This window comes from Yoonia sp. KMU-150 (assembly GCF_056858355.1).
In genome coordinates this window covers 283102-337391 of sequence record NZ_JBXEQF010000001.1, presented here as the reverse complement: position 1 = coordinate 337391, position 54290 = coordinate 283102, and the positions used below count along the sequence as shown (strand labels likewise).

Annotated in this window: 63 protein-coding genes (2 of these 63 only partly in view); 21 read left to right on the top strand and 42 right to left on the bottom strand. The window is 61.6% G+C overall.

The annotated features are described in order from the left end of the window. The 5 genes from AC04PH_RS01675 to AC04PH_RS01655 all read left to right on the top strand — a co-directional run. A protein-coding gene (locus AC04PH_RS01675) for a hypothetical protein (protein ID WP_483064006.1) crosses the window boundary here: on the top strand, positions 1 to 288 show its 3' portion. The gene continues 54 nt to the left of window position 1, outside the view; only the last 288 of its 342 coding nucleotides appear in the window; its start codon lies beyond the left edge, outside the window; its stop codon occupies positions 286 to 288. 204 nt (positions 289 to 492) lie between these two features. Next, a complete protein-coding gene (locus AC04PH_RS01670) occupies positions 493 to 1758 on the top strand; it encodes a flagellin N-terminal helical domain-containing protein (protein ID WP_483064005.1) in 1266 nt (421 codons plus the stop codon). A gap of 92 nt (positions 1759 to 1850) precedes the next feature. Beyond that, complete coding sequence (flaF, locus tag AC04PH_RS01665) at positions 1851 to 2225, top strand: flagellar biosynthesis regulator FlaF (protein ID WP_483064004.1); 375 nt, start codon at positions 1851 to 1853, stop codon at positions 2223 to 2225. After that, positions 2225 to 2629: a flagellar biosynthesis repressor FlbT gene (gene flbT / locus AC04PH_RS01660; RefSeq protein WP_483064003.1), complete on the top strand. Its 405-nt coding sequence runs from the start codon at positions 2225 to 2227 to the stop codon at positions 2627 to 2629. The genes flaF and flbT overlap by 1 nt, the downstream gene beginning before the upstream one ends. After that, the gene (locus AC04PH_RS01655; RefSeq protein WP_483064002.1) at positions 2626 to 3429 is read left to right on the top strand and encodes a DUF1217 domain-containing protein; all 804 of its coding nucleotides are present in this window, start codon (positions 2626 to 2628) and stop codon (positions 3427 to 3429) included. Before flbT ends, AC04PH_RS01655 begins: the two co-directional genes overlap by 4 nt. On the opposite strand, the gene AC04PH_RS01650 is transcribed toward AC04PH_RS01655, so the two are convergent. Continuing rightward, positions 3419 to 4753, bottom strand: coding sequence for a FliI/YscN family ATPase (locus tag AC04PH_RS01650; RefSeq protein ID WP_483064001.1), 1335 nt, complete (start codon positions 4751 to 4753; stop codon positions 3419 to 3421). The genes AC04PH_RS01655 and AC04PH_RS01650 overlap by 11 nt on opposite strands. An 83-nt stretch (positions 4754 to 4836) precedes the next feature. On the opposite strand from AC04PH_RS01650, the gene AC04PH_RS01645 reads away from it, so the two are divergent. Genes AC04PH_RS01645 through AC04PH_RS01605 form a run of 9 tightly spaced genes read left to right on the top strand, consistent with a single transcriptional unit; the run spans position 4837 to position 9362 of the window. Then, complete coding sequence (locus AC04PH_RS01645; protein WP_483064000.1) at positions 4837 to 5217, top strand: FlgB family protein; 381 nt, start codon at positions 4837 to 4839, stop codon at positions 5215 to 5217. A gap of 8 nt (positions 5218 to 5225) precedes the next feature. Continuing rightward, positions 5226 to 5600, top strand: a complete 375-nt coding sequence (gene flgC / locus AC04PH_RS01640) for a flagellar basal body rod protein FlgC (protein ID WP_483063999.1) — start codon at positions 5226 to 5228, stop codon at positions 5598 to 5600. A gap of 12 nt (positions 5601 to 5612) precedes the next feature. Continuing rightward, on the top strand, positions 5613 to 5894 hold the full coding sequence (fliE, locus tag AC04PH_RS01635; protein ID WP_483063998.1) for a flagellar hook-basal body complex protein FliE: 282 nt from the start codon (positions 5613 to 5615) through the stop codon (positions 5892 to 5894). A gap of 1 nt (position 5895) precedes the next feature. Next, positions 5896 to 6162 carry a flagellar biosynthetic protein FliQ gene (locus AC04PH_RS01630; RefSeq protein WP_483063997.1) on the top strand — a complete coding sequence of 89 codons (267 nt, stop codon included), beginning with the start codon at positions 5896 to 5898 and terminating at the stop codon, positions 6160 to 6162. A 2-nt stretch (positions 6163 to 6164) separates the two neighbouring features. Next, the gene (locus tag AC04PH_RS01625) at positions 6165 to 6881 is read left to right on the top strand and encodes a flagellar hook-basal body complex protein (RefSeq protein ID WP_483063996.1); all 717 of its coding nucleotides are present in this window, start codon (positions 6165 to 6167) and stop codon (positions 6879 to 6881) included. Positions 6882 to 6890: 9 nt separating this feature from the next. Then, a complete protein-coding gene (flgG, locus tag AC04PH_RS01620) occupies positions 6891 to 7676 on the top strand; it encodes a flagellar basal-body rod protein FlgG (protein ID WP_483063995.1) in 786 nt (261 codons plus the stop codon). Further along, positions 7673 to 8089, top strand: coding sequence for a flagellar basal body P-ring formation chaperone FlgA (flgA, locus tag AC04PH_RS01615; protein ID WP_483063994.1), 417 nt, complete (start codon positions 7673 to 7675; stop codon positions 8087 to 8089). Before flgG ends, flgA begins: the two co-directional genes overlap by 4 nt. After that, positions 8076 to 8807: a flagellar basal body L-ring protein FlgH gene (gene flgH, locus AC04PH_RS01610; RefSeq protein WP_483063993.1), complete on the top strand. Its 732-nt coding sequence runs from the start codon at positions 8076 to 8078 to the stop codon at positions 8805 to 8807. The genes flgA and flgH overlap by 14 nt, the downstream gene beginning before the upstream one ends. Before the next feature lie 21 nt (positions 8808 to 8828). Next, positions 8829 to 9362: a flagellar basal body-associated FliL family protein gene (locus AC04PH_RS01605; RefSeq protein WP_483063992.1), complete on the top strand. Its 534-nt coding sequence runs from the start codon at positions 8829 to 8831 to the stop codon at positions 9360 to 9362. A 23-nt stretch (positions 9363 to 9385) separates the two neighbouring features. Here the strand turns inward: AC04PH_RS01605 and AC04PH_RS01600 are convergent, their stop codons facing one another. The 5 genes from AC04PH_RS01600 to AC04PH_RS01580 all read right to left on the bottom strand — a co-directional run bounded on the left by AC04PH_RS01600 (position 9386) and on the right by AC04PH_RS01580 (position 15516). Further along, positions 9386 to 9763, bottom strand: coding sequence for a hypothetical protein (locus AC04PH_RS01600; protein ID WP_483063991.1), 378 nt, complete (start codon positions 9761 to 9763; stop codon positions 9386 to 9388). Next, positions 9760 to 10839, bottom strand: coding sequence for an EscU/YscU/HrcU family type III secretion system export apparatus switch protein (locus AC04PH_RS01595; RefSeq protein WP_483063990.1), 1080 nt, complete (start codon positions 10837 to 10839; stop codon positions 9760 to 9762). The genes AC04PH_RS01600 and AC04PH_RS01595 overlap by 4 nt, the downstream gene beginning before the upstream one ends. Further along, positions 10836 to 11615, bottom strand: a complete 780-nt coding sequence (locus tag AC04PH_RS01590) for a flagellar biosynthetic protein FliR (protein WP_483063989.1) — start codon at positions 11613 to 11615, stop codon at positions 10836 to 10838. The genes AC04PH_RS01595 and AC04PH_RS01590 overlap by 4 nt, the downstream gene beginning before the upstream one ends. Beyond that, positions 11612 to 13642 (bottom strand): flagellar biosynthesis protein FlhA, encoded by a 2031-nt coding sequence (gene flhA, locus AC04PH_RS01585; protein ID WP_483066128.1) that lies wholly within the window; start codon positions 13640 to 13642, stop codon positions 11612 to 11614. Before flhA ends, AC04PH_RS01590 begins: the two co-directional genes overlap by 4 nt. A gap of 176 nt (positions 13643 to 13818) precedes the next feature. Continuing rightward, on the bottom strand, positions 13819 to 15516 hold the full coding sequence (locus AC04PH_RS01580) for a hypothetical protein (protein ID WP_483063988.1): 1698 nt from the start codon (positions 15514 to 15516) through the stop codon (positions 13819 to 13821). A gap of 123 nt (positions 15517 to 15639) precedes the next feature. On the opposite strand from AC04PH_RS01580, the gene AC04PH_RS01575 reads away from it, so the two are divergent. Then, a complete protein-coding gene (locus tag AC04PH_RS01575) occupies positions 15640 to 15960 on the top strand; it encodes a hypothetical protein (protein ID WP_483063987.1) in 321 nt (106 codons plus the stop codon). 8 nt (positions 15961 to 15968) lie between these two features. On the opposite strand, the gene motA is transcribed toward AC04PH_RS01575, so the two are convergent. From motA to AC04PH_RS01555, 4 genes are all read right to left on the bottom strand, one after another. Then, the gene (motA, locus tag AC04PH_RS01570; protein ID WP_483063986.1) at positions 15969 to 16838 is read right to left on the bottom strand and encodes a flagellar motor stator protein MotA; all 870 of its coding nucleotides are present in this window, start codon (positions 16836 to 16838) and stop codon (positions 15969 to 15971) included. 75 nt (positions 16839 to 16913) lie between these two features. Next, on the bottom strand, positions 16914 to 17471 hold the full coding sequence (locus AC04PH_RS01565; RefSeq protein ID WP_483063985.1) for a MotE family protein: 558 nt from the start codon (positions 17469 to 17471) through the stop codon (positions 16914 to 16916). Beyond that, positions 17471 to 17827, bottom strand: a complete 357-nt coding sequence (locus tag AC04PH_RS01560) for a hypothetical protein (RefSeq protein WP_483063984.1) — start codon at positions 17825 to 17827, stop codon at positions 17471 to 17473. The genes AC04PH_RS01565 and AC04PH_RS01560 overlap by 1 nt, the downstream gene beginning before the upstream one ends. Positions 17828 to 17836: 9 nt before the next feature. Beyond that, positions 17837 to 18328, bottom strand: coding sequence for a flagellar basal body-associated FliL family protein (locus AC04PH_RS01555; RefSeq protein ID WP_483063983.1), 492 nt, complete (start codon positions 18326 to 18328; stop codon positions 17837 to 17839). 127 nt (positions 18329 to 18455) lie between these two features. Here AC04PH_RS01555 and fliF point away from each other — a divergent pair, with 127 nt between their 5' ends. The 4 genes from fliF to fliP are packed head-to-tail and all read left to right on the top strand — an operon-like array spanning position 18456 to position 21593. Continuing rightward, positions 18456 to 20009 (top strand): flagellar basal-body MS-ring/collar protein FliF, encoded by a 1554-nt coding sequence (gene fliF, locus AC04PH_RS01550; protein WP_483063982.1) that lies wholly within the window; start codon positions 18456 to 18458, stop codon positions 20007 to 20009. Continuing rightward, positions 20010 to 20567 (top strand): FliH/SctL family protein, encoded by a 558-nt coding sequence (locus AC04PH_RS01545; protein ID WP_483063981.1) that lies wholly within the window; start codon positions 20010 to 20012, stop codon positions 20565 to 20567. Beyond that, positions 20564 to 20863, top strand: coding sequence for a FliM/FliN family flagellar motor switch protein (locus AC04PH_RS01540; protein ID WP_483063980.1), 300 nt, complete (start codon positions 20564 to 20566; stop codon positions 20861 to 20863). The genes AC04PH_RS01545 and AC04PH_RS01540 overlap by 4 nt, the downstream gene beginning before the upstream one ends. A 1-nt stretch (position 20864) precedes the next feature. After that, positions 20865 to 21593 carry a flagellar type III secretion system pore protein FliP gene (gene fliP, locus AC04PH_RS01535; RefSeq protein WP_483063979.1) on the top strand — a complete coding sequence of 243 codons (729 nt, stop codon included), beginning with the start codon at positions 20865 to 20867 and terminating at the stop codon, positions 21591 to 21593. 152 nt (positions 21594 to 21745) lie between these two features. On the opposite strand, the gene AC04PH_RS01530 is transcribed toward fliP, so the two are convergent. The 12 genes from AC04PH_RS01530 to AC04PH_RS01475 all read right to left on the bottom strand — a co-directional run bounded on the left by AC04PH_RS01530 (position 21746) and on the right by AC04PH_RS01475 (position 34607). Further along, on the bottom strand, positions 21746 to 22819 hold the full coding sequence (locus AC04PH_RS01530; protein WP_483063978.1) for a flagellar basal body P-ring protein FlgI: 1074 nt from the start codon (positions 22817 to 22819) through the stop codon (positions 21746 to 21748). 32 nt (positions 22820 to 22851) lie between these two features. Then, the gene (locus AC04PH_RS01525) at positions 22852 to 23853 is read right to left on the bottom strand and encodes a flagellin (protein ID WP_483063977.1); all 1002 of its coding nucleotides are present in this window, start codon (positions 23851 to 23853) and stop codon (positions 22852 to 22854) included. Positions 23854 to 23855: 2 nt separating this feature from the next. Beyond that, positions 23856 to 25292, bottom strand: a complete 1437-nt coding sequence (gene flgK, locus AC04PH_RS01520) for a flagellar hook-associated protein FlgK (protein WP_483063976.1) — start codon at positions 25290 to 25292, stop codon at positions 23856 to 23858. 24 nt (positions 25293 to 25316) lie between these two features. Then, positions 25317 to 26612, bottom strand: a complete 1296-nt coding sequence (locus AC04PH_RS01515) for a flagellar hook protein FlgE (protein ID WP_483063975.1) — start codon at positions 26610 to 26612, stop codon at positions 25317 to 25319. Positions 26613 to 26723: 111 nt separating this feature from the next. Next, a complete protein-coding gene (locus AC04PH_RS01510; RefSeq protein WP_483063974.1) occupies positions 26724 to 27563 on the bottom strand; it encodes a flagellar motor protein MotB in 840 nt (279 codons plus the stop codon). 86 nt (positions 27564 to 27649) lie between these two features. Next, complete coding sequence (locus AC04PH_RS01505) at positions 27650 to 28417, bottom strand: FkbM family methyltransferase (protein WP_483063973.1); 768 nt, start codon at positions 28415 to 28417, stop codon at positions 27650 to 27652. Then, positions 28417 to 28815: a DUF6165 family protein gene (locus AC04PH_RS01500; RefSeq protein WP_483063972.1), complete on the bottom strand. Its 399-nt coding sequence runs from the start codon at positions 28813 to 28815 to the stop codon at positions 28417 to 28419. The genes AC04PH_RS01505 and AC04PH_RS01500 overlap by 1 nt, the downstream gene beginning before the upstream one ends. Continuing rightward, positions 28812 to 30170 carry a tetratricopeptide repeat protein gene (locus AC04PH_RS01495; protein WP_483063971.1) on the bottom strand — a complete coding sequence of 453 codons (1359 nt, stop codon included), beginning with the start codon at positions 30168 to 30170 and terminating at the stop codon, positions 28812 to 28814. Before AC04PH_RS01495 ends, AC04PH_RS01500 begins: the two co-directional genes overlap by 4 nt. A 3-nt stretch (positions 30171 to 30173) precedes the next feature. Beyond that, entirely contained in the window at positions 30174 to 30962 is a 789-nt protein-coding gene (locus tag AC04PH_RS01490) for a hypothetical protein (RefSeq protein WP_483063970.1), read from the bottom strand. Positions 30963 to 31050: 88 nt separating this feature from the next. After that, a complete protein-coding gene (locus AC04PH_RS01485; protein WP_483063969.1) occupies positions 31051 to 32721 on the bottom strand; it encodes a glycosyltransferase family 4 protein in 1671 nt (556 codons plus the stop codon). 57 nt (positions 32722 to 32778) lie between these two features. Then, positions 32779 to 33828, bottom strand: coding sequence for a Gfo/Idh/MocA family protein (locus tag AC04PH_RS01480; protein ID WP_483063968.1), 1050 nt, complete (start codon positions 33826 to 33828; stop codon positions 32779 to 32781). After that, positions 33825 to 34607 (bottom strand): ThuA domain-containing protein, encoded by a 783-nt coding sequence (locus AC04PH_RS01475; RefSeq protein ID WP_483063967.1) that lies wholly within the window; start codon positions 34605 to 34607, stop codon positions 33825 to 33827. The genes AC04PH_RS01480 and AC04PH_RS01475 overlap by 4 nt, the downstream gene beginning before the upstream one ends. Positions 34608 to 34741: 134 nt before the next feature. Between AC04PH_RS01475 and idi the strand changes: the two genes are divergently transcribed. Further along, the gene (idi, locus tag AC04PH_RS01470; protein ID WP_483063966.1) at positions 34742 to 35278 is read left to right on the top strand and encodes an isopentenyl-diphosphate Delta-isomerase; all 537 of its coding nucleotides are present in this window, start codon (positions 34742 to 34744) and stop codon (positions 35276 to 35278) included. A gap of 3 nt (positions 35279 to 35281) precedes the next feature. On the opposite strand, the gene AC04PH_RS01465 is transcribed toward idi, so the two are convergent. The 17 genes from AC04PH_RS01465 to AC04PH_RS01385 all read right to left on the bottom strand — a co-directional run bounded on the left by AC04PH_RS01465 (position 35282) and on the right by AC04PH_RS01385 (position 51102). After that, positions 35282 to 36553 carry a DMP19 family protein gene (locus AC04PH_RS01465; protein WP_483063965.1) on the bottom strand — a complete coding sequence of 424 codons (1272 nt, stop codon included), beginning with the start codon at positions 36551 to 36553 and terminating at the stop codon, positions 35282 to 35284. Positions 36554 to 36644: 91 nt separating this feature from the next. Continuing rightward, positions 36645 to 37295, bottom strand: coding sequence for an ATP-binding cassette domain-containing protein (locus AC04PH_RS01460; protein WP_483063964.1), 651 nt, complete (start codon positions 37293 to 37295; stop codon positions 36645 to 36647). Further along, positions 37288 to 38931, bottom strand: a complete 1644-nt coding sequence (locus tag AC04PH_RS01455; RefSeq protein ID WP_483066127.1) for an ABC transporter permease — start codon at positions 38929 to 38931, stop codon at positions 37288 to 37290. The genes AC04PH_RS01460 and AC04PH_RS01455 overlap by 8 nt, the downstream gene beginning before the upstream one ends. A 58-nt stretch (positions 38932 to 38989) precedes the next feature. Next, the gene (locus AC04PH_RS01450; RefSeq protein WP_483063963.1) at positions 38990 to 40186 is read right to left on the bottom strand and encodes an ABC transporter substrate-binding protein; all 1197 of its coding nucleotides are present in this window, start codon (positions 40184 to 40186) and stop codon (positions 38990 to 38992) included. A gap of 10 nt (positions 40187 to 40196) precedes the next feature. Then, positions 40197 to 40805: a CDP-alcohol phosphatidyltransferase family protein gene (locus tag AC04PH_RS01445; protein WP_483063962.1), complete on the bottom strand. Its 609-nt coding sequence runs from the start codon at positions 40803 to 40805 to the stop codon at positions 40197 to 40199. Between the two features lie 77 nt (positions 40806 to 40882). Next, a complete protein-coding gene (locus tag AC04PH_RS01440) occupies positions 40883 to 42892 on the bottom strand; it encodes a hydantoinase/oxoprolinase N-terminal domain-containing protein (RefSeq protein ID WP_483063961.1) in 2010 nt (669 codons plus the stop codon). A 163-nt stretch (positions 42893 to 43055) separates the two neighbouring features. Continuing rightward, a complete protein-coding gene (locus AC04PH_RS01435) occupies positions 43056 to 44051 on the bottom strand; it encodes an ABC transporter substrate-binding protein (RefSeq protein WP_483066126.1) in 996 nt (331 codons plus the stop codon). A gap of 54 nt (positions 44052 to 44105) precedes the next feature. Continuing rightward, a complete protein-coding gene (locus tag AC04PH_RS01430; RefSeq protein ID WP_483063960.1) occupies positions 44106 to 44948 on the bottom strand; it encodes an ABC transporter permease in 843 nt (280 codons plus the stop codon). Then, complete coding sequence (locus AC04PH_RS01425; RefSeq protein ID WP_483063959.1) at positions 44945 to 45865, bottom strand: ABC transporter permease; 921 nt, start codon at positions 45863 to 45865, stop codon at positions 44945 to 44947. The genes AC04PH_RS01430 and AC04PH_RS01425 overlap by 4 nt, the downstream gene beginning before the upstream one ends. Continuing rightward, entirely contained in the window at positions 45862 to 46290 is a 429-nt protein-coding gene (locus tag AC04PH_RS01420; protein ID WP_483063958.1) for a GNAT family N-acetyltransferase, read from the bottom strand. The genes AC04PH_RS01425 and AC04PH_RS01420 overlap by 4 nt, the downstream gene beginning before the upstream one ends. Beyond that, positions 46283 to 47071, bottom strand: a complete 789-nt coding sequence (locus tag AC04PH_RS01415; RefSeq protein ID WP_483063957.1) for an ABC transporter ATP-binding protein — start codon at positions 47069 to 47071, stop codon at positions 46283 to 46285. Before AC04PH_RS01415 ends, AC04PH_RS01420 begins: the two co-directional genes overlap by 8 nt. Further along, positions 47062 to 47409: a hypothetical protein gene (locus tag AC04PH_RS01410; RefSeq protein ID WP_483063956.1), complete on the bottom strand. Its 348-nt coding sequence runs from the start codon at positions 47407 to 47409 to the stop codon at positions 47062 to 47064. Before AC04PH_RS01410 ends, AC04PH_RS01415 begins: the two co-directional genes overlap by 10 nt. Positions 47410 to 47440: 31 nt before the next feature. Then, the gene (gene hydA, locus AC04PH_RS01405) at positions 47441 to 48895 is read right to left on the bottom strand and encodes a dihydropyrimidinase (protein ID WP_483063955.1); all 1455 of its coding nucleotides are present in this window, start codon (positions 48893 to 48895) and stop codon (positions 47441 to 47443) included. Between the two features lie 15 nt (positions 48896 to 48910). Continuing rightward, the gene (locus tag AC04PH_RS01400) at positions 48911 to 49159 is read right to left on the bottom strand and encodes a hypothetical protein (RefSeq protein WP_483063954.1); all 249 of its coding nucleotides are present in this window, start codon (positions 49157 to 49159) and stop codon (positions 48911 to 48913) included. An 11-nt stretch (positions 49160 to 49170) separates the two neighbouring features. Continuing rightward, complete coding sequence (locus AC04PH_RS01395) at positions 49171 to 49455, bottom strand: hypothetical protein (protein ID WP_483063953.1); 285 nt, start codon at positions 49453 to 49455, stop codon at positions 49171 to 49173. After that, positions 49452 to 49784: a hypothetical protein gene (locus AC04PH_RS01390; protein WP_483063952.1), complete on the bottom strand. Its 333-nt coding sequence runs from the start codon at positions 49782 to 49784 to the stop codon at positions 49452 to 49454. The genes AC04PH_RS01395 and AC04PH_RS01390 overlap by 4 nt, the downstream gene beginning before the upstream one ends. A 67-nt stretch (positions 49785 to 49851) precedes the next feature. After that, complete coding sequence (locus AC04PH_RS01385; protein WP_483063951.1) at positions 49852 to 51102, bottom strand: Zn-dependent hydrolase; 1251 nt, start codon at positions 51100 to 51102, stop codon at positions 49852 to 49854. A 185-nt stretch (positions 51103 to 51287) separates the two neighbouring features. Here AC04PH_RS01385 and AC04PH_RS01380 point away from each other — a divergent pair, with 185 nt between their 5' ends. Continuing rightward, positions 51288 to 51890 (top strand): TetR family transcriptional regulator C-terminal domain-containing protein, encoded by a 603-nt coding sequence (locus tag AC04PH_RS01380; protein ID WP_483063950.1) that lies wholly within the window; start codon positions 51288 to 51290, stop codon positions 51888 to 51890. 214 nt (positions 51891 to 52104) lie between these two features. Here AC04PH_RS01380 and preA read toward each other — a convergent pair whose 3' ends face one another. The 3 genes in view from preA to AC04PH_RS01365 are tightly spaced (at most 12 nt apart) and all read right to left on the bottom strand, a layout consistent with a single transcriptional unit that may run on beyond the window. Further along, positions 52105 to 53409, bottom strand: coding sequence for an NAD-dependent dihydropyrimidine dehydrogenase subunit PreA (gene preA / locus AC04PH_RS01375; RefSeq protein ID WP_483063949.1), 1305 nt, complete (start codon positions 53407 to 53409; stop codon positions 52105 to 52107). A 12-nt stretch (positions 53410 to 53421) separates the two neighbouring features. Next, the gene (locus tag AC04PH_RS01370) at positions 53422 to 53784 is read right to left on the bottom strand and encodes a hypothetical protein (RefSeq protein WP_483063948.1); all 363 of its coding nucleotides are present in this window, start codon (positions 53782 to 53784) and stop codon (positions 53422 to 53424) included. Then, on the bottom strand, positions 53781 to 54290 hold the 3' portion of the coding sequence (locus AC04PH_RS01365; RefSeq protein WP_483063947.1) for an NAD(P)-dependent oxidoreductase. It continues 825 nt past the right edge of the window; 510 of the gene's 1335 nt are visible here — the last part of the coding sequence; its start codon lies beyond the right edge, outside the window; the stop codon is at positions 53781 to 53783. Before AC04PH_RS01365 ends, AC04PH_RS01370 begins: the two co-directional genes overlap by 4 nt.

The window sequence follows — 54290 nt, the reverse complement described above, 5'->3', positions numbered from 1 at the left end:
GCGCTGCTTGCTGGGCGACTTGACGATGTGCTGGCGTTCGGTGACGCAAAACAAGCTGCACTTGATCGGATCGCGCCTCTGACGAAGGAAGCAAAGGCGCTTTCCGGTGTCATGTCCGAGCTTGAGGAGAATCAGGCTTTGCTCGCTGCGGCAATCCGCGGAATCGCCGGCGCGCGGCAGCGGCTTGCCGATCTCGCGCGCGTCCGGAACGAACTGTCGGTCTACACGCCGGATGGACGCCTGACGACAAGGGCCGTGGGGCGCAAGGGGTTGGACAGCAAGGCCTAGGCTTTCGCAAGCAAGAGACTTATTTTCCTCCGCCGCGATTAAGACCCCCTTCACTTCCTGAACCCATAAGGGACGCACGCCAGAACGGTTCGATTGATTCGATGGTTGATCGCCCTGTCAGAATGACGGTCCAAACCGGCCTCCGCTTCGGGGGCCATGCCAAGAAACCGACGCAAAAGCGTTTCCCATGAAGGACCATGAAATATGTCCAGTATTCTGACCAACAACAGCGCGATGGTCGCGCTGCAGACCCTGAAATCCATCAACAACGATCTGTCGAAAACGCAATCCATGATCTCGACCGGCAAGGCGGTCGGCAGCGCCAAGGACAACGCGGCTGTCTGGGCCATTTCCAAGGTGATGGAGTCCGACGTGAAGGGCTTCAAGGCTATTTCGGAAAGCCTGTCCCTAGGTGAGTCCACCGTGGCGGTGGCCCGCAATGGTGCGGAAAAAATTACCGATCTGCTGAATGATATCAAAGGCAAGATCATCGCCGCGAACGAGGAAAACTTCGACGCGGAAACGCTTCAGACCGATTTGTCCGCACTGCGCGACCAGATCACGAGCATTACCGGTGCTGCCCAGTTCAATGGGCTGAACCTACTGTCGAACACCGAAACCGGTGCCAGCCTTGCCGCAATTCTTGGCAACAAGGGTTCGGGCAGTGTGAGCATTCTGTCGTCGCTGGATCGGGCGGCGGACCAGACGGTATCCTCCTCCTCGATCAGTGCCGGCAAGCAGGATCTTGGACTGGGTGTCGGAACTGTCGGCACGGGAACGGACATCACGGCGGCAACCGCCCTGTCCGGGGCCGGCGCGATCGCCGACGGTGCCGTCGGCACACTGACGGTCGCGGGCGATTCGGGTCTTGCAGCGCGCGATGGCAACGCCGTGCTGGCCGGGGACAGTTACAGCATCACGGGCGCACCGTTCGGCCTGTCGGCCAATGTGACATATGTCGCGCGAGACGGCGATACCGTCACGGACATCGCCAAGGCGCTCGAAGCGTCATTCCAGTACCAGATCAAGGCGGATGGCGTGACAGGACTGGAAGTGTCGCGCAGCGGTGCAGCGATTTCCATCGCCAACGACACGGGCGCATCGATCACCTCTGCCATCGCCGTCACGACGGAAGGCACGGTCGGCGGCGGGCTGGAGTTGCTGGGCAAGGTCGACGTATCGACGCTGGACGGGGCGAAGGCATCTTTGAGCGCCTTTGAAAGCCTGATTTCGAAATCGATCGACGCGGCCGCGGCCTTTGGCTCGGTCGAGGGGCGGATTTCGATCCAGAATGACTTCGTCAGTTCGTTGTCCGACAGTCTGAAGTCGGGGATCGGTGCACTGGTCGATGCCAACATGGAAGAGGCGTCCGCACGGCTCCAGGCCCTGCAGGTGCAACAGCAGTTGGGCGTGCAATCACTGTCGATTGCCAATCAGGCGCCGCAATCGATCCTTTCGCTTTTCCGGTAAACGAGTTTCCGGGGGCACCAACAGGCCCCCGGGACGCCCCATAGGGCGGCAAAGCCGTCTTCCGCGCCATTCCGTCCCGAAAGGACCGTCCCTTGAACGCAACCGATCTTGCCTTGCAAGCCTATGCCCCCGCGCACCACCCGTTGAAATCCCATCGGGCCGTCGAAGCACAGGTTTTCGCCAACGTAACGGCCCGTCTGCGCCGTGCCTCCGACAGAGCCGGGATCGACTTTCCCGCCCATGTCGCCGCGTTGCACGATAACCGGAAGCTGTGGATCACTTTGGCGACCGATCTTGCCGATCCCGACAACGGCTTACCGGACGATCTGCGCGCGCAGCTTTTTGCGCTCGCGCAATTCACGCAATCGCACACCCGCAAGGTCTTGCAGGACGCCGCATCGACCGCCCCGCTGATCGACATCAACACCGCAATTCTGCGCGGACTCAACGCGCGTGCGACGGTCTGATGTCGGGACTCGTGCTCAAATTGAACCCACATGAGCGAGTGCTGATCAACGGCGCCGTCGTGGAAAACGGCGACCGGCGCAGCCGCTTGTCCGTCATGACGCCGAACACCAATATTCTCCGGCTGCGCGACGCGATCCGACCGGACGAGGCAAATACCCCGGTGCGGCGCGTCTGCTATATCGCGCAGCTGGTCCTGTCCGGGGACGTTGCATGCGACCGGGCGCGACCGCAACTGATGCAGGGCATCGAACAGTTGTCGCAGGCATTGCGCGATGACGACAGCCGCGCATATCTCGACGCGGCCTCGACGGCGACACAGAATGACGATTTCTACCGCGTTCTGAAATCACTGCGTGCGTTGATCCCGCGCGAGACGCGCCTGATGGCGGCCTATCCGACATGAGCTTTCAGCCGGTCGTGCCGCTTTCCGGCTACGCCGGCTGGCGCTTTCTGCAGCGCACGCTTGATACCCAACAGGCCGCGTTTCGTGAAAGCGCACCGGTCGCCCGGGCGAACGATTATTTCATGCAAAAGATCGGGAGCATCGCAACGGCGGCTGACCTCGTCGACGACCGTCGCCTTTTGACCGTGGCGCTGGGCGCATTCGGCCTTGACGATGACATCGACAACCGGTTCTTCATTCGCAAAATCCTGGAAGACGGAACAACAGCCGAAGACGCGCTGGCCAACCGGCTTTCCGACAAACGGTATGCCGCATTTTCGCGCGCGTTCGGCTTTGGCGACTTCGGGGTGCCACTGACCACCGCTCCGACTTTGGCGGCAGACATCGTGGACCGGTTTGAAACACGTCAATTCGAACGCGCGGTGGGCACGCAGGACAACAACATGCGCCTCGCGCTCAACCTCGATCAGTCGCTGCGCGAGATCGTGTCCGATACGCGCGGAACATCCGCACAATGGTTTGCGGTGATGGGAAATCAACCGCTGCGACAGGTGTTCCAGACGGCGCTGGGTCTGCCCCAACAACTGGCAAGCATCGATCTTGATCAGCAACTTGATGCTTTTCAGGACCGTGCCGATCGTGTTTTCGGTACCAGCCGCGTCGACGGATTCGCCGATCCGGTCGTGCAGGAAAAACTGGTCCGGTTGTTTCTGCTGCGGGCCGAGGCAGCGCCTGCCGCGAACAGCAGCGGTTTGTCCACGGCGCTGACCCTGCTGCAATCCGTACCGGTCACGGTGTAGCGGTGACAGCCTTTTTCTGCGCATCCACCGCCTGACGAAGGACGGCGAAATGGGCGCTGGTGCCGCGCGCATCCTTGATCGCCAGAAACCGGTCCAGCGCGGGCTGGCAGGCGATGGCCGCGTCAATTGCCGGATCCGACCCCGCCGTGTAGAGGCCCGCCTGGATCATCATTTCCGCACGGTCATATTGCCCCAGCAACTTCCGTGCCTGAGCGATCAATGCGTTTTCAGCGGCATTCGCCGCATCTGGCAAAGACCGCGACACCGACCGCAACAGATCGACCGCGGGAAATCGCCCGCGCTCTGCAATCGTGCGATCCAGCACGACATGCCCGTCAAGCACACCACGCAGCAGGTCGGCGACCGGTTCGTCCATATCGGACCCGGCCACAAGAACCGAAAAGATGGCCGTTATCGTCCCGCTGCCTCTTTCGCCGGGGCCCGCCCTTTCACAAAGCGCCGCAACGGCCGGCCCGGTCGAGGCCGGAAAGCCACGCAGCGCGGCCGACTCTCCGGCAGCGACAGCAATTTCACGATGTGCTTCGCAAAACCGCGTAACCGAATCGACAAGCAACAGGACGGATTTCCCCTGATCCCGAAATGATTCCGCAACCGCCATGGCCGACCACGCGCATCGTCGCCTGACGTGCGGCGCACGGTCAGATGTCGCGGCGACGACGATGGCACGCGCCATACCGGCGGAACCAAGGACGTTATCGACAAAATGGCGAACCTCGCGCCCACGTTCCCCGACCAGTGCGATAACCACGACATCGGCATCAATGCCCCGGGCCAGATCGCCCAAAAGTGTCGTTTTTCCGACGCCGGACCCCGCAAAGAGCCCGACACGCTGCCCCGCGACAATCGGCAGAAGGGTGTTGAACACCGCCAGGCCCGTTTCCAGACGCGCGCCAAGGGGCTGACGATTGGTCGGTGCCGGCGGTGCCGCCTGCACGGCGCGCGCTTGCGTGCCGGGCAGGATTGGCCGCCCGTCGATGGGCAGGCCGTCCGGGTCGATCACCCGACCGATCCAGCTGTCATGCGGGGCAAAGATGCTGGGCGGAGCCGGGCGCACCGGATCGTCAAGCCGGATGCCGGACGTGGGGCTGTCGGCGAGCATATGCACGTGGGTCCGGTCCAGCGCGACAATTTCTCCCGCCGCGTCCCGTGTCAGACACTGCAGCCGATCTCCAAGACCGACATGCCGGTTCAGACCGCTTATTTTGACCAGTTGGCCAGCAAGCGCATCCACCCGCCCGACTGGACGCACCGACAGAACCGGCGCGACGGAAAGCACGAGCCGGTCAAAAAGATCATCGTTCATCCTGATTCCTCCAATGCCGGACAACTCAATTTTAAGGAATCGCCCTTAAGCATTGGTTGAAGTCGAGGAGGGAGAAGCCCCCAATGCATCAATCGCTCGCCGTTTTTGATATCAGCGCCCGCATGGCCCGGCATGCCGGTGCCAGACAGGCCGTGGTCGCACGCAACATCGCCCACGCCGACACACCGGGGTTTCGCGCAATGCAGATCGCGCCTTTCGATGGCGCTTCCGGACTGGCCGCCAGCGCGGCGATGCGGGCGTCCCGGCCGGGACACTTGCAAAATACCGCGCTCTCCCAAAATCCGCCGACGATGCCGCGCCCGGCTGAACCGGCGCCGAACGGCAACACTGTATCCGTCGAGGATGAAATGCTGGAAAGCGTGGCGATCAGCCGCGAACACTCCCGCGCGCTTGCAATCTACCGGCATGCGCTCAACGTCCTGCAGACGACCGTCCGGCGCTAGGGGGTGACATGACAGATTTTTCAGATGCGATGCGCGTCTCGTTCAGTGGCATGAAGGCACAGGCCACCCGCCTGCGCCACCTTTCCGAAAACATCGCAAACACGGACACGCCCGGCTACCGGCGCAAGACCGTCGCGTTCGAGGACGTGATGGGTGCGGTCGCCACCGGAGATGTGACGCTCGACCGAACGGCTTTGCAGCAGATATATGACCCCGCCCATCCGCTGGCGGATGCAGGCGGCTTTTATGATGGTTCGAACGTCAATCTTCTTATTGAAATCGCCGATGCCCGCGAAGCCCAGCGCAGCTACGAGGCGAACCTCAAGATGTTCGATCAGGTGCGACAGATGTCGCAATCCCTGATGGATCTACTCAGAAACTAGGAAACCGCAAATATGGATATCCGCACGGCGCTTGTCGCCCAGACCTATGCTGCCGAAAAATCGGCAATCGCGCCCGGCCAAGGCGTTGGCGAAACCGCGGTGGGAGCCGCGAAAAGCTTTTATGACACGCTGCAGGCCAGCGAGAGCGCTGCGATGGACGCGATGACCTCGGGTGCCGATCCGCACACGCTGGTGCAGGCTTTGGCTCAGACAGAACTCGCGGTGCAGACCGCGGTAACGGTGCGCGACAAGGTGGTCGAGGCCTATCAGGAAATCCTGCGGATGCCTGTCTGATATGGATCAGTCACTCTTTTTCGACACGTTGCGGCAGGGATTATGGACAGCATTCCTGATCTCGCTGCCCATTCTGACGGTCGCGCTGGCGTCTGGTCTGGTCGTCGGACTCTTTCAGGCCCTGACCTCGATACAGGAAATGACGCTGACATTCGTGCCTAAACTTGCGGCGATCATCGGCGTCTTCTGGATCACAATGAACTTCATGTCCGGAACGCTCGTCTCGTTTTTTCAGGCGACACTCGTGCCGCTGATTTCGGGAGGCTGATTTTGGACAATGCGACATATGCCGCGCTGACCCGCCAATCGGGCCTGATGCAAGAGCTTCAGATCATCGCGAACAACATCGCGAATGCAACGACGACAGGCTACCGCGCCGAAGGGATGATGTTCGCCGAACATATCAACCGGCTTGGCCCCGGCCAGTCGTCCCTGTCGATGGCATCTGGCAGCGTGCGCGACACGTCGGGCCTGCAGGGGGCGCTCGATCAAACAGGCGGCCCGTTTGACCTTGCAATCGAAGGCGACGGCTTTTTCCTCGTGATGACACCCGGGGGCGAGCGGCTGACCCGCGCAGGCAGTTTTACGCCCAACGGAGACGGCGATCTGGTGACCGCCGACGGGCACCCGGTTCTCGATGCAGGGGGCGCCGCCGTCTTCGTCCCGCAGGGTCTCGGCCCGGTTGCGGTGGCCCCTGACGGTACCATCAGCGCGGCAGGGCAGCCCATTGGACAAATCGGGCTTGTCATGCCTGTCGACCCGGGTGGACTCCGGCGCGCCGGCGGCACGGTTTTCATAGCCGACGGTGGTTTTGCTCCTGCACAGGACGGGCGCCTGCTGCAGGGCTTTCTTGAAAAATCCAACGTCAACCCCACGCTGCAGGTCGCCCGCATGATCGAAGTGCAGCGTGCCTACGAACTGGGACAGACGTTTCTGCAAAAAGAAGACGAGCGCATGCGCGGCGTCATTCAGGCCCTGGGCCGATAGGAGAACGGTATGCGTGCACTCAAGATTGCGGCGGCCGGCATGACCGCGCAGCAGATGCGGGTCGAGGTCATCTCGAACAACCTCGCGAATATGAACACAACCGGCTACAACGCGCGGCGCGCCGAATTCGCGGATCTTCATTATCAGCAGCTTGCACGGCCCGGCACGATCAATGCGGCGGACGGTACGGTGCTGCCGACGGGCGTGCAGTTGGGCCTGGGTGTGCGTGCAACTGCCGTTTCCATGCTGCTGGAACAGGGTGCGCTGGCCCAGACCGGTGGTGATCTGGACATCGCTATCGAAGGTCCCGGATATCTGGAAGTGACGCTACCAAACGGCGGCTCTGCCTATACCCGTGACGGCGGGCTCAAACGCACCGGCGACGGTTTGATCGTGACATCGGACGGTTTTCCGGTCGTGCCTGATATCACGATACCCAGCGACACGCGGTCGATCTCGATCAATGCAGAGGGCGAGGTGTACGGCTATTTCAGCGACCAGATCCAGCCGCAGCTTCTGGGGCAGATCACGGTCGCCGGATTTACGAACCCGAAGGGGCTGGAGGCGATCGGCTCGAACCTGTTCATCGAAACACCGGCATCCGGTCCGTCCAACGTGACGACGCCGGGGCAGGACGGTCTGGGTGTTCTGCGGCAGGGATTTCTCGAGGACAGTTCCGTCGATCCGGTGCGCGAGGTCACTGATCTGATCGAGGCGCAGCGCGGCTATGAACTCAACTCCAAGGTCATCACCGCCGCCGACCAGATGCTTGGCGCCATGGTGCAGGTCAGATGATCCGTCTGACCATCCTTTGCATCGCGTGTGCCGGGCCTGTCGCGGCAGACGTGGTCGTGCCGGTCAGAACGATCCCGGCCCAAACGATCATCTCGCCGGACGATCTGGCAATCCAGGACCACACCGTCCCTGGCGGAATCGCCGATCCGGCAATGATCGTCGGGCAGGAAACGCGCATCGCGCTGTTCGCCGGTCGCCCCATTCGCGCAGCGGATGTGGGCACGCCGGCAGTCGTCAATCGCAACCAGATCGTGCCGCTCATCTTTGATCGCGCCGGGCTGGTCATCGCGACCGAGGGGCGCGCGCTCGACAGGGCCGGGCCGGGTGAATTGATCCGCGTGATGAATCTTGCGTCCCGCACGACCGTCACCGCGCGGATCGGCGCAGATGGAGCAGCTTATGTTACGCAATAGAATTCTGGCTGCCATTTTTGCGCTTTGTGCCGGATGCAGTTCCACACCCATCGGCGGCGCACCTGAGTTCACAGCGCCAGATGTCGCCAACGGGCAAGCCGCATTCGCGACCTACAGCGATACGGCCACACTTGCGGCGTTGCCGCGCGCGCCGGTGCAGGCAGCTTCCCTGTGGACCCGCGACCGTGGCTCGCTTTTGGGTGATCGACGCGCCATGACGCGCGGCGACATCATGACGGTCGTAATCGAAATCGACGATGAGGCCGAATTTTCCAACACGACCGACCGGTCACGCTCCGGGTCGCAGCAGCTTGGCGTGCCGGAGTTGTTCGGCCTGCCCCAAAGGATCGACAACAGGCTGCCCGAAGGGGCCGCTTTGGCCAATGCGGTACAGCTGAGTTCCCAAAGCGACGCCAATGGCGCGGGGTCTGTTCGCCGAAACGAAAAGCTGACGCTGCGGATCGCCGCGACCATCGTCGATGTCTTGCCGAACGGCGTGCTGTCCATCGTCGGCAATCAGGAGGTTCGGGTGAATTTCGAACTGCGGGAGCTTCAGGTGACTGGATATGTCAGACCGGAGGATATCACCCGCCAGAACGAGATAACCTACGACAAAATCGCCTCCGCGCGGATCTCTTATGGCGGGCGTGGCCAGATCACAGATGTTCAGCAACCGCGATACGGCCAGCAGGCTCTTGAAGCCATTCTACCTTTCTAGTTGCCCCAAACGGAGGTCGCGATGAAGCGCCTGCTCTTGCCGATCATACTCCTCATTCTGGGGACCGGAGCCGGCGTCGCGGCCGGACTGTATGTGCAACCGGGTTCAGATGCGAGCGACGCGACGCAGGATGCGGACGCAATGCATTGCACCTGCGCCGACCCTGACCTGAGTGATCCTGCGTCGCAACATGCCAAGGACGTTTCCGAAAACGATCATGACGCCACAGCGACCAGCGAATTCGCCAAACTGGCCAATCAATTCGTCGTCCCCCTCGTCGAGGAAGGCGAGGTCCATGGTCTGGTCGTCATGTCGATCAGCCTGGAAGTACCCTATGGCGGGATCGAGGCCGCGTTCGAACTTGAACCGCGCCTGCGCGACAATTTCCTTCAGGTGATGTTCGCCCACGCGAATGCAGGCGGCTTCGATGACAACTTCACGACCGCGTCCAACATGCGCGTACTGCGCCAGGAACTGCTGCAAAGCGCCAAGCGTGCGGCCGGTGATCGTATCCTGGATATTCTGATTCTCGATATCGTGCGGCAAGACGTCTAGAGACACTGTGGCAGCGCCCGCGTTTATCGGCTGTCTTCTCGGCGCAGCTCTCGCGATTTTGTCGTTGCGTGTTGTCTGTCACGGAGGCCTTTAACCACTTGCCGGCGACCGAATGCCAAGCGCAGTTTCCCGATTTGGGTCTCTTTCAATGCGCGAATCTGGGCAAGTTCAGTATTCATGATTTCACGGCGATGATCGATCCATCTGTGCCAACGCAGATCGGCACCACTCTTTTCCGCAGGTCCGCCCACGGACGGGGCAAACCTTGCGTCCCGTAATTCCTTCAACTTCCGATTGATGTCTTCCTCGCGCTGGTTCAGACGGGCAAGGGCCGCCTGCTCTGACTGATAGGACAGGTCGATCAGTCGCGTCAATTTGCCAAGATCGGTGGTCGCGGTCATTGCCGCAACGCCCGGGCGCGCATGGCATCTGCAAAACGAATGGCAGCGGCGACGGCCTGATAGTGGGTCACTTCGATCGGTGCGTCGATCGCGACGGTTGCGTGAATCGCGCGCGCCGTGGGCGGATCGCTGTAGATCGGAACGCCGCTTGTCGCCGCGACTTCGCGGATCCGGGCGGCAATCTCATCGACACCTTTGGCGACACAGACCGGCGCCGATACGGCGGCGGCGTCCCATTTCAGGGCGACGGCAAAATGGGTCGGATTCACGACAACCACACTTGCCTGCGGTACTTCGGTCAGCATCTTGTTGGTTGCAAGCGACATTCCTTTCTGTCGGCGCTGCTGTTTCATCATCGGATCGCCCTCGGCCTGCTTGGTTTCATCCATAATTTCCTTGCGCGACATCCGGTTCTTGCGCTGATGTTCCGCTGCTTGCCACAGGAAATCGACCCCGCCCAAGGCGGTCGCGATCACCAGAACGATAGCCAAAAGTCGGATCACCATTTCGCCCAGATAAGACGCGATCTGCCCCGGGGTCTGTTGGACGACGGCGATCAGGCGGTCGGATTGTGCGGCAAGAAAGGCCCCAAGAACGATGCAGTAGATCGCAAGTTTCACTGTACTTTTTGCGAATTCGAACCAGCCCTGCCGTCCGAATTTGTTTTTGGCACCGCTGACCGGAGAAATTCGCGACATTTTGGGAGCGAGTTTCGATGGAGCAAAGACCACGCCGCGCTGGGCAAAAAGGCACAGTAGCGCAGCGATTGCGGGGAATGCGGCCCATGGCGCAACATCCAACGCCACGTCCCACAGCATACCGCCAAAAAACGGGGCGGGGGCACCTGAAAACACCTGCTCTGATATCAGGTCAAGATGGCCAAGGATGTTGGAAAGTGTCGTGCCCAGGGCCAACAGCGAGCCGGCACCCACCGTGACCGCCGCCAGAAGAAAGCCACCGTAAGAAGCAGCCGTGGTCAGATCCGCCGATTTCGCGATCTCGCCCTTTTTGCGGGCGTCTTCAAGTTTCTTCGGGGTCGGGTCGAACTGCTTTTCCGTATCGTCCGTCGCCGTCATCGCAACCCGCCGGGTGGTTGTGACAGAAAAACCTCGAACGCGGCAAACCAGGTCGACAGGAGCAGCGGCGCAGCGAGTGTCAGCAAAAGAAGCGCACCGGCGGTGATGGCAGGCGCGCCGACGAATGACACCATCAATTGCGGCATGGCCTTGTTGATGATGCCCAGCGTCACGTTATAGACCAGTGAGGCGATCAGAAACGGGGCCGCGAGGCAAAAGCCAAGCGCGAAGGCCCGGCCGATTTCTTCAAGCCCCAGTCGAAGCACCGTTTCGCTGTTCAGCAAAACCCCGACCGGAATGATTTCGTAGCTCTGCAGAATAAACGCGGCCAGCATGACATGCAGCTGCGCAAGAGCGGCAAGCGCCAGTCCGGCAATCACCAGAAGATGCCCGATCGCCGGTTGCGGATCGGTCCCGGCGGTGCCACCGAAAATCTGCGCAAGCGACGTGGATTGCGCGGCGATCGCCCCGGCGATCTGCAGGGCGTGGACGAAAAACCGCAAGAGAAGACCCAGAAAAAGACCGGTCACGACTTCGGGTGCCAGCAACAGCGCACCTTGCCTCAGGTCCGGGACGGTTGGCGGTATTGTTTCACTGACGGTCGGAGTGACGATCATAGTGAACGCGACCGCAACGGCGAGTTTGACCCGGACCGGGACGCTCTGTTCGCCAAAAACCGGCGCGAGTGCCGACATGGCTGCAACCCGGATGAAAACGACGAAACCCGACCAAAGCCAACCCTGCGACGTGGCAAGCAGAAGCACTAGATCGGTCATGCCGCGGGTACCATCCCGACCAGTGCCGGGCGCGCATCGACACCGATTTCCTCGAATGACAGGACCGGATGCAGCAGCCCCTTTGCGGCCATCACAGTTTTCAGAAACCTGCGCCTGCGCATCGACGTCACGACTGCGGCATAGGTACCATTGTCCGCCGCGTTCCCCAGCTTTTCCGAAATCCCATCAGCCAGCCGGTTAAAGCTGTCCGGCGGCAGTGCGATGTCACCGCCGCCTCTATCCGATTGTATCTCGAAAGTGACGAACGTGTCTTCCCACTCCGGCGCAAGCTGGATCAGCGGGATCGTTCCATCAGGCCGGCGCAGATCGGCGACCAGTTGAAACCCGAGCCGTTGGCGCACGTGTTCGACGATCCCCTCAATCGTCTTGTGCAACGGGCGGGCCTCTGCCGTCGCCTCGATAATCAGTGGCAGATTTCGGATCGACACACGTTCTTCAAGCAAAAGGCGCAGCACGGCGAGAAGAATATCGCTTGGCACCTTATCCGGCATCATCTCGTCAAGCATCTTGCGGTTCGCGTCGGCCCGTGCCTGATCGGTCAGGTTCACCATCTCTTCCAGTCGCCGGCGCAGGGCCTTGTGCGTCAGGAGCTTGGCAAAGTTGTTCTTCACGATTTCAAGAAGATGGGTCGCGAGCACTTCCTCGGGCTGGATCGTTGTCGCTCCGGCGAGCACCGCCGTTTCCTGCTCGGTCGGCGCGATCCATCGTGCAGGCGCGCCATAGACGGGTTCATCGACGGCATCGCCGGAAATGTCGGAAAATTCGTCGGAAGCGACCAAGGCCATAACGCGACCGGGGCGCAGGCGATCGCGGGCCTGTTCGACACCGTGTACGCGCACGACATAGGTGCCCTCGTCAAGCGTCACGTTGTCGGTCAATCGAATATCGGGCAGCAGCATCCCGTATGTCGTCGCGACATGGGTCCGCATGTTCGAAATGCGCGCGTCCAGGCCCGTGCCCGGATCCAGCACCATATCGACCAGATCAGGAGCGAACTCGACGTGGATATCGTCAAGGTCGAGCATATCACCCAGTGATGCCGCCGGCGGTGCAACCTCCCGGTCCTGCGCCGATATGCTGCGCGCATGCGACACGCGGCGGCCGTGAAACACGCGCAGGGCGCATAATCCCAGAATTACTGCGCCGATCAGGAAAGGAACAAAGGGCAGGCCCGGCACGATGGCGAATAGCGCCATCAGGATTGCAACGGTTGCGAGTGCCGCAGGATGCCGGCCCAGTTGCCCGATCAACGCGATATCCGTCGCCCCGCTGGCACCGCCGCGTGCAAGCAAGAGGGCCGATGCGATAGAAATGACCACGGCGGGGATTTGTGAAACGAGACCATCCCCAACCGTCAGAATCGCATAGGTCTCGAACGCCAGCGACAAAGGCATGCCGTGCACCGAGAGGCCGATGACCAGACCCATCACCAGATTCAGGACCGTAATCAGCAAGCCCGCGATGGCGTCGCCCTTCACGAACTTCGACGCACCGTCCAGTGAGCCGAAAAAGGTCGTTTCCGCCTGTTCGCGTTCGCGCCGGTCCTTCGCCTCCTGATGGGTCAGGGCGCCGGCGGCGACGTCACTGTCGATCGCCAGTTGTTTGCCCGGCATCGCGTCCAACGCGAAACGCGCGCCAACCTCCGCCATGCGGGTCGCACCTTTGTTGATGACGACGAAGTTCACGATCAGCAGGACACAAAAGATAACGAGCCCAAGCAGGACGTTCCCGCCCATCACAAAACTCGCAAATCCTTCGATTACATCGCCCGCGGCATCGGTACCGGTGTGGCCTTCGCCGATAATCAGCTTTGTCGACGAGACGTTCAATGAAAGCCGGAGCATGAGCGACGCCAAGAGGACAGTCGGAAATGCGGAAAAATCAAGAGGGCGATCAATGAACAGGGTTACGGTAAAGATCAGGATGGCAAGCGCGAACGACCCGGCCAGACCGACATCAAGAACCCATGCCGGTACCGGCAGAATCATCATCACGATGATCGCCATGAGGGCCAGGGCCAGCAGCACTGTCGGCTGGAACAGCTTGGTCAGTTGATGCGGCACGTCGCCTGCGCTCCTGTCTATGTCGCGCCCGCAATTCTTGCCGTCGCGTGGACGTGGTGTTGAGCACGCCGTTGCGACGGGTCTAGCACCGCGAGAGTTAACAAGTCGTGGAGCGCGGTTCAGTCAGGTGTTTCATACCGGGTCGCCAACTCTGCCAAGACCGATTGGAGCGCCTCCGTTTCCGCCAGCAGATCGTATCCCGATGCGAGGGGCGCATCGGGGTCGTTACCGGTGCCGGCTCTGGTCAGGGCAAGATCGGATACGACAAGGAGTAGAGGATCCGCTGATTGCGCGACGGTCTGCCAATCGCCGCGCCGCCAAGCCTCGGACTCGATCTCAGCGTCGGCGGCAACCGATGCGGGTGACGAATATAGCCCCTGCGCGCGCGCGGCGGCCGAGCGTCTGATCGCCTGCGCGCGCGGCGTCGTGATACCGGCAAGGATCGAATCGATCTGGTCCGGCTGATCCGTTTCGAGCGCCACGCGGGCCCGCAGATAGCGCCGCTCCATCATATCGTCGCCACGCGCGGGGTCCGATAGCATGGCACGCGCGCGGTCCGCGAACCCCATATCGATCAGCCGGGCGGCAACCGCATTCTGCGCTTCCGGACTTGTAGGCGCGACACGCTCTTCAAACACCAGTTCCAGAAATCCAACATCGTCTGCCGCCCCAACTGCCGCCAACATGATTTCGTCCGCCAATGGAAAGGTTATGTTGTCAGGTGCATCCAGCTGCTCAAGAACGGCGACAGCCGCCGCGATACGACCAGCGGAAAGAAGCGCAAGGATCTCTTCGCGCCCCAGATCGACCGCGACGGCGCGATGTCGGTTCTCAAATCGCATGATGGCGGCGAGTTGCAGCAATTCGTCAGGCGGCGAGAGCCGCTCTTGCCGCTGCAGCTGTAGGAGTTCGACCAATGCCTCCGGCGCGACGCGCTGTTCGGACAAGGCGACCTGCATGATTTCGCGCGCAACGTCGTCCGGCGCTGTTTCGCCAGAGTTTTGACGGATCGCCATATCCGAAAGTGAAACCTCTGTGGGGCGATCTAGGCTCTGCTGTCCTTTGGACAGGGCAAGTTCAGCTGACTGGAGATCACCGGCTGCCAGAAATCTCGCCGACAGCCGTGGCCCGAGATGGACCTGTATGGGACCCGGTAACTGACGCAAAGCCCGCAAGATCGCCGCTGCGTCAAAATCCGGCGCTATGTCGTGACCAAGAAAGGCCCACAGCGCGACGGGACCATCGCAGACCGCGAAGGCGATCGCGAGCGGAACCGGGACGGAGTCACCATCCATGGTCTGTGCGATGGTCATCAGTGCCGCGTTTTCATTTGCGCCGGACCCTTGCGATTGCAGGATCGCCACCGCCTCCCGACCAAAGCCGAAGTAAAGATAGGCCTTTGCGAGTTCGATTTCGGCCAGGGTCATTGTCTGGCGAGTGGCTTCGCCCAGAGCAAAGCGCCTCTCCGCGATCTCGGTACCGAAATCACCATCCACACCCCAAGTCGTCAGGTCGAACTCATCATGTGCCGGGCATGCGTCCAGCTCAGACGAAACGTCAGAAGTGTTGTTTTGCAAACCGTCGTCGATGGCTGTGCGGATCGCGACACCGGGAATTTGATCGCGTGCCTTTGCAGCACCGGAAGCCTGCCGGTCCGTCGTCATTGCCCCGGACAATATGCCAAGGCTGGATTCGGAATTGATCAGGCCGTCCGCAACGGCCTGAGTCAGGTCCTGTCTCAGTGCGGCTTCGAGCGCCTGTAGCTGACGGGTGGGCACGCCGCTTGCGTCTTCACGCAGACGGTCAGTCTGGATCAAATCATATTGCGGATTCACCGCCCATGGCAGTGTCGTTTCTGCGTCTCTAGGCAGGATGACGGGCAAGATCGGGCGAGACGGCCGCGTTACCGCCGACGATGCATCACCCGCGACCGGCGGGGATTGGACATCGACCACGAGACGATCCTCGCGCCAGAGGAAGGGCACCGCCACACAATCACAATTCAGGCGCAGTCTGACCTCATCCCCTGCGACCTCTGCCGCGGTGATTCGGTCTTGCGGGATACGCACGAAAAAGCCCGCAAGGTCGATGTTGCCTGCGTTTGGGAAAGCAATCGTGATTGCGCCCGGTTCTTCGTTGACGGCCCATGCCTGCCCGACGGGTATCGCAAACACCATTCGGCTGAAATCCGCGTGCTCTCCGGTTCGCACGGAAATCTGCGCTGTAACCAGACCCGGCAAAACCAGAAACAGAACGAGTAACAGACCCCTCATGCGGCGTCCTGCTTGACTGATTTCAGGGCAGCTTCAAGATCACCGAAGGTGGGGCGGTTGTGACCGGGCGTGTTCTGGCGACCGACTTCTATGCAGATATTGGGCGCATGCCGGTGCAGGTTCGCGACAAGCACCTCGCGGATGAGTTGGTGAAAATGAGCGTCCGCCTCGACCACCGCCTTGACCTTGTTGGAAAACGGTCCAACGACGCCGTAGGCAAGGAAAACGCCCAGGAAAGTCCCGACCAGCGCCCCACCGATAAGTTTACCGAGAACCTCGGGCGGCTGGTCGATAGACCCCATGGTCTTGATGACACCCAAAACGGCCGCAACGATGCCCAGCGCCGGCAAACCATCCGCGATGGTTTGCAACGCATGAGTGGAATGCATGTTGTGGTGATGCGTCGCCTCGATCCGTTTTTCGAGAACTTCCTCCACCTGGTGCGGATCATCATAGTTCATGGTGGCCGACCGCAGTGTGTCGCAAATCAGGGCAACAGCCTCGTGATCGGCGGCAATGCGGGGGTACTTTGCGAAGATGTCGGATTGTTCCGGTGCCTCGATATGTTCTTCGAGAGCGACAGGGTTCGCCCGGGCGATGCGAATCAGCTCAAACAGCAGGCAGAGCAGGTCCTGATAGTCGCCCTTGCGCCAGTGCGGTCCCTTGAAAACCTTGCCCACGTCCTTGAGCGTATGCTTGATCGCAGAGGTATCGTTCGCGATGACGAAAGCACCGGTGGCGGCACCGGCGATCATGATCATTTCGAACGGCAGGGTTTTCATGATGATGCCCATCTTGCCGCCTGCAAGCAGGTAGCCGCCGAAAACCATCACAAAAACAATGCCGATCCCGATCAGGCCGATCATTTCACTACCCCAGAGCTGCTTGTTGATTTCTGTCGCCTTCAGGGTGGCATGGCATCCCTTAAGATTTCGTCTGCATCACTCGACCGGTACACCGGCATTTCGCCCTGCAAGCATGACGCTGATCGTATGTGCGACAGGGGGTTCAAGTTCGGTCATGACGGCGGCCGCTGCGGTCGGGTCCATCAGTCCCAGAAACCCGGCCGCGAAGTCCGGCGTCATTTCCGAAAACAGGGCCGCGGCATCACGGGGTTTCATATTTTCATAGACGACGGCAAGTCGGGCCAGATCGTTTTCAGCGGCAGACTCGGCCAACGCAAGCGTCGCACGCAGCGCCGCCTCCGCCTCTTGGAGGGCCACCATTTGTTCGGCAATTTCACTCTCAGATACGCGAAGGGCCTGAATCTTGTCAGCGACCTGTTCTTCTCGTTGCACCAGTCTTTCCTCACGATCCGCCAGCGCGGCTAAAAGTTCCGCTGGCCCCACCACTTCGGCGACAGGTAGGGCGACCGGCGGCGGCGCGACATCCTGTGCTGCCACCGGCGTCGCGGCGGAAAGCCCGCGAATACAGGCCGACACGAACAGCAGCCCTGCCACCACGTGAAGCGTGTTCCCGCGTATCCCTTTGCCAGCCATCAGGGTCGCGCCCCAGCGACATCCGGCCTTCTGACGAAAAACGGGTTGGTGTCAGACCCGGGTTTCGCAGGCTGGGGCAGGTCATGCAGTGACGCGAGAAGCAATTCGAGACGTCGGCCCGCCGCCTCGGCTTTCTCCGTCGCCTGACGCAAGTCTTTCAACGGGCCCTGCCCGGCCTGTTGTGCCTGTTTGAGCGAGCGCGACAGGTCGTCGACCTGCGCCGACAGCACCGCCACTGCGCCGCCGACACCGGTTTCTAGATCTGTGAAGCGGCGCAACCGGGCAGAAAGAATGTAGCAATAAAATCCGGCGCCAAGCGCCCCTGCGGCCAACAGGATATCGGCGATGAACAGCATGTCGCACTCCTAATTCAGAACAAATTCCATGATGAGCAGATCGCGGATCCGCCCTTCCCCTGCGACGATCTGAAGCCGCCGCAGCATCTGTGCCCGCAAACGCACGAGCGCGGTGGGGTCTTCCAGTTCTTCGGCCTCGACCACACGCAGATATCCGTTCAGAACGTCCATCATGCGCGGCGCAAGCGCGGCGACCTCTTCCCTGTAGGCGGGCCTCACTTCAAGTTGGGCCGAAAACCGCAGGAAACTGCGACCGCTGTCTGTCGGGATCGAGACGACAAGCGGATCGAGCGGCACGAAAGCGATGTCAGGGAGAGGCGTCGCCGGCGGCTCTGCATCATGATCCGCATTTTCCGGGGCTGTGCCAAACGGCAAAAGCCCCATTTGCACGGATACGAACCCACCGCCGGCCCCGGCAGCGGACAGGCCAAGCGCCAGTAACATCGGAACAACCGACCGCTTCTTTTTGGCAGGTTCGGCAGGATCGGCGGCGGCTGTCATCGAGGGATTCTCCTTCATGCCGGTTTCGCCGACCATAAGCCGCTAAGCCCTAACCGATTGTTAAGCCCCTTCGGGCAAAAGCGAGTCACCGGATGCAGAACGCATCGGTGACAACGGAGAACCGGACGTGCAGAACATCCTCAAGACATGGTCCGCATTGACCGTCGGTCGCCGCATCATCGCTTTTCTGGCGGTTATCGCGGTTCTGGCGAGCGTTGCATTTCTTGTACGCAGTGCACGGGCGCCTCAATTCCAGTTGCTGTTCGGAGGACTGGAGGCCGGTGCGGCAGGTGACGTCATCGCGGCGCTAGAGCAGCGCGGCGTTGCCCACGAGGTCAGGGGCAACGCAATTTACGTGGATGCCGCGTCACGCGATAGTTTGCGTCTTTCGCTGGCCAGCGACGGGCTGCCGTTGAGCGGCGGAGAAGGTTACGAACTGCTCGACGGTCTGTCGGGTTTTGGCACTACATCACAGATGTTCGATGCCGCATACTGGCGCGCGAAAGAGGGCGAGTTGGCCCGCACGATCGTTGCCAACCCGCTTATTCGCGCCGCTCGTGTGCATATCTCTGCACCTGTCGGACGACCTTTCCAACGCGAACAGGTGACGACGGCGGCCGTCTCGATCCAGACCACGGGCGGGAATTTGCCTGCACGTCAGGTCAACGCACTTCAGTTCCTGATTGCATCCGCCGTCACAGGGCTCGACCCGGCCGATGTCGCGGTCATCGGGAATGATGGCGGACTATTGTCGGGCGATACCGCCGTACCCGGCCAGGTCGATGGTATGGATGTGGCGGATGCCTTGCGCAACCGGGCGGAACGCCTGCTGGCGGCCCGGGTCGGGGCAGGCAATGCCATCGTCGAGGTATCCGTCGAAACGGTAATGGATACGGAAACGATATCGGAACGGATCATTGACCCGGACAGCCGTGTCGCGATCAGCACGGACGTTCAGGAAAGCACCGGAAAGTCGGCCGACAACCGCGGCGGCGACGTGACCGTGGCATCGAACCTGCCTGATGGCGACGCCGGTGCGGATGCCGGCAGTACGCAGAACGAGAGCAGCGAGACGCGTGCGCTTACAAATTTCGAAATTTCGGAAACCCAGCGCGAGGTGCGCCGCGACCCCGGTGCGATTCGACGCCTGACTGTCGCAGTACTGATCAACGACGAGGCCAGCATCGCGCAGGACGGCACGGTAACAACACAACAACGCGACCCCGAAGAACTTGAGGCACTGGCCGCGCTGGTCCGTTCCGCAGTCGGATTCGATGCGTCTCGCGGAGATGAACTGACGCTGGAATCGCTCCCGTTCGAACCGGTCACATTTCCCGGCACCGAGGCCGCGACCCCACAGGCCGCACCTCTTGATCCGATGCGCGTGATCCAGATTGCCGCGGTCGCACTGGTGTCGCTCATTCTAGGACTATTTGTCGTGCGACCGATCCTGACCCAGCGCACACCACCCGCGCTGCCCGCCCCTGACCTGATCGAGGGGCAGGCGGGTCCGCCACAGGCCCAGCCCGCAACGCTTGCAGCGATTTCAGATGCGACAGCCACTGCACCGGCGGCGGACCCGGTCACCCGGCTTCGCGAAACTATCGCCGCGCGGGAAACCGAGACGCTGCAGATATTGCAAAGCTGGATGGAAGATCCCGCACCGCAGGAGCAGACCTAAATGACACTGGCGCTTGAAAGTTTTGGCGATACGGGCGATCAGCCCGCGCCGGACCCGGTACACCATCCACGCTACCAAGCCGGGTTTGAGGCGGGGGAGATCGCCGCGCGCATGGCCTTCGACGCAGAACAAACCACTCTCAGTGCGGCACTTGTTCAGGATATCGCCGATTCCTCGTTCGCCTTTGCAGAGGCGCGCAGACATGTGCTGGCACAGCTGGATCCGTTCCTGAATCTCGTGATCGAAAAGATTCTGCCGGATATCGCCCGGCTTAGCGAGGTCGCGCAGCTTCACAACATCCTCATGGCTGCGGCTCAGCAGGACGCGTCAAAACCTGCCCTTCTGCGCGTACACCCCACGCGCCAGCCCGCGCTCGAACACGCGCTGGCCGACTCTGATCATCCCGATCTGGTGATCATGGCAGACGCCGACCTGTCGGAACATGCCACGATTATTAGTACGTGCTCCGGAGAAACCTGTCTTGATACCACAGCCGCCATCGCGGCCATCGCCGACGCTTTCAATGCAATACCCACCGCCCTGGAAAGGAGCGCATGATGTCTGCCCCACCTACTGAAGGCGCCCTGCCATCGGCCCAGGCCCATCCGCTGCGGGACATTCCGATCGAGATTACGGTGTCCGTCGGCAAGGCGCGCCCCCTGATCCGTGACGTTCTGACGCTTGGTGAAAACGCGGTTCTGCAACTTGATCGGAAGATCAGCGACCCGGTCGAACTCTACGTCGGCGAACGCCTGATCGCCCGGGGCGAACTGGAAGAGGACGAAAACGGACCGGATGGCGCACTTGCGGTGCGGTTGACCGAGGTCATCGTGCACGAAGGCGATCTGACCTGACATGATCCGGTTTCTGTTCATCGCGACGGCAATTCTGATGGTCACAGCCGTACCTGTCGCGGCGCAGGATCTGTCGTTGTCTTTGGGAGACGACGGGTCGCTCGCCGCGCGCACGGTGCAACTGCTTGTCCTAGTTACCGTGCTGAGCCTGGTCCCCGGCATCGCCATCATGGTGACCTGCTTTCCGTTCATCGTGACGGTCCTCGCGATTCTGCGACAGGCGATCGGTTTGCAGCAATCGCCGCCGAACATGCTCATGGTCAGCCTGGCGCTTTTCCTCACCTATTTTGTGATGGAGCCTGTCTTTGCCGAAAGCTGGCGCGCGGGCGTCCAGCCGCTTCTCGACGGGGTGCTGACGATCGAAACTGCGTTCGAACCGATCATGGCACCGCTGCGTGGTTTCATGATCGACCGGATCGCGCCGGACACGTTCGAAACACTCGCGGCGCTACGGCCGGAACTTCCACGCGACACCCCGCTGGTGCAATCGCCGTTGTCGGTTCTCGTCCCGTCGTTTCTGTTGAGCGAGATGGAACGGGCCTTTCAGGTCGGCTTCCTGATCTTTCTGCCATTCCTGATCATCGATCTGGTTGTCGCTGCCGTTCTGATGTCGATGGGGATGATGATGGTGCCGCCCGCAATCGTGTCGCTCCCCTTCAAACTTGCGTTCTTCGTGGTCGCGGATGGTTGGGCACTGATCGCGGCGGGGCTGGTGCGAAGCTATACCTGACCGAAATTCACCGTTGTTTCACAAACCGAAGCCGCAAAGCCAATCCTCAACTGTGCTTTGCTTCTGGACCATACCGCCAGAACCAGCTCACCGCATGACAAATTCCGCCAACGGGCGCGCTTCTGCCATCGTCGACAAGCACAGTTTTATGTCTAACGTACGATGAACTCTGCGTGCAGAGCCCCGCTCGCCTTTATGCTCTTGAGGATATCGATCATGTCCCGCGGGGCGACGCCCAGGGCATTCAGCCCCGCGATCACCTCGCTGAGCGATGTGCCTTCGCGCACTTCGGCCAGTCCAATCCCCGGCTCATCTGTGATCGCCGCCGCCGTGCGTGGCACCACGATCGTCTCGCTGGGCGAAAACGGATTCGGTTGCGAAACCAGCGGTGCCTCTTCGATGCGGAGCGTCAGGTTGCCCTGGCTGACGGCGACCCGGCTGATCCGGACATCCTCGCCCATGACGATGGTGCCGGATCGTTGGTCCACCACGACGCGGGCGCGCCGCTCTGGCTCGACAAGGATATTCTCGATCCGGCCCAGCGCATGGGCCGGCGACGCCATGCGGGTCGCTGCAATGTCAAACTGGACCGTGCCCGCATCCATCATGACAGCCACCTGGTGCCCGAAATTTGCGTTGATCGCCTGTTCAATCCGGCCGGCTGTCGTGAAATCAGGTGTCCGCAATGCCAGCCTAAGCGTCGTGAGACCCGCAAAATCAAAGTCGACCTCGCGTTCGACGGTCGCGCCCGACGGGATGACACCCGCAGTCGGAACACCCTGTGTCACCGTCGCGGCGTCGCCACCGGCAGTCACCCCACCAGCGATGATCGTACCTTGGGCGACCGCATAGATTTCGCCATCCGCCGCGTTCAGTGGGGTCATGATGAGTGTTCCACCCAGCAAACTGTTGGCGTCACCGATGGCAGACACCGTCACATCCATGGGGCTGCCCGCGCGGGCAAAGGGCGGCAGGCTCGCGGTCACGATCACGGCGGCCACGTTCTTGGGGCGGAATTGCTCGCCCGTGACGTTCACGCCCAACCGCTCCAGAATGTTCGACATGATCTCTTCGGTAAAAGGTGCATTGCGCAGCCCGTCACCGGTGCCGTTCAGCCCGACCACCAACCCGTAGCCGACCAGATCATTGGACCGGACACCATCGAACTCCACCAGATCCTTCAGCCGGATCGGGGATGCGGCGACCGGCAAGGTGCCCAGCGTCATGCTGGCCGCTATGAACGCGATGAACCCGCGCTTCACAGGTAGGCACTCAGGCTGAGACGCGAAATGCGGGCCGTCATCGCGAAATGGGTTTCCAGTTGCACCTGAACGGCCTGTAATCGGGTCGCGGTTTCAAAGGGATCAGCAGCGAGATAGCCGCTCTGCGCTTCCGTCAACGCCTGCCGTTCGCTCGAATTCTGTACCTGCGCGCGGGAAACCCTTGTTTGCGACACTCCGATGTCGGCCTGAATTGCCGCCATATCCGTCGCCGCACTTTGCAGGGCAACACCGGCGGTCGCCAACAGCGCAGCCTTTTCACCCTGATCGAGCCCCGAAAGCTGGCCCGATAGAGCGGCGAGCGCATGGCCGCGCAACACGCTGATGATTTCCGCCTGATCGGCCGCCACGGTTGCTGTGATCGTCACACCATCGGACAACATTTGACGTGACGCGGTACCGGTGTCGCCAAGGTAGGACGTCGCCGCAAATCCCGCGGGGTCGCCAAACCACGCGTCGACCCCCGCAACGACCTGACTTGCTGTCGTGGCACCTGACACCGCACCCGCGATTTCCGTCAAGATATCATCAGGGGGCGCAAGCGCGGGGCGGTCAAACGCAGCGCCGGCAAACAAGCTCCGGTTATCGGACCGGGTATTGATCAGCGCAACGGTATCGGCAAATGCGGCCACTGCCGTTTGCGCGGCCAGGTTGATCTGTGCGTCGCTGCTGCTTCGCGTAATCGGTAAGAGAACGCCTGCCTGCGTTTCACGCAACAAATCGACAGATTGCAACACGTTCTGCACAGTGTTCAGCCGTTGGGATGCGGCGCGTGCACTGCTGTCGTAACTTTCGAGCAGACGCAGGCTGTGCGCGATTCCGTCGACCGGGGCCGTCAAACCGCCAAGCGCCAGTGCTGGGTCGGCCAACCGCCCGCTCGACAAAGCGCTGGAAAGCGCGTTCATCTGTGTTTTCAGGTCGCCACTATGGCGAGCAAGCTGGTACTGCCGTGCCCCGTCACCGATGGTCATCAGGGTCATCGCTAAATCTCCATCAAGCGTTGCATCATGGCGTCCACAGCCTGAATGACGCGTGCATTCGCCGCATAGGCCTGTTCGATCTGCAGGAGTTGCTGAAGCTCTTGATCCGTGTCGACCCCGGTCGCCAATTCGGCATCTCGCAGGGTCGCCCAGCGCGTGTTCTGGAACGACACCTCGGTCGCAGCTTCTGTACGAAGGCTGTGCACGTTTTCCTGCAGTGCGGTCATACGACCAGCGGCGGACAGCGCCGATCCCGATCCGCTGGCGCGCGGGTCGCGAAGCGCATCGATCCATCGGTTCAGCTGTTCCGCGTTGCCGACGGCCCCGCCCGTCGGTGCCTGTACGCCATCGCGTAGGCGCGAAACCGCGCCGCCGTTTGCAGGATCGACACGTGCGTTGATTTGCAACCGTCCCGCCAACCCCTCCAGCGAGGTTGCGGCGACTGCTGCACCACGATCGGTCAATAATCCGGCGTCGCCAAACCCGAGGGACGGATCAGTTGCCGGGTCCGCAAAGCGGGCGGCAAGGTCGGCTGCCACGGCGTCGAGCTCTTTCTGGATCTCGACGAGCGTCGCGTCGCGCTGCGCAAACGAAGCGGCAAGCGATCCGCCAGCCAAACGTCCAAAACCATCGGCAGGATCAAGTGGAGTTCCGTTTTGCGAGAGGCCGGACAGCGCACCCGACGCAAGCGTCATATCGGCGACGATCACTGGCGTCGGATCGAACGCAAACTGTGCCGCTGTGCCGTCAAGCAGAGTGTGGCCGCTTTGCGTTACAAGGCCGATCTGACCATTGCCGCGGTCCACTTCACGCAATGAAACAATGCCCGAAATCTCGTCAATCGCCTGTTGCCGCAGGTCACGCGCGGCGGATGTGTCCTGCCCGATTCCGTTCAGCCTCTGGATATCGGTGTTCAGGTCATGCACGCGGACCAGCGCGGTGTTCAGGGTGTGAACATCGCGCGCGATCGCGGCATCGGCAGCAGCGCGCTGATCCTGAACCGACCGGGTCCTGCTGTGCAACCCATCCGTTACGGCCTCCAGTCGGTTCAGCAAGGCATTCAAACGTGTGTCCGATGCGGGATCGGCAGTCGCTTCGATCAGCGACGCCTCGAACGCGGCCAGCCTGCCGGACAGCGTGTCAGCCGCGCCCGGTGTGCCGAAGGCGTTCGAGATGCGTTGCAACCCGTCCAGACCGCGCTGATGTCCATCACGGCGCGCGTCGGCAAGCCTGCGGTCGGCAATGATGTCCTGATCCAAATGGCGTCGGACGCCGTCGATCCGGACACCTCCGGCCACCTGACGGGCGGACAGGTCGAGCGTGCGACGTCCGTAGCCATCGGTCAATGCGTTGGCGATATTGGAAGAGGTCACGTCGGCCAGACGCGCGTTCGCCGCCAGGCCACTGGCCGCCGCATTCAAGGCGCTCGAAATACTCATTCAGCCTGGCTCCTCGACCCGGGATCAGCGTTTGATGTTGGTGGTTTCCTGCAGCATTTCATCGACGGTCTGGATGACCTTCGCGTTGGAGGAATAGGCCCGCTGCGTCTGGATCAGCTGGGTCAGTTCCCCGGCGACATCGGTCGCCGACTCCTCTCTGGCGAAACCGACGATGTCACCCGTCGGACCATCGCCCGCATCCCACAGAAAGAAAGACCCACTGTCAGGTGTCACCCGATAGCTTTGTTCGTCCAACGATTCCAGTCCGTTGACATTGCTCACGTCGACCAGCGGAATCTGATACAGAACACGGTTGATCCCGATATCGAAGGATGCCCGCAGGAAACCGTTCTGGTCCACCTCAATCGCTGTCAAGCTGCCGACCGGTGTGCCGTTTTTGGAAATGGAGACCGGCGCAAAGGCATCCGAAAGCTGCGTCAGGCCCGCGGAGCTGCCAGGCGTTCCGATCGACAGGTCCATCGGGCCGCCGGCGACGTTGACGGTAAATGTGCCGGTCACCGGATCGTAGGGTCCGCCCGATATGTCCGTTACCGAAAGCAACGTGCCGCCGCCACCGCGTGAGTCGTCGAAGGTGAGTGTATATTCACCGATCACGGCCCCGGCAGAGGCGCTGTCGGCAATGGTCATCGTCCATTCGTTCGACGATCCGGTGGCAGGAATCGTCGGCGCAAAATTGATTTGCAGGTTCGCCGATTTGCCAAGGTTATCGAAATACTCGATCGACAGCGTTTCCGGCCCGGTTGTCGCGCTCGCCTCTGTCGACGTGGCGGGAAGATTGACGGCAAGGTCGACGCGGGTCGTCGCCTCTCCCGCGAACTGGTTGCTGTTGATCTTGATCGGCTCAAGACCGTCGGTCGCATCGCGCGGATATGTCGGGACGACTCCATCGAGCGTGGCGGGCCACCCCATCAGCACCAGTCCGGCAGGGCTGCGCAGATACCCCTGATCGTCAGGACGGAAAGAACCGGTCGTGGTCAGCATCATCGGATTGTCGCCATTGGCGACGGAGGATTCCGGCGTGACAGGCAATAGCCCGCGCCCCCGCACGGCAAGGTCAGTCGCGTTTCCCGTCGCGACCAGCGCCCCCCGTTCGTCGATCAGGCGTGTGTTCGTCGTGCGCACGCCGCCAGCCGAATAGGTACCGCGTCCGGACGAAATGACCATCGCATGAAAATCTGTCACGGCCCGCTTGTATCCATATGTCGCCGAGTTCGCGATATTGTCGGAAATGCTGGCAAGCCGTGTCGCGTTCGACGCAAGCCCGGCCACACTGGCGTTCAGAGACGAGGAAATGGTCATGACATAGCCTTTCGATCGCAACACAGGTAATCCATGTCGGCAAGGCTTAGTGATCAGGGCTTAACGCGCCGCTAACGGCGGACACGAAATCGCAGCGCTAGGGCGTAAGGCCTATATTTCCTCGCGCAGAACGATCACTTCGATCCGGTTGTTGCGCAGATCGGCCGCGTTCGGCGCAATCGCGACACGGTCAGCAAAGCCCGTGACCCGCAGAATCCGAAGCTCGGCGAGACCACCTGCCTGAGTCATCAGGCGCATGCGCGTTGCCCGATCGAGCGACAGGTCCCAAGCGGGATTTTCGCGCAGGACAACCGGATTCGCCGCTAAATGACCGTTGATCGCGATCCGGTTTTCCACGGACGCAAGAACCCGCGCAACCACCGCAGCGATTTCCTCGGTCACGGGCATCGGTGTATCGGTCCCCGGTGCAAAGAGCGCAGCATCCGGGCGATCGAAAATTTCGATGATCAAGCCCTCGTCCGTGACACGGGTCACGATATGGCGCAGGGCCTGCCGCGAAATCGCGCTTTCGCCGCCACGTCCCAACAGCGCGTCCTCGATATCCTGCAGCGCAGCGGTTTGCGCCATCGCTGCCTGCGCATCGGCATCGGCTTGGGCGCCCGGGTCGCTCGTATCGCGACCCGCCTGCAATGCATTGGCGCCGGTTCCGTTTTGCACGAGTGTATTCTGGCTGAAAATGCTTTCGCCACCGAACATGCCGTCACCGCCGCCCGACACCCGGAACATCGGCGCGGTCGGTGAGAAATAGTCAGCGATTCCCTTGCGCTGCTGTTCGGTCGTCGCGTTCAGAAGCCACATCAGCATGAAAAAGGCCATCATAGCGGTGACGAAATCCGCATACGCGACTTTCCATGCACCGCCGTGATGACCGCCACCGGCAATGACCTTTTTGCGTTTGATGATGATCGGTGCGTTCGATTGTGTGCTCATGTGGTCCCGCCTTTGTCGCCACCCGATACCAGCCCTATTGAGTGGCCGGTGAAGAGCAGCTTAAAGGTGGAAATTGACGCGAGTTTTCAACGATTTCGATTGATGTAGATTTCGTCTGGACCGCAGAATTCGATCAGATCAAATCCGTGGTCGCGCATCAGCCCGGCAATCTCTGGGGTGCCTGTGTTGTTCTCGATCGCCCAGACGCCGACCTTGTGCCTGTCGAAGGGAAACCCTTGCAAAGCAGGCAGTTCACCGCCTTCGATATCCAGCGAAACAAAGTCCGGATCGGGGATATCGGCCTCGGTCAGGATTGACGACAGCGTCCGGGTCGGCACTTTCAGCACGTCCTCCACATGGCGCGGATCGGCCCGTACCCGGGCGAGCATCTTCGGATCGTAGCTGTCCGATAAACCGCTCATTTGCGTAAAACCGTTCGTAACCGCGATAAAATCCGCCGTTCCGTCGGAATCGGCGACGGCATAGCCAAGACAGGGGCACCTGCGAACCATCATCGCGTGTTCAAGATGCGTGGCCACAGGCTCGACCAGCACACCGGTCCAGCCGCGCCAATGCTCCAGAAAAATCGTGTTGGACCCGGTCACTCCGTCATAACCGCCGATGTCGACAAATGTACCGCCGCGCTTGCGATCAAAGACCCGGTCGACGATGACATCCTGCCCGGCCTGCGAGGCATAGGCGTAGCGCCGGTCCAGCATTTGCCGGATTTCGTGCAGTTGGCGGTTCAGAGGCCCGCGTTTGCGCGACTTTTCCTCAAGCAATTCCTTTACCAGCGCATCATGAGCGGCGGCAAGTTCCGAACGCGCCGTCTTGATCAGGGAGTCCTGGCTCATCATCCGTCTCCCCCATTGTAGTAGGACTTCTCTTCGATCAGATCGGACCCCAGCAACAGGTTGATGTCCTTCTTGATCCGCGCGCGTTCGTCGTTCGTGACATAGACCGCGCGCGCCAGCGCAATAAAGGCAGGTCCGAAATCGCCACGCGCTTCGCATTTGCGAATATCGTCCTCGATAACCCAAAGATCGCCGTTCACCTTGTAGAGAGCCGCCCAAAGACCCGTCAGGTCTTCGGACTGCGGGATCGCTGCATCGGCCACCGCCTGAAGAACCGATTGTTCGTGCCTCACATTGGCGAGCTTGCCCGGATCGCTGATGTTTTCGGTCTTCAGCCGCAGGATCGTCAGCTTGTCGATCAGCTCTCCTGGTGCAATGGGTGTCAGTATTTCTTTCATGCGCGCCCTTCCAGTTTGTCTTGCAATGCCGTTGCGACGTCCTGCATGACGTCCTCCCAGACAAGCGGGGTAAGTTGCCGGAACAATCGCATACCCGGATACCACGCGGTCGTTTCGCCGGAATGTCGCCAGACCCAGAACGGGTCCCAGTGCAGGATGGTCCATGTCGGCACACCCAGCGCACCCGCAAGATGGGCGGTGGCCGTGTCGGACGTAATGATCAAATCCATTTCTTCCATCATGCCCGCGCAATCGCCAAAGTTGCTTTCGGTGCGTCCCGCATCCACCATGAACGCCGATGTGCCGTCGTTTTCGAACGAATCGAGAAACGGACCTTTGTAGAGTGAGAACAGCTGCACGCCAGGAATATCGACCAGCGGCAGGAAATCCGTGTGGCTGAACGACCGGAAGGCATTTCCCTTGTACGTCGCCGACCCCGTCCAGACGACCCCGACCTTGAAGGCATCGCGATAAGGTTTCACGATCCCGGCGGCCCTGTCCCGTGCCGATTGCGGAACGTTCAGGCGCGGTGGTGGCGGGACCTCCTGCGAGTCTTCAAAGTGCAGCAGCGCAAGATCCATCGCATTGATCCAGAAATCCACAGGCGCATGCCGGGACTCCTGCGTGCCGACCCAATCCACACCGTCAAGTCCTTCAAACAGCGGGGCGACGGGTTTTTCCGTCAGGTATCGCACAGTCGCGCCGCGGGCTTTCAGCAAGGGCACGAAGCGCGCGAACAGAATGGCGTCGCCGAACCCCTGCTCCGGCAGGACAAGTACCGTCTTGCCGTCCATCTCTTCTCCCTTCCATTCGGGAAAGGGCACATCGCGAGCCTTGAGTTCGCCTGCCTGCCAGCGGATCCGATAGGTTTCGAACGCATCCGCATACTCCCCGGCCCCGAGCTGCGCAAACGCGAGTTGCATCTGAAGCTCCGTATCCTCGGGGTGCGCGGCAATCGCCTCCTTCAGGTAACTGATCGCGTCGGCATAGTCGCCCTTGCCACGCAAGCACCTTCCAATCATGGCCTTGTGGTTCGTATCCAGGGGTTCTTCCTGCAAAATCGCGCGACGCAGGGCGATGCTTTCGTCGTATTCCCCGATATCGGACAACACGTTGGCAAGATTGTTGCGAAACGCGATCACCTCGGGGTTCAAAGCCACGGCGCGGCGGTGTGCGCGAAGCGCCTGGCGGTGACGGCCTGCACTGCGATGCAAGGCGCCAAGGTTCGACCACATCATCGCGTCGCCGGGCATCTGGTTAAGATAGCGCGCGTAGTGCGCCACCGCCCCGGCCAGATCGCCCTGCTGATGTGCGCGATTGGCGGCTTCGCGCAGCGCCTTGAGGTCAGCGCGCATCTATCAGGCCTGATCCGCCTTGTTTCGCGACGGCTTGAGCAGCGTCGCGGGCCGCCGCGCCTCTGCCGCCTCGAACAACGAGAACGTCTGGTTGACATAGTTCACGGCGCCGGAAATCAGTTCCATATAGTCTTCGAGGTCCTGCGTGACCTCATTCTCTAACAGCACGACCGATCTGTCCTGCGGCATCGTCTCGAAGGTGACGTAGAACAACGGGTCGCCGCGCCGCACCTTCAGTGGCTTGTCCAAATCGTGCCATTCGAACGCCCACATCAGGGGCCGTGGCCAGACGTTGATCGGGAACCGACCGCCAAAGATCGTCCCCGGAAACTGGTCCTTGTTGTAATGCATGAAAGGCGAAATCTGCGACATGTAGACAGCTTCGTCGGCGATGAACACATATGGCAATTCAAGCTGCAGCGTCGGCACACCGGGGTAGCGCCATTCGGTCTCGTTGGCGATATGCAGCTTCTCGCGCAGCTTGTTGCTTCTGATCCCGCTCGCCTCGCCGTTCAGGTTCCGCATCGCGGGTTTGCCGTCCTTGTCACGGACAAACTGCAGGTTCAGATCGAAAGGGCAACGGATCGCGAAATAGCGGCTTTCAAGATTGATCACGGCAGGGCAGCGCGAGGCCGATTTCGCGTGGCTTTTGTTCATGTCGGCAGAGCGCACACGCTCGGGCGGGAAATATACGATCCCCGCCTTGCGGCTGTTCAGGAACCAGCCGACCTTCACCGGTCCGCTCCTCGGCGTGCCTTCGGCCGTGTTTTCGAAATGGACTGATAGCTGCATCTGCTGATCCTCTTGCGCGCCCTGTCCGCCGCAAGCGGATCTTTTTGGCGGTATCACTGGCTGGAGCGCCTATCCTGAAATTGCGGCGCTAATTTGGCTTTAACATATTGAGCGTGACAAAGTCATATTTTGCAAGGAACAGAACAGAGGCCATCACAATGTCCTCTGACAGAGCCGTGCGCTGTGTCAGCGCGGCGACAGTCAACCGGTCTGCGGCGGCGATGGTCTCGGCCACTTCGAGCATCCGCCCGTCCGGGGTCAGCTTGCGCTGGTAAAGCGTGCGACCGTTCATCTGGTCCAAGGCGTCCAGCCCGGCCGCATCGAGCGGTTTGCGGTGGGCGATCTCGGAGGTCGGCGCGAGCGTATGGCTGGGGTAACCCCCATAGAGCCGAAACGGATCAACCTCGCGCGGGCTCGCCGCCGCGTCGGACAGGCGCGGCGTGGTCACTGTGCCGCCCCGCCGTATCGCCGCCAGTTCCTCGGCAAGGGCGAGGTATTGTGGAATGATCGCGGACCAGTCGAAACGGCGCTGCACATGCGCTACCGCCGCCTGGCCCATTTCGCGGCGCAATGCGGGGTTCGTCACAAGATCGGTCAACGCCGCAACATAGGCGCGCATGTCGATCCTTGTCTGCTGCTGCATCACCGACAGATGATGATGATATCCGTCCGTACCGTCGGCAAAACGGCGCGCGATCCTGTCGCCGATGTCGCGGCCCGGACCGATCATCGTCGTCGGGATCAGGAATCCGGTCTCGCCGTTCACGACCGTGTCACGAAACCCGTTCCAGTCGGGCATCACGACGGGAAGCCCGGCAGCCATCGCCTCTACCGGGACCAGCCCGAACGTCTCCTGAATGTTGTCGACCGGAAGCGTGAAAATATCGGCGGCCGACCAAATGCCGCGACGGACATCCGGTGCACGCCCGTCGATCGTGGTGACCTTCACCGAAGGGCAAACCTGTTGACCCCTTTCGTGAAGCTCCTTCTCGGGATCATTGGCGGGCCAGCCGACCAACCAGAGATGCACGGATTTTCCCGTCGTCTGCGCGACCTCCTCCAACGCCAGATAAAGCGGCAGCGGGTTCGCCTTTTCGACCGTGGTCAACCGGCCCATCGTCATCACGACGACATCGTCGGGACCTGCATCAAACCGCCTTCGCATCCCGTCGCGGTCGGTCGCACGGTGGCTGAAATCGTCGGCGTTGATCCCGAGCGGTATGATCGGCAGTTGCGGCATCGGGACCCGCGTCGCACCAAAGCGGGCACGGATGAACTCTGCCGACAGGTCCATCTGCTGACGAACCACGCTGTGCACAGCCCGCGACGTGCAGATAATCGCGTCCCACGGCTCCACCGGCTCCAGCATCTGGTTGTGCAGGCGGTCGATCACCCGCCGCGTGGAAACCGTGTGGGTGATCCCGACAAGTGAACACGCCTTCGGATCAAAGCGTTGCCTGCGCCAGGCGGCATCGGTGAAACCGGGTGCCGGAAAAAATACCGTGCCTGGATAGGTCCAGTCACTTTCGCCGCGTAGCGAAGACACCCGCATGGGTCGTGTTTCGCCAAGCGCGCGCGCTGCATCGTCGAACGCCTGTGCGCCGCTTCCCCCGGCGACGACGGCATGCACCTCGGGTCCGCCGACATGACGCAGGAATCCCTTCAGAAACGACTGACCGGCTGACCGCCGGCCAACCAGATCCTTATTCTCGCCCTCGACCGCGTCGGTATGGAAATAGATCGCCGGTGTCGTCGCCATGTCGCATCCTGCCATTGCCTTCGCAAAGCCTGACGCCACCGCGGGGCCATGACAAGACTAGACCGGCATATCGCGTGACCCCTGTGCATCTGACGCGACCGCCTGATCGAGTACCCGCTGCAGCGCGGCACCCCGCGCAAAATCGGGTCTGACCATCGTCTTGTCGCGGATCGCGTCGACGAACCGCTGGTAGTTGCTGGCAACGGGCGGCGTTTCGACGCTGACCCAGCGCGCCGCCTGCATATCGTCGCCGATCGAGGCACGCAGACTGCTGACTTGATTTTTGCTTTGCACCTCAAGCCCGCCAAGATCGCCGTAGATGCGCAGGCTCAGGTCGTTGAGATGTCCCGACGCCATCCGGCTGGAGTGCACGACACCCGCCGCCCCGTTGGTCAGGGCGACATGCATGTTGAAGCTATCGTTCGCATCAAGCCAGTATGGCCCGATCTGCCCTCCCGGGGCCTTGTCGAACGTCGTCAGCCGGCACGAGACCCGCGCGACATCCGCGCCCGCGACATAGGTGGCGTAGTCGAGGATATGAACGCCGACATCGCCCAGCGTGCCCATCGACCCATGCGCGCGCGACAGACGCCATAGCCATTGGTCCTCTGTCTTCCAGTCCCCCCAGGCCGATTGGGTCAGCCAGCTTTGCAGATACGACGCCTCGAAATGCCGCACGTTGCCAATCGTGCCGTCCGATACCATCTGCGCCGCCGCGATCATGGCCGGGACCTCGCGATAGGACAGGTTGACCATGTTCACCACGCCCGCCGCTTGTGCGGCCGCGGCCATCTCGGCTGCATCGGCGTGATTTGCGGCCAGCGGCTTTTCACACAGGACGTGCTTTCCCGCGGCCAGAAACGGCAGGGTCGTCATGTGGTGGATGGCATCCGGTGTGACATTCGACACGGCGTCGAACGCGCCCCACGCCAGGGCATCATCGACGCTGCCAAATCCGTGCGAGATGTGATGCCGCGCCTGAAAATCCGCCAGCTTGTCCGCGTCCAAATCGACACCCCCGACGACTGTGACCCCTTCGATCCCCGCATAGGCCTGCGCGTGGGTCTCGGCCATACCGCCCGTGCCGACGATCAGGACACGGATCACCGGAAGCCCTCTTCGCCGTCCTTGTGCAGTCGCGGGCCGCGCGCGGTGATAGGTTCCAATGCGGATTCGACTGGCACGTTGGGCGCATCATGCACACCCTGAACACGCGGCGCAGGGTTGTAGGCCCAGCGCACCGCATTGCGCAGCACGGTCTGGATGTTGGCGTCGTGATAGGTGGGGTATGTTTCGTGTCCAGGGCGGAAATAGAACACGTTGCCGGCCCCCCGTTTGTAGGTCAGGCCAGACCGAAAAACCTCGCCGCCCTGAAACCAGCTGATAAAAACGGTTTCCAGCGGCTCGGGCACGCCGAACGGCTCGCCATACATTTCTTCGTTCTCAAGCTCGAAATGATCGGGTAACCCGGCCGCAATCGGGTGGTTGCGCGACGTCACCCAAAGCCGTTCACGCTCGCCCGCCTCGCGCCATGTCAAATTGCAGGGCGTGCCCATCAGACGTTTGAATATCTTGGCGAAATGTGCCGAATGCAGCAGTATCAAACCCATACCGGCGTTCACATGATCGGCGACACGTTCGACGATGGCATCTTCTACGTCGCCGTGTGCAGCATGCCCCCACCACAGCAAAACATCCGTCCGCGACAAGCGATCTTCCGTCAGACCATGTTCGGGCTCCTGCAACGTCGCCGTCGTGGCGGCGATGCCGTCCGACGCCAGCGCCTGCGCAATCGCGCCGTGCATGCCGTCGGGATAAAGATCGGCCACGATCTTGTTGGTTTTTTCATGGACGTTTTCGCCCCAGACCAGAGCCCTAATTGTCATCTTCGCAATCCTTCAAAGCGCTTTGAGGTTCATCAAAGAGCAGGTCTGGCGGGAACACAAGCCCACTTGCCAAATTGACGTTCAAATCACCGGGAAAGCAGGCTATGCCCTCGCCCTGTTGATAAGAGGCGAAGATGAGCGGTGCGACTGAAATTCTGATCCCGGCCTGGGTCGACGGTGCACTGATGCCGGTGGAAAAACTCGCTGTGCACCAGCGCGGCCTGCGTCACAAGGCTGTCAGCGTTTTCGTGATGCGTGGCAGCGAGGTGCTCTTGCAGCGGCGCGCGTTGGGCAAATACCACACGCCCGGCCTTTGGGCGAACACCTGTTGCACGCATCCGCAGTGGTCGGAAGAGCCGGAACACTGCGCCGTGCGGCGTCTGAAAGAGGAATTGGGTCTCACCGGCGTGGAACCGGAGTTTCGCGATCAGATCGAATATCGTGCCGATGTCGGCGACGGGCTGATCGAACACGAGGTCGTGGATGTCTTCGTCGCCCGGGCTACCCCCGACATGACGCTTGCGCCAAACCCGGCAGAGGTCATGGCGACGCGCTGGGACGACATCGACAGGCTGAGCGATGAAGTCGCGCAAAACCCCGCACCCTACACGCCGTGGCTGTCGATCTATCTGTCGCAGCACAAAAACACGATCTTCGGCGCAAGGTCATAGCCGCTAGGCTGCGGCGCGATCCATCCGGGCCGCGTGCCGCTCGATCTCGATGCGATCAACAGTCGCAAGCACGGCATGAGAGGGTTCTGCCCGCAATTCGGCACCACTAGCGTCGATGATTGCGGCATAGGCCGTCTCACCCTTGTCGCAAACGACGTAGATCATCAATTCCTCTGAAACACCGTCATCGGCGACAGTCTTGTGGATCGAGACAAAGTCGATTTCAGCCGAGGCATCATGTTGCGCCATCAGGCTGTCGATCGCGACGGCAGCGCCAAGGGATCGACACAGTTCAGCCGTTGCCATGATCTCTGCTTGCGTGACGCTGGACACTTCCTCACCGACCTTCGCGGTTCCCTGCGCTTCATCGACCTCGTGCGTCATGATCGCGACACCGTCCTCGCTCGCCAGACCCCAGGCCTCGCCGCTCGCCAGATATGTCAGTCGCACCGGGGTCATCACCCCGTCGATGTCCATCTTCAGGCTGCCACCGGTTCCGATCACCGGGTCCTTGATCTTGCCTGCCGCCATGCCCAGCCCAAGCCTTTCGGGATCCGACAGCATCGCTTCGAGGTCAACGCGTCGGTCCTGTATTTCACGGCCTTGCACCGGCCCATGAATTTTCGCGATCCCGTCCAACACCCGGTCGACCAGATCGTCAGGCACCGCGATCAGTGTTTCAAGACCTGCGATCCAGTCCGCAAGTGCCTGTGTGAAACGTACCTTTTTATCGTGCACATAGAATGGTTGGTCCAATGCCTTCAGCCCGTCCGGGGCAGCATCGCGAAACCCGAGTTGCGGGTTCACCTCTTCGGCGTGGGTCGCGACCCAGGCGGCCATCTCGCCAGCCAGCCTCTGATATTTCTTGTCACCCATACCGATCAAGCCGACCATCAGGCTACTGATGCGCGATTTGATATTTTCGGCGCCACTCGCGACGAACAGCGTATGACCGCCCTCGCAGACCTGCGCATGATATGTGTCACATTGCCAGGCCTGAAGCGCCTCCGCAGGAACTTCACTTTCCGCGAAGCCCGCCACGAACTGCAGATGGTTCACATAAGTGACCACGGCTTCGACAAGGGGGCGGGGATCATCGGGGTAGCTGTCACGCGCCGATTGCGGCACCACGATCAGGTCAAGCCGGGTGACATCGGCATCGTCTCCGCCCGCGTTGTCCTGCGCCGGTTGAGGTGCGGCCACTTGCGTTTCCGCCACTTTGCCTTGTCTTGTCGCGACGACTTTACTGGCTTTCTGAAACAGTTCCCTGATCATCTTACCCATCCTTTGCCTGCAATTTTGCATTGCATCCTATGCACCGCCCGCATGGCGCAACTACGTAAAGAAAAAGGCAATCTCTGGGTATTCAGATGGTTTCCGGGGTGCCGAGAGTGATGACTGTGCCGCCTGCGGCGTTGGCATCCTCGGTATCATGCGTCACCATCAGAATGGGAAGCGCGCGCGCCTTTGCACGGGCGAACACCATGTCGCGCACCTGTGCGCGGCGCGCGGTATCGAGACGCGAAAACGGCTCATCCAGCAAAAGCGCGCAGGGGTCGGACAGCAACATCCGCATCAATGCGACCCGCGCCTTCTGGCCGCCGGACAGCGTGGCCGGGTCACGGTCCGCATAACCGGCCAAACCGACCTCCTGCAATGCGTCGGCGATACGGTCGGCGCGGTCCGTCCGGTTACCACCGGGCGGCAACCCAAAGGCAAGATTAGCCCCGACTGACAAGTGGGGAAACAACAGATTGTCCTGAAACAGAATCCCGACGCGCCTGCGGTGCGGTGGCACGTCCGTGATGTCCTGCCCGTTCAATACGATGCGTCCCTCTGCCCGAAACGCAGGGGCCAGAGTCCCTGTGACGAAGGCGAGCAGGGTCGATTTGCCCACTCCCGACGGACCCATGATCGTCAGAACCTCGCCGGGAGCGATGTCATGCGATACCGCCAGCAGTCGCTGCCTATCCTTCGTGATGATACAGTCGCGCAGCGAAAGCCCGGTCTCATCCATGCCACAGTCCTCTCCGGTTGCGCCAGGCCAGCGCGGGGATCAATAACGCGAGCGCAAACGGCACAAGTGCCGCAAGGGTCTGCATCAGGCCATAGACACCGATCGCGCGCCTGTCACCGCCAGACGACAGTGCAAGCGCCTCGGTCGTCAACGTGCTGACCCGCCCGCCGCCGATCAGAAGCGTCGGCAGATATTGCCCGACGGACACCGCGATTCCGACAGCCATGGCAGTCAGCACCGGGCGCAGCAGCATCGGTAGACGCACACGCCACAGGACCCCATCGGGAGAGGCGCGCAGCGCCGCGGCAATCGTTCCCATTCGCGCGTCCCAGGCGCGGAAAGGATCGGCCAGCGACAGGAACACGTAGGGCAGCACAAAGATAAGATGCGCAAGCATAACAGGGCCACGCCCCATATCGGCACCGACGGTCAGGAACAGCGTCTGCAGACCCGGCAGAAACGCTACCTGAGGGATCAGCAGCGGCAGATAAAGCATCCAGACGCTGACCGTGCTGAAACCGAGGTGATACCGCGCCTCGGCCTCAAGGCAACCGATGGTCAGCAAAAGCGCTACCAGCGTGACAGTGAGCGCGATCACGGCGGTTTCCTGAAAGGCGGCAAGGGTGCCCGACCCGTGGCGCATCCAGTTGCGCCAGGTGAAACTGTCGGGCAGCACATCGGGAAACGACCAGAAGGCCGCGACAGACCAGACCGCCAGCCCCGCCAGACCAAGCAGCACCGCCAGTGCGGACACAGCGCCAAGGGTCAGCGCCAGCCCGCCGGCAAGACGGTCCATGCGTCCACGCCGCCCGGCCATAATCCAGCGCCGCCCGGCCCAGCCGACCGCGCGTTCGCCCATGCGCCAGACCAGCAGCCCGCCGATCACCAGCATCAGTTGCAGCAACGCACCGGCAGCGCCCTGCAGACGCAAGGACAGGTCAGGGTCGGACATCCACTTCACGATCTGCACCGACAAGGGTGGCGGCGTGTTCGACCCCAGAATGATCGCGACATCGACGACCGACATCGCGTAGGCCAGTACCACATAGACCGGCAACCTGATCTGCGCATATACGCGCGGGAAGACGGTCTTGAGCCAACCGGTCAGCCGGCCGTAACCAAGCGCCTGCGCCACGGCTACCGACCGGGTGGCATCCGCCTGACCCTGCGCCGCCAGCGTCATCAACAGCAGGAACGGAACCTCCTTGGTGATCATGCCAAGGGTCATCGCAAGCCCCCAGGGATCCTGCACGATCAGTAGGTCCAACGGCTTGTCCCACCCCGTCAGCCCGGGCGAGACGAGGCGGGCCAGCCAGCCGGACGGGGCAATCAGAAACGCAAGCCCAAAGGCCGCCGCGGCATGAGGGACGGACAACAGGGGTGACAACAGCCTTTCGAGGGCGCGAAAGACCCGCGTGCCGGACCAGCCCGCCACGATCAGCGTCACGATCAACAGGGAAACCGATGTCGCGATCAGGCCCGTGGTCAGTGACAAGCGCACGGCGTCCGCCAGACCGGGCCATGCGACCAGCGCGCGCACAGCATCAAGATCCGGGCCAAATTCTCCAGCCGCCGGAAGATGGCCGAAGGCAGGCAGCACGGTCCCGTAAAGCCCCGCCGCGACCGGGCCCAGCATCGCCAATAACGTCAGCGCCGGCAGAACCGGAAGAACGCGGCGCGACCTCACAGGCCGTCTATTGCGCGACGCCGTAGCGCGCGACCCAGTCATCCGCGATGCGTGTCATCCAGCTTGGATGCGGCTCTGCCACGACGGTGCCGAGCTCTTCGGGGGACAGCGTCGCAATCCCCAATTCCAGTGCATCGAACAACGCGCGATCCTCTGCTGTCAGTTTCTCCATATCCAGCACCGTGCCGTAACCCAACAGGTCGGGGTCCTGTGCGCGGGCCTGCGCCTGCGGTGACATCAGAAAGTTCGCCACGACCATCGCGCCTTCCTTACTGCCGGAATTGTAGGGGATCGCTACGAACGACGCATTCCCGATCGTACCCTTGTCCAGCACGAAGGTGCGCACCGTCTCGGGCAGTTCAAAATTGGCGATGGCGGCAGAGGCCGCGCCGGGGCTGAACGAGATAGACAGATCGAGTTCATCGTCCGCAATCAGCGGGAACATGGCCGTGCCGGTCGGCGGATAGGCCCGCCCACCGCGCCAAAGGTTCGGCGTCAGCTCATCAAGATAGCGCCACAGCGGAGCGGTCACCGCGTCGTAGTTTTCATCGGTCGCAGGTGCGGCAAGAACGCTGGGGTCGTCAAGGATATCGACCAACACTTGTTTGAGGAAGGTCGTGCCCAGAAAATCCGGCGGTTGGGGGTAGGTGAAACGCCCCGGATTCTGCGCAGTCCATTCCAGTATTTCCTGCATCGACCCCATCGGTGCGGCAATGTCGGCAGTGTCGTAATCGAACACGACCTGCGCCATGGCCCAGGGGGATTCGAAGCCATCGGTCGGGACTGTGAAATCGGTCTGCACGGTCTTGCCGTCCACGTCGACCAGCGCCCAGTTCGGCAGTTGCTCGGCGAACGATCCAAACAACAGGTCGGCGTCCTTCATTGCGGCGAAGTTCGCGCCGTTGATCCAGATCATGTCGACGGCACCGTCGCTGTCCTCGCCCGCCTGCTTTTCGGACAGGACCCGTGTGACGGCGTCTGCGGTATCGGTCAGCTTCACATGCTCCAGCGTGACACCATATTCGGCCGCGACCCGTTCGCCCACCCATGCGATGAAATCATTGGTCTGCGTCGACCCGCCCCAGGCGTTCCAGTAGACGGTCTGTCCGTCGGCGGCAGCAACGACGCTGTCCCAGTCCGACGGATCGGTTTGCGCGAAAGCGGCACAAGGGCCAAGAGCAGCCAGCAAGGCAAGATATTTCATGGATCGTCCTCTAAACGGTGAAGGTCTGCCGCGCGGCATGTATCCGCAGGCACCCGGTCGCAAAGCACATTGCACCGAATATCCAGGCAAGGAAGGCAAAATATTGTGAGAACAGGCAGATCAGCACGAAGAACGCGATGGTTTCCGCCCCTTCCAGCAGGCCATTCGAATAGTAGAGCGATTTGACGCCCTGCGCGGACGTCTGCATTTTCCGCTTTTCGGCCAGTATCGCGTAGCCCAAAAACGTGCTGCCGTTGAAGTAAAAGGCGGTCAGCAGCCACGCACCCGCCGCTCCGTTCTGCAACGGATCGAGCCAGACGAACGCCATCGGGATCGCGCCGTAGAACAGAAAATCCGCGGATATATCCAGATAACCGCCGAAGTCCGTCTTGCGGGTCGCCCGTGCCACCGCGCCGTCCAGCCCATCGGCGATACGGCTCATCAAAAGCGGAATCAGCGCAAGCCATGTCCAGCCCAGCGCGATATTGAGCGCAGCGATCAATCCCAGCCCCAGCCCGATCAGCGTCACACCATCGGCGGAAAAACCGTGCCGCGCCAGATCGCGACCCAAGCGGTTCAGGGGCGGGTCTATCAGTTTTCTGAACTGGCGGTCGAACATCTGCGGCACTTTCCCTTGTCGTTGGTTCTTTGGCGCAGACATCGCGCACGGGCAATCCACCTGACGTTTTCGTGACCCTAACCGATGGCAATCCGCGGACGGCCTTGCGCGGTGACACGTATTCTGGCCTCGACAAACAACGGCCGGTTTTCGACCTGCGCCTCCTGAACGTCCCGATCCGTGGTCAGGCGAACTTCTTCGACACCGGCGGCCCGTGCGCTTTGCGTGGCCTGTTCGACCAATGTCGCTTCCAGCGCCGCCAGGGCCGTGTCACGATCCGCGAAATGTGCCGTGCCGTGGGCCTGATGCACGACGAACTGTCCCGCGCCCGGGCTGGTCACGGTGCCACTGGCCTGCATGGCGACCTGTCCCACGACCGCGCCAATCGCATTCGCGACGCCGCCATAATCGGGCAGGATCGTTTCCGTATTCAGGCGCGTACCGACCGCGCTATAGTAGGCACACGCGGATGCCCCCAGCCCGATCAGCGGCACGCCCAAGGCGAATGTCGTCTGTACAACGCCGCTGTGCCGATCCAGCCCGGCAAGCGTGAGCGGGTGGCGGGCGAGCCGTGCCGTCTCGACCCCGCCCCAGTCGCGGGCATCTTCCTCGAATGCCGCTTCGAGCAGACAGGTGACCGTCTGTGCCGTCAGTTGATCGACAATCATTTGTGCCAGTGCTGCGCCGCCGGGCGCAAGGCGGTCGCCGCCGCCGGTTCTGCGGCGCGCGAAAAGCGTCAGTGCCTTCTGCGCGGCCTCGGCATCCCAAGCGGCGACACGGCCCAGCACATGGGCCGCGTCGGACGGCGTCACGCCCACGCGCAGAACCAGCCCGCGGGTGACAAGCCGATCCAGCGCCGGGCTTTCCATGCGGCTTGTCACGACTTCACCCAAACGCCGCGGTCCGTCCGCCAGTCGCGCGGCGACCGCGGCCTCCCGTTTGTCCAGTCCTTCTGGAATATCATGCCAGAGCGGGACGACGAACTGTGCTCCGTCCAGCGCAGGCGTGTCGCTTGCCAGCGCCCGGTCCAGCACCGCGTGAACCAGCTCGGGATATTTCTTCCCCGCAAGCGCAATCGGCATGAGGCGGCGGGGGCCAAGCCGCAAACCACCGTCCAGTCCATCGGTGACATGCACCTCGCTGTCGCCACCCAGACCGGTCGTGCGCATCGCTACGGCCTCGACCATCGTCCGATAGGGGCCGACCTGTGCACCACGCGGGTCGATCGTCGGGCGACCGTCCTTCAACAGACACACATCCGTCGTGGTCCCGCCGATATCGCTGACCAGTGCGTCGGTCGCGCCGGTCAGCCATTGCGCCCCCGCAATCGAGGCGGCAGGACCGCTCAGGATCGTTTCGATCGGTTTCTCGCGCGCGACCTCGGCCGACACCAGCGCCCCGTCACCACGGACCACCATCAGCCTTGCAGAAATGCCAAGCTGTTTCAGATGCCCCTCACATGCACCGATCAGCCCGTCGATCATCCCGATCAATCGTGCATTCAGAACAGCGGTCAGGGCGCGCTTCGGACCACCCAGCGCGGACGACAACTCGTGCGAGCAGGTAACGGGTCTGCCGGTCGCCGCGCGGATCGCATCACGGGCCGCGATTTCGTGCGCAGGGTTGCGGGTCGCGAAACTTGCTGCGACGGCAAATCCCGTCACACTAGTATCCAGAGACGCGAGCGCGCTTGCCAGTGCGTCAAGGTCAAGCGGAACAAGTTCCGCACCACCATGACCATGGCCACCGGCAAGCGAAATGACCGGGTCGCCGCGCAACGCCTCGGTCAATCCGGCGCGTCCCAGCTCTGCCAGCGCGAAGCCGATAAAGACCAGCGCAATCCGCCCGCCCTGACCTTCGACAAGCGCATTAGTCGCCAGTGTCGTAGATAGCGATACCATCGCGATGTCGGTGGGGGACACGCCCGACTCCGCGATCGCCGCATTCACGGCCTCTCCGATACCGCTGGCAAGGTCGGGGCGCGAGGTCAGCGCCTTGGATGCGGCGACGACGGTATTGTCGCCTTCGTCAAGCACGACAGCATCGGTGTAGGTGCCACCGGTATCCACACCCAGAAGATATGCCATCGCCCTGCTCCTTTCTGCCCCGCCCCACGGGCCGCGCCTACCTGTGTCCTTCAATACGCAACACTTCGGCTTTGTCATGCCGAAAACGCGCTGCTGGACGTGTCGATGGATACAAAAAGCGCCCCGCGTTGCCACGGGGCGCCTTGGTCTCGTTTTGCGTCGCCTAGTTCAGCGCCTGATCCGTGATCATGCTGGTCCACGCACCTTCGGGCTCTTCAGAAATCACCGGGTCAGAACCGCCCGCCAGAAGCGTATCGACCGTGCGCTGATAGTCCGCCTCGTCCAATGCACCGTTCGACCCTGCCGTCAGCTTGGCGATTTCACCCATCATCCGGATCTGCGCGGCCTCGGTCTGTGCGCCCGTGCCGTCATTGTCGAGCACGATGCCGGCGGCCTCTTCAGGGTTTTCTTCGGCCCACTTCCAGCCTTTCATCGAAGCGCGGACAAAGCGCACCATCTTGTCGACGAATACCGGATCCTCAAGATTCTCTTCCAGCGCATAGATGCCGTCCTCCAGCGTGGCAACGCCCTGATCTTCATATTTGAAGGTCACCAGTTCATCGGGGCTGACGCCCGCGTCCAGCACCTGACCATATTCGTTATATGTCATGGTCGAGATGCAATCAGCCTCGCGCTGCAACAGCGGATCGACGTTGAAGCCCTGCTTGAGGACGGTCACACCATCCTCGCCACCGTCGGTCGGGATACCGACCTGACTCATCCAAGACAGGAACGGATATTCGTTCCCGAAGAACCAGACGCCGATGGTCTTGCCACGGAAATCCTCGACCGTTTCGATCCCGGTATCCTTCCAGCAGGTCAGCATCAGGCCGGACGTCTTGAACGGCTGCGCGATGTTCACCACCGGCAGACCCTTTTCACGCGCGGCCAAAGCCGACGGCATCCAGTTCAGCATGACATCGGCACCGCCACCGGCCAGCACCTGCGGCGGCGCAATGTCAGGACCACCGGGCAGGATCGTGACGTTCAGGCCTTCTTCCTCGTAAAAGCCCTGATCGAGGGCAACATAGTAACCCGCGAACTGCGCCTGCGTGACCCACTGCAACTGCAGCGTCACGTCGTTGGCATGGCCGTCGGCCTGCGCCGCCGTACCACCAAGCCCGGCAGCGAATGCCGCGGCAAGTGCGATTTTCTTCATCATCGTTTTGACCTCCAAGTCAGTTTGCATTGTGCGGTCTTGCGCCGCCTGAATTCACCTCTGCGACGGATGCCAGAACGTCACCCGCTTTTCGATAAATGCCATAATCCCATAGAATGCCGATCCGGCAAGGGCCGCCACGACAATCTCGGCCCAGACCATGTCGAGCGCAAGCTGTCCCACGCTCGTCGAGATGCGAAAGCCCATACCAACGGTCGGAGAGCCGAAAAATTCAGCGACAATCGCCCCGATCAGCGCCAGTGTCGTCGCGATTTTCAATCCGTTGAAAATGAACGGCATCGCCGCGGGCAGACGCAGTTTCAGCAGCGTCGGCCAGTATCCCGCGCCATAAGTGCGCATCAGATCGCGCTGCATGGCGGATGTGTCTTTCAGCCCCGCGACAGTGTTCACAAGGATGGGAAAGAACACCATCACCCCCACGACCGCGGCCTTGCTTTCCCAGTCGCTGCCCAGCCATTTGACGAAGATCGGCGCAGTGCCGACAATCGGAAGCGCCGCCATGAACCCGCCGACGGGCAGGATCCCGCGCGACAGGAATTCCGATCGGTCGGCAAGCAGTGCCACGGCAAATGCCGCAAGTGCGCCCGCGACGTATCCGGTCATCGCGCCCTTGATGATCGTCTGTTCAAAGTCTGCCCACAAACGCGGCCCCTCGTTAATCATCCGCTCCCAGATCATCGACGGCGGCGGCAGAATGACCGCGCTTACCTCGAACCCGCGGACGAGGATTTCCCACATCAGCAGCAATGTGATGCCAAAGACCGCCGCGATCAACAGACTGACAGCGCGGGTATCGGACCTTGCGGAATGTGCCAGCCACATGTTCATCAGCCAGCCCATAGCCCAGATCACCATCGCCGCGATGAGGTACATCATACCGCCTGCGTCCCCATGCGCCTGAGCGTGATCCGCTCCAACAAGCCAAAGACCCCGACCAGTACCGCCGCCGTGATCGCCGCCGCGAACAGCGCAGCCCATGTGACCAGCGGTTGCCCGTATTGGTCGCCAACCAGCATTCGCGCGCCGAACCCGGCCTGCGCCCCGGTCGGCAATTCGCCCACGATCGCACCGACGAGAGACGCCGAAATCCCGATCTTGAGCGAGGCGAACAGATAGGGCACCGACGCAGGCAGCCGCAGTTTCCAGAATCCCTGCGCGTTGCTGGCGTTATAGGTGCGCAGCAGGTCAAGCTGCATCGCATCAGGGCTGCGCAACCCCTTCACCATGCCAACGACCACCGGAAAGAACGACAAGTATGCGCTGATCATCGCCTTCGGCAGCAATCCCTGAAAGCCCAGTGCGCCCAGCATCACGATAACCATCGGGGCCAGTGCAAGAATGGGGATCGTCTGGCTGACGATGGCCCAAGGCATGACCGATTTATCCATCGTCCGGCTGAAAACGATTCCGACGGCCAGCGCGATCCCGAGCGTCGTGCCGATGGCGAACCCCAGCAGGGTCGCCGACAGGGTCACCCAGCCGTGATAGACCAGCGACCGTTTCGACGTGATCTTCTTGTCGATCACCGTGTCATAAAGTTCCGCCGCAATCTGATGCGGCGATGGCAGACGTGGCCGGTCCAGCGTGTAGGTCATCGGCACGACGTCCGGGTTGCGCAGTGCAAGCGCGATGCTACCGACATCCTGCCGCGCGGCAGGTGTCTCGGGCGTTACCGCCACGTCCTGCCGTTGCGCCATATCGGCGGCCAGATGAATATTCATCGGGATCACCGCGACGATCCAGAACAGCAGGATCGCGCCAATAACGGTCAGGACCGGCAGCACCGACCTCATGCGTGCCACTCCATCCTGATCTCGTCGATCCCGTCGTCACCACGCCACGGATCTCCCACAACGGCAAAGCCCTCTCGGCGATAGAATCGATGAGCCTCCGTATTCGCGGCATGGCTATTCAACTGCAGAAAGGTGCGTTCCCTTTTGACATGGTCCATCAGCGTGCGGCCAAGCCCCTGACCTTTCGGTCCGACGTAGAACCCCCAGATATGGGCCGTCTCGGTTTCCATCGAAAGATAACCGGCAACCGGGTCACCGATTACATAGGCTTCCCGCATGGGTAGGCCCTGGCGCAGGATACCCTCGAGCGCCACCGCATCGACCTTGCGCGGCAACCAGTCCGTCGCGTCGATCCAGCCGTTCAGGATCGCGGCACAGGCAGTGGCATCGTCCGCCACCGCCCGTCTGATGGCCGGGTCACTCATCGATATGCCCCGCCCGCAGGCCGTCCCTGACCCGATGCGCGATCTCGATAAATTCGGTGCTGTCACGAATATCCAGCGGACGTTCGCGCGGCAGCGGGCTGTCGATCACATCCGAAATGCGTCCCGGACGCGGGGACATGACGACGATTTTGGTGGACAGATAGACCGCCTCGGGGATCGAGTGGGTGACGAAGCCGATGGTCTTGTCCGTCCGCGCCCAAAGTTGCAGCAGCTGTTCGTTCAGATGATCGCGCACGATCTCGTCCAGCGCGCCGAAAGGTTCGTCCATCAGCAGGATGTCCGCGTCGAAGGCCAGCGCGCGGGCAATCGAGGCGCGCTGCTGCATCCCGCCGGACAGTTGCCACGGGAATTTCTTCTCGAACCCCGCCAGATCGACAAGGTCCAGCACGCGGTTCACGCGGCTTTCCTGATCGGATTTCGAAAACCCCATGATCTCCAGCGGCAGGCGGATATTCCCCCCGATCGTGCGCCACGGATACAGCCCCGCTGCCTGAAACACGTAGCCGTAGGCCCGTGCTTTGCGCGCCTCCTCCGGAGTCATCCCGTTCACGGTGATTGCACCCCCTGTCGGCTGCTCCAACCCCGCGATACAGCGCAAGAACGTGGTCTTGCCACAACCGGACGGGCCGATGAAGCTGACGAACTCGCCCTTGCCGATGTCCAGCGACACGTCCTTGAGCGCGTGGACAGGCCCGTCGTTCGTCTGAAACGTCAGGTCGAGCGATTGCGCCTGAATGACGTGGGTATCATTTAGAAGCACGCAGTCAGCTCGCTTCTCAGATCCGGGAACTCTTCAGGATAGATGACGAACCGGTCCACATCTGCGGTCGTCTCGATCATGTAGTAATTCTCCCAGGTCTCGCCCTCGCCTGTGCATTGCACCGTCACGACGGTCGCGCCCGATCCGACAGGCGCAGAGTCCGAAATCGCGCAAGAGCTTTCATGAAAATCGATCCGGTCGCCGACGAACCATGCAATCGCCCCGTCGGAGTTGTCGGACATCCCCACAGCGCGCGCGCAACCGGCCATGGTGCCATAGACATCCTGGGCCGCGGCCATGCACGGCACCATCATCAGGGCAGCAGCAAATTTCCACATATTTTATCTCTCAATTATCTAACTGTATTATTTATACGCCTGAAGCCGGTATCCCCGAACGTTCAACAGGCCGCGGGTTCGTGATCTCTTTCCACTTCGTCAGGGCGCTGTTCACCGGCGTATTCGCCTCACGTTTCACGAACTTCCCGTGGCCTTCCTGCGTGCGCATCTCGCCGTCGTGCACAGCGACGTGTCCGCGCGTCAGTGTGAAGCGCGGCAGGCCCTTCACCTCCTTGCCCTCGAACACGTTGTAGTCGATGGCCGACTGCTGCGTTTTGGCGGTGATCGTCTTGGACTTCTCCGGGTCCCAGACCACGATATCGGCGTCGGCCCCGACCAGAACGGCCCCTTTGCGCGGGTAGCAATTCAGGATCTTGGCGATGTTGGTCGAGGTCACGGCGACAAATTCGTTCATCGTCAAACGCCCCGTGCTGACACCATAGGTCCAGAGCATCGGCATCCGGTCCTCCAGCCCGCCGGTACCATTGGGGATTTTCGTGAAGTCACCCACGCCATAGCGTTTCTGATCAGTGGTGAAAGCACAGTGGTCTGTCGCCACCACCGACAGCGACCCGCTCTGCAGACCTGCCCAGAGACTGTCCTGATGCTGTTTGTTGCGGAAGGGGGGCGACATGACGCGGCGGGCGGCGTGGTCCCAGTCCTTGTTGAAATACTCGCTCTCGTCCAGCGTCAGGTGCTGGATCAGCGGTTCACCCCAGACACGCTTGCCCTGCTGCTTGGCGCGGCGGATCGCCTCGTGGGATTCCTCGCAGGACGTATGCACGACATACAAAGGCACGCCCGCCATATCGGCGATCATGATGGCGCGGTTCGTCGCTTCGCCCTCGACCTGCGGCGGGCGGGAATAGGCGTGCGCCTCGGGTCCAGTGTTGCCCTCGGCCAGCAGTTTCGCGGACAGGTCCGCCACCACATCGCCGTTTTCGGCGTGGACCATCGCGATCCCGCCAAGGGACGCTAGCCGCTGGAACGACGCGAACATCTCGTCATCCTGCACCATCAACGCGCCCTTGTAGGCCATGAAGTGTTTGAAGGTGTTGATGCCCCGGTCCTTGATGACCGTTTCCATCTCGTCGAACACCTGCTCGCCCCACCAGGTCACCGCCATGTGGAAGGAATAATCACAGTTCGCGCGGCCCGATTTGTTGTCCCACATCTGTAGCGCGTCATGCAGGCCCTGTCCCGGCGACGGCAGAGCGAAGTCCACGACCATCGTGGTCCCACCCGACAGCGCCGCGCGCGTCCCGCTCTCGAAATCGTCGGTCGAGTACGTCCCCATGAACGGCATCTCCAGATGCGTATGCGGGTCGATTCCCCCGGGCATGACATAACAGCCGGTGGCGTCCAGTTCCTCGGTCCCCGACAACCCCTGCCCGATCTCGACGATCTTGCCACCCTCGATCAGCACATCCGCCTTATAGGTCAGATCAGCGGTGACGATGATGCCGTTCTTGATGACTGTGCTCATGGGATGTCTCCTTGGCTAGCAATAGGGTTGGCGGGCGTCCGGGGCCGCGACTGTGGCGATTGTGACGAAACCTTCGGTCGTCCGATAGAAATAGCACCCGTCGCGTTCATAGACCGCCGCCGCCGGGACATCGTCCGGCAGGACCTGCTCTACCGTCAGTGGCAGCAGACCCACGGTAACAGGCTCGGGCAGGGGGCGCTGGCATCCCGCGGCAACCAAGACGATCAACGTGGCACTGCCCGGTCTGATGGGAAAGGACCACACCGCCCCGCCCCTTACCCGCGACAGATGGTGACATTTGCGGCGTCGATGACGGGTGTCGCCCCGTCTGCCGTGAGATAGCTGAAGCAACCGCCCTCATCCTCGCGCACGCTTGTCGCGGAAACACCGGCGGGCAGCGCTTGGATCACCGCCAGCGGTACCGCATCCCCGTCAGACGGGCTGTTCACCAGACCGACGACCGGTTGCGCCACACGCGTCGGTTCCGTGGCTTCGGGCGCGGGTGCCGCACAGGCCGTCAGCCCGCAGCCCATGGTCAGGATGATCGCACGGCCGATCACGCCGGTGGCTCTGCCGTCGCCGGCCCGGGCTCGGGTGCAATCGCAACCGCGTCCGGTGCGATGACACCATCGTTGCAGACCCAGTTGCCATTGGCATCGCGCAAGGCCCGGCCTGAACGCGGCTCGGATGCCTCGATGCCCACGGCCCAGCAACCATTTCCAAGCTCGAACACGAAAGCGCGTGGAATCCCCGGTTCCATCGCCGCAACGACCTGCGGCGGCAGTGGCGGTGGAGGTGGTGGCACGACGTTGCCGTCCTCGTCCAGCACGGGCGGTGCAACGCAGGCGGCCAGCAAAGGCAAAATCAACAGCGGCAGCAGTCGTTTCATCGGTCTCTCACTTATCATTCTGAATCCCCGCCAAGTGGTGCCACACTTCTGTGCAGCCTGACCAGACTCAACCCACAATCTCTGCAGTTTCGACGACGGCATGGAACAGAACGTCGGCACCCGCGGTCGCCCAGGCCTCGCTGATCTCCTCGGCTTCGTTGTGCGAAAGCCCGTCGACACAGGGACACATCACCATCGCGGTGGGATACAGGCGGTTGATCCAGCAAGCGTCGTGGCCCGCGCCGGAAATCAGGTCCATGTGGCTGTACCCCAGCCGCTCGGCGGCATCGCGGACAGCTTTGACGCACCCCTCGTCGAACGTCACCGGATCGAAATGGCCGACATCCTCGATCTCGAAACCCAATCCCAGATCGGCGGCGATCTTCGGCGCTTCCTCTTCCAGCCGCGCCTTCATCCCGTCCAGCTTTTCCCGGTCGGGGCTGCGGAAATCAATCGTGAACACCGCCTTGCCGGGGATCACGTTGCGGCTATTGGGATAGACGTTGGCATGGCCGACCGCCCCCACCGCACCGGGCTGGTTGTCCATCGCGATCGTGTGCACCAACTCGGTAATCCGCGCCATGCCAAGACCCGCGTTCACCCGCATATCCATCGGCGTCGATCCGGTATGTGCGTCCTTGCCCGTCAACGTAACCTGCAACCACCACAACCCCTGCCCGTGCGTGACGACGCCGATATCCTTGCCTTCGGCCTCCAGGATCGGGCCCTGTTCGATATGCAATTCAAAGAACGCGTGCATCTTGCGCTGACCCACGGGTTCGTCACCACGCCAGCCGATGCGCTTCAACTCGTCGCCGAACGTCTTGCCATCCGCGTCCTGGCGGTCGTAGGCCCACTGTTCCTCGTGCATGCCGGCAAAGACGCCCGATGCGAGCATCGCGGGCGCAAAGCGCGTGCCTTCCTCGTTGGTCCAGTTCGTCACGACGATCGGGTGTTTGGTTCTGATGTCGAGGTCGTTCATCGTGCGGATAATCTCCAGTCCGCCAAGCACACCCAGCACCCCGTCGTATTTTCCACCCGTCGGCTGCGTATCAAGGTGCGATCCCACATAGACCGGCAGCGCGTCCGGGTCCGTGCCTTCGCGGCGTGCGAACATATTGCCCATGGTATCCAGCCCCATGGTGCAGCCCGCATCTTTGCACCACTTCTGAAACAGATGCCGCCCCTCGCCGTCTTCGTCTGTGACCGTCTGTCGATTGTTGCCACCCGCGACACCGGGGCCGATCTTGGCCATTTCCATCAGGCTGTCCCACAACCGGCTTCCATTGATTTTCAGGTTCTCTCCGGGTGCGGGCATCGGGTTCTCCTTGGCATTGGGCGACGGATATGCAACTTCCGAATTTGACCATCTGGTCAAAGCAACGCTAACAGAGGCGTTGCACCAGTCAAGTTTTTCGCCCCGACTTCTGGCAATTGCGGTCGGAAAAGGCGAACCTGCCCAAAGGATGGCGCTGTCCGATCAAATAATGAGTTGTGATTGCCATGGCCAAGCCCGCCACGCGTATTCAACAAAAGAACCGCACCGCAATTCTGGCGGCCGGGCTCGAGGTATTCTCGCAATACGGGTTTCGCGGCTCCACGCTGGATCAGGTCGCCGACGCCGCAGGCCTGTCAAAGCCGAACCTGCTCTACTATTTTCCGTCCAAGGATGCGATCTACACCGCCCTTTTGGCGCGGCTGCTCGAAAACTGGCTGGAACCGCTGCACGCGATGGACGACGCAGGCGACCCTGTGGAAGAACTCCTCGCCTATGCCCAGCGCAAGCTCAGCATGAGCCGTGACTATCCGCGCGAGAGCCGTTTGTTCGCCAATGAAATCCTGCAGGGCGCACCGCAGATTCACGACGTGCTTGCGGGCGAACTGCGTGAGCTTGTCGATAGCAAGGCTCAGGTCATCGAAGGCTGGATCGCTGCGGGAAAGATCGAAGCGGTCGACCCACACCACCTTATCTTTTCGATCTGGTCCCTCACGCAACACTACGCCGATTTCGACGTACAGGTCCGCGCCATTCTCGGCGACCGCGATCCGTTCGAGGGCGCGTCCGCGCATCTCGACGCCATGTTGCGCCGAATGCTGACGCCATAGGTCCTGAAGACTAAATCGTCGTCAAACGAGACCTGCACGTTTTGCCTAATGGCCTGTCGGTTCGACATTACGAACTGCCGATCACGCGGCAACTTCCGTTTCCCCGCAAATCTTATGCCGGAACCGGCTCCTGCTTCTCTTGGTCTGAAATACCTTCGGGGGTTTGGGGGGCTAGCCCCACAACTCCGGCGACGTGCAAGGCACGGCGCAATCCCTACTCCGCCGCGACAGCACCCGGGTTGTTCGGATGGGTCGTCCAGTTCGCGTATTTCTTTTCGACGGTCTTGCCCGTGCGGGGATCGACAGTGCCCGGCTCCATCGGCACCATGGTGATGCAGTCCTCGACGGGACAGACATCCACGCACAGGTTACAGGCGACGCATTCTTCGTCGATCACCGTGAAAGTACGGTCGTCGGACATGGCAATAGCCTGATGCGACGTGTCCTCGCAGGCGGCATAGCAGCGACCGCACTTGATGCAGTCGTCCTGTGAAATCTGCGCCTTGGCGACGTAGTTCAGGTTCAGATACTGCCAGTCGGTGACGTTCGGCACGGCCATGCCGATGAAATCCGCCGTGCTGGTGTGGCCCTTCTCGTCCATCCATTGCGACAGGCCCGATTTCATCTCTTCCACGATCTTGAAACCGTAGGTCATCGCCGCCGTGCAGACCTGCACGTTGCCGCAACCCAGCGCCATGAACTCCGCCGCGTCGCGCCACGTCGTGATCCCGCCGATGCCGGAAATCGGCAGACCGTGGGTTTCGGGGTCGCGCGCGATCTCGGACACCATCGACATGGCGATGGGCTTCACGGCAGGGCCACAATAGCCGCCGTGCGATCCTTTCCCGTCGATCGACGGTTCGGGTGACATGCTGTCGAGGTTCACGGATGTGATCGAATTGATCGTGTTGATCAGGCTGACCGCATCCGCGCCGCCACGCTTGGCCGCCGCCGCGGGCTTGCGTACGTCGGTGATATTTGGCGTCAGCTTCACGATCACCGGGCGGTCGTAGTATTTCTTGCACCAGCGCGTGACCATCTCGATGTATTCAGGCACCTGCCCCACGGCGGCCCCCATGCCACGCTCTGACATTCCGTGCGGACAGCCGAAGTTCAGCTCGATCCCGTCGGCACCTGTCTCTTCCACGCGCGGCAAGATCGCTTTCCAAGCGTCCTCTTCGCACGGCACCATGATCGACGCGATCAGGGCGCGATCGGGGTAATCGGCCTTCACGCGCGCCATCTCTTCGAGGTTCACCTCAAGCGGCCGGTCGGTGATCAACTCGATGTTGTTCAACCCCAGCAACCGCCGGTCGGCCCCATAGACCACGCCGTAGCGCGGGCCGTTTACGTTCACGACCGGCGGCCCCTCGGCCCCCAGCGTTTTCCATACGACGCCGCCCCAGCCCGCGTCGAACGCCCGCCGGACATTGTACTCCTTGTCCGTCGGCGGGGCCGAAGCCAGCCAGAACGGGTTGGGGCTTTTGATGCCCAGAAAGTCTGTCGTCAGATCGGCCATAGAATGTCCTCCTCAGCCACAGGCGCCGAAACGCCCGGTCGGCGTTCCGTCGATAAATGCGTCAATGTCGATATCGTTAATGCGTTTAAGCAGCAGCACGATACTGCGCTGATCGGTTTCCACCACCGTCACGGGCGTGGTGGACATATCGACGATCTGGATCGTCGCGCAATCCGCCGTCACTCGCATCGTGTCGTTCTTGAACACAGGGATACTGGTAAAGTCGCAGATCGTGTTCTCGCGAAAACCTGCCGCGAATTCCTCGACAGTCATGTCCATGTCAGGTGAACAGCGCACACCCAGAAACGGGTCGATCTGCGCGGCCACCGGTGCGGCCACCAGTACCGCAAGGCATGTCGCACCTGCGCGAATCATCTGGCACTGGTCAAAGTGGCGTGAATATCCATCGCCGCGTCGCGCCCCTCTGCTACGGCCGTGACCGTCAGGTCGTTTCCGCCGGATGCACAGTCGCCGCCTGCCCAGACCATCTTGCGGCTGGTCCGACCCTTGTCGTCCACGGCAATCTTACCGCCCTCAAGGTCCAGTCCCGCATCCGTGGTCAGCGTCTGGCCAATCGCTTTGAACACCTGATCGGCGGGAAGACGAACCTTTTCGCCAGTGCCCTGCAGCTTGCCGTCGACCTCGGCGGTGTATTCCAGTTCGATCTCGGCGACGGACCCGTTGCCATTCACGGCAACCGGCATCGTGTTGAACATCAGCCGCACGCCTTTGGACGCGGCCAGATCCTGCTCGTAGCGGCTGGCCCCCATCCGGTCACGGCTGCGACGGTAGGCAATGGTCACGTTGTCCGCACCCAGCAGTTTGGATTGCACGGCAGCGTCGACGGCGGTCATGCCGCCGCCGATCACCACCACGTTGCG

What these genes read in the sequence shown, in the direction of transcription:
- AC04PH_RS01495 (WP_483063971.1), bottom strand. Translation starts at nt 30,170, where the DNA reads ATGCGCGCTGACCTCAAGGCGCTGCGCGAAGCCGCCAATCGCGCACAT.
- AC04PH_RS01390 (WP_483063952.1), bottom strand. Translation starts at nt 49,784, where the DNA reads ATGAAACGACTGCTGCCGCTGTTGATTTTGCCTTTGCTGGCCGCCTGC.
- AC04PH_RS01530 (WP_483063978.1), bottom strand. Translation starts at nt 22,819, where the DNA reads ATGACGCTGGGCACCTTGCCGGTCGCCGCATCCCCGATCCGGCTGAAG.
- AC04PH_RS01435 (WP_483066126.1), bottom strand. Translation starts at nt 44,051, where the DNA reads ATGAAGAAAATCGCACTTGCCGCGGCATTCGCTGCCGGGCTTGGTGGT.
- AC04PH_RS01565 (WP_483063985.1), bottom strand. Translation starts at nt 17,471, where the DNA reads ATGGCTGGCAAAGGGATACGCGGGAACACGCTTCACGTGGTGGCAGGG.
- AC04PH_RS01630 (WP_483063997.1), top strand. Translation starts at nt 5,896, where the DNA reads ATGGATCAGTCACTCTTTTTCGACACGTTGCGGCAGGGATTATGGACA.
- AC04PH_RS01670 (WP_483064005.1), top strand. Translation starts at nt 493, where the DNA reads ATGTCCAGTATTCTGACCAACAACAGCGCGATGGTCGCGCTGCAGACC.
- fliP (WP_483063979.1), top strand. Translation starts at nt 20,865, where the DNA reads ATGATCCGGTTTCTGTTCATCGCGACGGCAATTCTGATGGTCACAGCC.
- flgH (WP_483063993.1), top strand. Translation starts at nt 8,076, where the DNA reads ATGTTACGCAATAGAATTCTGGCTGCCATTTTTGCGCTTTGTGCCGGA.
- AC04PH_RS01605 (WP_483063992.1), top strand. Translation starts at nt 8,829, where the DNA reads ATGAAGCGCCTGCTCTTGCCGATCATACTCCTCATTCTGGGGACCGGA.
- AC04PH_RS01430 (WP_483063960.1), bottom strand. Translation starts at nt 44,948, where the DNA reads ATGATGTACCTCATCGCGGCGATGGTGATCTGGGCTATGGGCTGGCTG.
- AC04PH_RS01595 (WP_483063990.1), bottom strand. Translation starts at nt 10,839, where the DNA reads ATGACGGCGACGGACGATACGGAAAAGCAGTTCGACCCGACCCCGAAG.
- AC04PH_RS01410 (WP_483063956.1), bottom strand. Translation starts at nt 47,409, where the DNA reads ATGTGGAAATTTGCTGCTGCCCTGATGATGGTGCCGTGCATGGCCGCG.
- AC04PH_RS01475 (WP_483063967.1), bottom strand. Translation starts at nt 34,607, where the DNA reads ATGACAATTAGGGCTCTGGTCTGGGGCGAAAACGTCCATGAAAAAACC.
- AC04PH_RS01455 (WP_483066127.1), bottom strand. Translation starts at nt 38,931, where the DNA reads ATGCTGGGCCCGGTCGCGGCGGGGCTTTACGGGACCGTGCTGCCTGCC.
- AC04PH_RS01505 (WP_483063973.1), bottom strand. Translation starts at nt 28,417, where the DNA reads ATGAGCCAGGACTCCCTGATCAAGACGGCGCGTTCGGAACTTGCCGCC.
- AC04PH_RS01450 (WP_483063963.1), bottom strand. Translation starts at nt 40,186, where the DNA reads ATGAAATATCTTGCCTTGCTGGCTGCTCTTGGCCCTTGTGCCGCTTTC.
- AC04PH_RS01370 (WP_483063948.1), bottom strand. Translation starts at nt 53,784, where the DNA reads ATGATTCGCGCAGGTGCGACATGCCTTGCGGTACTGGTGGCCGCACCG.
- AC04PH_RS01500 (WP_483063972.1), bottom strand. Translation starts at nt 28,815, where the DNA reads ATGAAAGAAATACTGACACCCATTGCACCAGGAGAGCTGATCGACAAG.
- AC04PH_RS01655 (WP_483064002.1), top strand. Translation starts at nt 2,626, where the DNA reads ATGAGCTTTCAGCCGGTCGTGCCGCTTTCCGGCTACGCCGGCTGGCGC.
- AC04PH_RS01445 (WP_483063962.1), bottom strand. Translation starts at nt 40,805, where the DNA reads ATGTTCGACCGCCAGTTCAGAAAACTGATAGACCCGCCCCTGAACCGC.
- AC04PH_RS01560 (WP_483063984.1), bottom strand. Translation starts at nt 17,827, where the DNA reads ATGCTGTTCATCGCCGATATCCTGTTGGCCGCAGGGGCGCTTGGCGCC.
- flhA (WP_483066128.1), bottom strand. Translation starts at nt 13,642, where the DNA reads ATGGCGATCATCGTGATGATGATTCTGCCGGTACCGGCATGGGTTCTT.
- AC04PH_RS01650 (WP_483064001.1), bottom strand. Translation starts at nt 4,753, where the DNA reads ATGAACGATGATCTTTTTGACCGGCTCGTGCTTTCCGTCGCGCCGGTT.
- AC04PH_RS01510 (WP_483063974.1), bottom strand. Translation starts at nt 27,563, where the DNA reads ATGAGCACACAATCGAACGCACCGATCATCATCAAACGCAAAAAGGTC.
- AC04PH_RS01555 (WP_483063983.1), bottom strand. Translation starts at nt 18,328, where the DNA reads ATGACAGCCGCCGCCGATCCTGCCGAACCTGCCAAAAAGAAGCGGTCG.
- AC04PH_RS01600 (WP_483063991.1), bottom strand. Translation starts at nt 9,763, where the DNA reads ATGACCGCGACCACCGATCTTGGCAAATTGACGCGACTGATCGACCTG.
- flgC (WP_483063999.1), top strand. Translation starts at nt 5,226, where the DNA reads ATGACAGATTTTTCAGATGCGATGCGCGTCTCGTTCAGTGGCATGAAG.
- AC04PH_RS01490 (WP_483063970.1), bottom strand. Translation starts at nt 30,962, where the DNA reads ATGCAGCTATCAGTCCATTTCGAAAACACGGCCGAAGGCACGCCGAGG.
- AC04PH_RS01380 (WP_483063950.1), top strand. Translation starts at nt 51,288, where the DNA reads ATGGCCAAGCCCGCCACGCGTATTCAACAAAAGAACCGCACCGCAATT.
- AC04PH_RS01465 (WP_483063965.1), bottom strand. Translation starts at nt 36,553, where the DNA reads ATGATCAGGGAACTGTTTCAGAAAGCCAGTAAAGTCGTCGCGACAAGA.
- hydA (WP_483063955.1), bottom strand. Translation starts at nt 48,895, where the DNA reads ATGAGCACAGTCATCAAGAACGGCATCATCGTCACCGCTGATCTGACC.
- flgG (WP_483063995.1), top strand. Translation starts at nt 6,891, where the DNA reads ATGCGTGCACTCAAGATTGCGGCGGCCGGCATGACCGCGCAGCAGATG.
- flgA (WP_483063994.1), top strand. Translation starts at nt 7,673, where the DNA reads ATGATCCGTCTGACCATCCTTTGCATCGCGTGTGCCGGGCCTGTCGCG.
- AC04PH_RS01460 (WP_483063964.1), bottom strand. Translation starts at nt 37,295, where the DNA reads ATGGATGAGACCGGGCTTTCGCTGCGCGACTGTATCATCACGAAGGAT.
- motA (WP_483063986.1), bottom strand. Translation starts at nt 16,838, where the DNA reads ATGATCGGCCTGATCGGGATCGGCATTGTTTTTGTGATGGTTTTCGGC.
- AC04PH_RS01540 (WP_483063980.1), top strand. Translation starts at nt 20,564, where the DNA reads ATGATGTCTGCCCCACCTACTGAAGGCGCCCTGCCATCGGCCCAGGCC.
- flgK (WP_483063976.1), bottom strand. Translation starts at nt 25,292, where the DNA reads ATGAGTATTTCGAGCGCCTTGAATGCGGCGGCCAGTGGCCTGGCGGCG.
- AC04PH_RS01515 (WP_483063975.1), bottom strand. Translation starts at nt 26,612, where the DNA reads ATGACCATTTCCTCGTCTCTGAACGCCAGTGTGGCCGGGCTTGCGTCG.
- AC04PH_RS01485 (WP_483063969.1), bottom strand. Translation starts at nt 32,721, where the DNA reads ATGGCGACGACACCGGCGATCTATTTCCATACCGACGCGGTCGAGGGC.
- AC04PH_RS01525 (WP_483063977.1), bottom strand. Translation starts at nt 23,853, where the DNA reads ATGACCCTGATGACCATCGGTGACGGGGCACGGCAGTACCAGCTTGCT.
- idi (WP_483063966.1), top strand. Translation starts at nt 34,742, where the DNA reads ATGAGCGGTGCGACTGAAATTCTGATCCCGGCCTGGGTCGACGGTGCA.
- fliE (WP_483063998.1), top strand. Translation starts at nt 5,613, where the DNA reads ATGGATATCCGCACGGCGCTTGTCGCCCAGACCTATGCTGCCGAAAAA.
- AC04PH_RS01425 (WP_483063959.1), bottom strand. Translation starts at nt 45,865, where the DNA reads ATGAGGTCGGTGCTGCCGGTCCTGACCGTTATTGGCGCGATCCTGCTG.
- AC04PH_RS01385 (WP_483063951.1), bottom strand. Translation starts at nt 51,102, where the DNA reads ATGCCCGCACCCGGAGAGAACCTGAAAATCAATGGAAGCCGGTTGTGG.
- AC04PH_RS01420 (WP_483063958.1), bottom strand. Translation starts at nt 46,290, where the DNA reads ATGAGTGACCCGGCCATCAGACGGGCGGTGGCGGACGATGCCACTGCC.
- AC04PH_RS01645 (WP_483064000.1), top strand. Translation starts at nt 4,837, where the DNA reads ATGCATCAATCGCTCGCCGTTTTTGATATCAGCGCCCGCATGGCCCGG.
- AC04PH_RS01590 (WP_483063989.1), bottom strand. Translation starts at nt 11,615, where the DNA reads ATGACCGATCTAGTGCTTCTGCTTGCCACGTCGCAGGGTTGGCTTTGG.
- preA (WP_483063949.1), bottom strand. Translation starts at nt 53,409, where the DNA reads ATGGCCGATCTGACGACAGACTTTCTGGGCATCAAAAGCCCCAACCCG.
- flbT (WP_483064003.1), top strand. Translation starts at nt 2,225, where the DNA reads ATGTCGGGACTCGTGCTCAAATTGAACCCACATGAGCGAGTGCTGATC.
- AC04PH_RS01440 (WP_483063961.1), bottom strand. Translation starts at nt 42,892, where the DNA reads ATGGCATATCTTCTGGGTGTGGATACCGGTGGCACCTACACCGATGCT.
- AC04PH_RS01545 (WP_483063981.1), top strand. Translation starts at nt 20,010, where the DNA reads ATGACACTGGCGCTTGAAAGTTTTGGCGATACGGGCGATCAGCCCGCG.